Raw genomic sequence first — 45571 nt, 5'->3', positions numbered from 1 at the left:
GGTCTGACCTCCCGCACAACGCGATCCGGCCTCGCCCTGGTGGGCGAGGCCGGATCGCGTTGTGCGGGAGGTCAGACCGCGTCGGAGACGCCCGGACGCCGGCGGAGCACATGCGCGCCGACCCCGAGCCCGCCGGCCAGCAGGACCGCGCCTGCGGCCAGCCCGCCGCCGGAGAGGGCCGTGCCGCCGCCGCCGGTGTGCACGCCGCCCTTGGGCTGCTTGTGCTCCGGCGCCGCCTCGGTCGTGGTCTGCCCAGCCGTCTGGTCAGTCGTCGTACTGCCCGGCTTGCCGGTCGCCTGCTTCTCTTCCCAGGTCTTCTGCCCTTCGGCGGTGGCGGCCTTCGCCTGCTTCTGCTCCCAGGTCAGCTCGGCGGCGCCGTCCTCGGCGTACGCGGCGGGGGCGGCCAGCAGGACGGTGGCGGCGAGCGCGGCGCCGGTGAGCAGGTTACGTGCGGAACGCATGAGGGTGGTCCTTCCGGTACTCCGTGCGATTGCCGACACCGCGTCGGCAGGAGAGTCGCACCAGCACCTCAATCACCGTCTGTCATCGGCGAATTACCCGCCACCGGGGCGCGGCATCAGGGGGAGCGCACTCCTGACGATCCGTCACGCGCCGGTGCCGGGCGACCCACGAAGGGGTCGCCCGGCACCGGCTCTCGTCATCGTCGGACCTCGTCAGGCTCTGATCGTCACCTGCGGGCGAGTCTCCTCCGTCATCGCCTCGACCAGCCCGGTGGTGTGTGTCCCCGCGCGGAACTCCGGACGGTCGAGGACCCGGCGGAGGAAGCCGGTGGTGGTCCGCAGGCCGCTCCCGTCGATCCTGAACTCGCCCAGGGCCCGGTCCATCCGGGCCAGCGCCTGCTCCCGGTCGGGCGCCCAGACGACGGCCTTCGCGAGCAGCGAGTCGTAGTCGGGACCGACGTACCAGCCCGGGTAGGCGTGGGTGTCGACCCGGACGAACTGGCCGCCGGGCGGCACGAATTCGGTCAGCAGCCCGGGCGTCGGCGCGAAGTCGCGGTCCGGGTCCTCGGCGTTGACCCGGCACTCGATCGACACCCCCCGTGACACGACGTCCTGCTGGCGTATCGTCAGCGGCAGTCCGGCCGCCACGGTGAGCTGTTCGCGGACGATGTCGATCCCGGTGACCATCTCCGTCACCGGATGCTCCACCTGCAAGCGACAGTTGATCTCCATCAGGTAGAACTCCCCGGACGGCGCCAGGACGAACTCGAAGGTGGCTGCCCCGACATAGCCGACCGCAAGCGCGCCCTGGACTGCGGCGGCGCACATCGCCTCCCGCTGCTCCGGCGGGAGGTTCGGCCCCGGGGACTCCTCGATCAGCTTCTGGTGCCGGCGCTGGACCGAGCAGTCCCGCTCGCCGAGGTGGATCGCGGCTCCGTACCGGTCGCAGATCACCTGCACCTCGACGTGCCGGGCGTCGTCCACGAAGCGCTCCAGGTAGAGCCGTTCGTCGCCGAAGATCGCCCGGGCGTGCGCCCGGGTCTCCCCGTACGCGCGCAGCAGGTCGGCGGGGTCGCGGACCACCGCCATGCCCCGGCCGCCGCCGCCCGCCACGGCCTTGAGGATCACCGGGTACCCGACCCGCTGCGCGGTCTCCTCCGCCTCGGCCGGCCCGCTCAGCGCGCCTTCGCTGCCTGGCAGGACGGGCAGTCCGGCCCGCGCCATCAGCGCGCGGGCCACCGCCTTGTCGCCGAGCTGCTGCATCAGCTCCGGCGGCGGGCCGACGAAGGTGATGCCGTTGGCCTCGCAGATCTCCGCGAAGTCCGGGTCCTCCGAGAGGAAGCCGTAGCCGGGGTGGATCGCCTCCGCACCGGTCTGCAGCGCGGCCTCGATGATCGAGGGGATGTGCAGGTAGCTGTTCCTGGACGGCGCGGGGCCGATGTGCACGGCCTGGTCCGCGAACCGGACCACCGCCGAGTCCCGGTCCGCGGTCGAGTGGACGGCCACCGTACGGATGCCGAGTTCGCGGCAGGTCCGGGCGACCCGCAGAGCGATCTCGCCCCGGTTGGCGATGAGGACGGTCGAGAACATCTCAGGCGTCCTCATCCGGTGACGCCGGCGCCACCGGCTCCAGGGCGATCAGACGCTGCCCGAACTCGACGGCCGTGGCGTCGGGCGTCAGGATCTCGACCACCCGCCCGGCCGCGTCCGCCTCGACGGTGCTCATCATCTTCATGACCTCCAGGATCCCGACCGGCTGGCCGGGCGTGACCAGGTCGCCGACCGAGACCAGCGGCGGCGCCCCCGGCTCTCGCGCGTGGTAGAAGGTGCCCACCATCGGCGCGCACAGGTAGCCGAGCGCGCCGTCCTCGGCGACGGGCGCCGGGGGGACCGCCTCGGCGGGGGCGGCGGTCGCGGCCACCGGTTGGTCCGGCCACTCCATCTCCACCGTGGTGCCGCCGTGCTGCAGCTTGATCCTGCTGGGCGGCTGCGGCGCGGACCTGGCCAGCTCCCCCACGCTGCGGCAGACCGCGTCCAGGTCAGCCGGGTAGTCCGTGCCGGGCGGGCCGAAGATGATGCTCCGGGTCGGCGTGACCCAGCCGTTCTCCTGCGGGACGTTCTTGGTAGTCACTGTGTACCTCTTCCAGCCGGGGGCTTCGCCGCGATGCCGAAGTCGTCGAACCGGCTCTTGCGTTCCTTGAGCAGCTGTTCGGGCTCCCACGGGATCAGCTCGCCGAGCGCGGCGGTCAGGGCGGCGCCCAGCATGGTGGCCGCTCCCGCGTGGTCCTGGTGCGCGCCCTCGGCGGGCTCGGGCACGATGCCGTCGACGATGCCGAGCCGGAGCAGTTCCCCGGCGTGCACCCGCAGGGCGGCCGCCGCGGCGGGCGCTGCCGCCCGGTCCTTCCAGAGGATGGCGGCGCAGCCCTCGGGGCTGATCACCGAGTAGACGCCGTTGGCGCTGATCAGCACCCGGTCGGCGACCGCCAGGGCGAGTGCGCCGCCGCTGCCGCCCTCGCCGATCAGCACGGCGACGATCGGTACCGGGAGTCTGGCCATCAGCCGCAGGTTCTCGGCGATGGCGATCGCCTGACCGCCGCGCTCGGCGTCCGGTCCCGGATTGGCGCCGGGGGTGTCGATCAGGGTGACCAGCGGGAGGCCGAGTTTGGCGGCCATCCGCATCAGCCGGGCCGCCTTGCGGTATCCGGCGGGGGCCGCCATGCCGAATCGGCGACGTTGTCGTTCTGCCAGGTCGGGGCCGCCCTTGTGATGGCCGATCAGCATCACCGGCAGGCCGGCCAGGCGGCCCGGCCCGCCGACGATGGCGGGGCAGTCCTCGCTGAGCCGGTCGCCGTGCAACTCCTGGAAGTCGTCCAGCAGGTGCCCGACGTAGTCGAGGGTGGTCGGCCGGTCCGGGTGCCGGGCCAGCCGGACCGCCTCCCAGGAGTCACGTTCCAGTACCTCGTCCAGCTGACTGCGGATCAGCTCGTCCGGCGGGGCGTCCGCCACCGGGCCGACCCGGTGGCGCGGTGAGCGCAGGCCGAGCAGCCGGCCGAGCGTCGGGCGCAGTGCGGACCGCGGCACCACGTCGTCCACCATCCCGTGTTCGAGCAGGAACTCGGCGGTCTGGAAGCCCTCCGGCAGGCTCTCGCCGGTGGTCTGTTCGATCACCCGGGGCCCGGCGAAGCCCATCCGGGCGCCCGGCTCGGCGATGATCACGTCGGCCAGCGTGGCGAAGGACGCCGCCACTCCCCCGTAGGTGGGGTCGGTGATCAGCGAGACCACCAGGATGCCCGCCTCGTCGAGTTCGGCCACCGCCAGCGCGGTCTTGGCCATCTGCATCAGGGCGAGCACCCCCTCCTGCATCCGGGCGCCGCCCGAGGCCGTCACCAGCAGCAGCGGGACCTGCAGCCGCAGGCTGGTGTGCGCGGCCTCGGTGATCAGCGCTCCGACGCCGCAGCCGAGGCTGCCGCCGAGGAAGCGGAAGTCCATCACGGCCGCCACCACCGGCTGATCCTCGATCCGGCCGGTCGCGCAGACCACCGCCTCGCGCAGTCCGGTGCTGGTACGGGCGTCGAGCAGCCGGTCCGGGTAGGTCCGGCTGTCGACGAACTCCAGCGGGTCGTGCAGGGACTCCACGTGGTCGATCGGCACCGCCGAGCCCGGGTCGAGCAGCTGCTCCAGCCGCTGATGGGCCGTCAGCCTGGCGTGCAGCCCGCACTCCGGGCAGACCCGCAGGGTCCGCAGGAAGCGCTTGCCGTAGACCAGGGCGGCGCAGCCTTCGCACCGTACCCAGTCCAGCTCTTCGTCGGTCTCGGCCATGTGGATCGTTCCTCCTACGGACGGTGTCAGGCGGTGCCGGAGCGCTCCCAGCGGTAGAACTCGCGGGCCATGGCGTCCTTGGGTTCGCGCCAGGTCTCCGGGTCGTAGGCCTGGACGTACGACGTCAGCAGCCGGCTGACGTCGCGGAACTCCGGGTGCCCGGCCAGCTTGGCGACTTCGGGGCCGGGCGGCCGTTCGGCCTCGATCAGGTGCAGGTAGAGGTCGCCGAACTGGAACAGGCTGCGGCCGGTGACACCGATCAGGTGCGGCAGTTCACCCTGGTCCGAGTTCCCGAAGACCTCGGCGATGCCGGCCGCCGAGTCGGGCTTCATCCGGGCGACGATGAGGGCGCGGTGCATCGTGCTCACGCCCTCCCGGTCCGCTTCTCGACCTTGTCCCTGATCAGCTCCATCTGGGTCCGCGAGTTGCGGTTGATGTGGTTGGTCATGGCGTCGTCGTCGACCGGGGCGGTGGGCTTCATCGCGAAGTCCTGGATCCAGCGCATCCGGGTGCCGTCCGGCACCTCCGCGTACTCCCACCGGATGTCCATGAACTCGAACGGGCCCGGCTCCACCCGCCTGGCCCGGACCGCGAGGCCGTGGCGGTCGGTCTCCCGCTCGGAGACCCAGCTCCAGACCGTGCCGTTCTCGTCGGGGTGCATGGTCAGCCGGAAGGTGGTCCGCTCGCCTTCGCGCTCCAGCACTTCGACGGTGGCGTACTCGCTGAACAGCTGCGGCCAGTTCTCCAGGTCGTTGGTGATCTCCCAGACCAGGTCGACGGGCGCGGCGATGAGGATCTCGTTGTCGGTGTGGCCGGGCATCTCAGGCTCCTGCCGTGATGGCGGCGTTGACCGCGTCGAGGAACTCGTCCGGGGACTTGGACATCTCGGCTCCGGCGGCGATCTTCCGGCCGTAGCGGTTCTCCAGCTCGCCCACGATGCCGAGCAGGCCCAGCGAGTCCACGCCGAACTCCTCGAAGGTGGCGGTCGGGCTCTGCAGCGCCTCGGGGGCGACGGTGATGCCGGCCCGGGTCTTGATCAGCCCGGCCAGTTCACTGTGCGTCAGATGCTGGTTCATCAGGTGGTTCTCCTTCGTAGGATCGGACGATGTGTCAGGACTCGGCCCGGCGCAGCACCAGGGCCGCGTTGGAGCCCATCAGGCCCCGGCTCAGCACCAGGGCGGTCCGCAGCTCGGCGGTGCGCGCGAAGCCGGTCACCAGGTCGAGGCCGTACTGGACGTCGGTGACGTTCGGGGTGGGCGGCACCAGACCCTGCTCCATGGCGAGCACCGCGGCGGCGGTGTCGAGTAGCGGGGCACCGCAGTAGGACCGGCCGGTGCCGGCCTTGGGCGCCGTCACCGGAACGCGGGCGGCGTGCCCGCCGAGGGCGTCGGCGATCGCCAGCGCCTCGGCCCGGTCCGCCTCCGGCACGCCGAGCGCGTCGGCGAAGACCACGTCGATCTCGTCGGGGGCGCAGCGCGCCTCCTCCAGCGCGCCGCGGATCGCCCGGGCCAGCCCGTGCCGGGACTCGGCCCAGCGGGAGGCCCCGGTGAAGGTGGCCGCGTGTCCGGCCAGTTCGGCCCGGATCCGGGCGCCGCGGCGGCGGGCCGAGGTCTCGTCCTCCAGCACGAACATCGCGCCGCCCTCGGCGGGTACGAACCCGCAGGCGTCGGCGCTGAACGGCAGGTAGGCCCGGTCCGGGTCCTCGCTCAGGCTGAGTTCGCCGTACCCGAGCTGACAGACCATCGAGTACGGCGCCAGCGGCGCCTCGGCGGCGCCCACCACCACGGTGTCGGTGCCGCGCCGGATGGTGCGGACCGCGTGCGCCAGCGCGTCCAGGCCGCCGGCCTCGTCGCTGGCCACCACCGCGCAGGGGCCCTTGAAGCCGCCACGGATCGAGATCTGGCCGGTGCTGGCTGCGTAGAACCAGGCGATGGACTGGTACGGGCCGACGAAGTGCGGTCCCTGCGACCAGAGTTGCTGAAGCTCGCGCTGGCCGAACTCGCCGCCGCCGGAGCCGGCCGCGGTCACCACGCCCACGCCGTAGGGCGCGGCAGCGTCGGCGTCGAAGCGCGCGTCCGCCAGGGCCAGGTCGGCCGCGGCCATCGCGTAGTGCGTGAACCGGTCGGTCTGGACCAGGTAGCGCCCTTCGATGGTCTCCTCCGCGTCGAAGCCGCGGACCTCGCCCGCGATCCGCAGCGGCAGGTGCGCGCAGCCCTCGCGGGTGACCGGGCCGAGCACGGAGGAGCCCTCGCGGGTCGCCTTCCAGAAGTCGTCCGCGCCGATCCCGTTGGGAGCCACCACACCTATCCCGGTGACCACCGCGCGGCGGTCGGGTCGGGTGACGGTCATACCATGGCCCCCTCTCGGCGGAGCACCACCGCGGACTGGAAGCCGCCGAACCCGCTGCCCACCGAGAGGACGTTGCGCAGCGGGATCGAGCGGGCGGTCCTCGGCACGTAGTCGAGGTCGCACTCCGGGTCCGGGCTGTCGTAGTTGGCGGTCGGCGGCACCACCCCGTGGGCCAACGCCAGGGCGCAGGCCACCAGTTCGATCGCGCCGATCGCGCCGAGCGAGTGCCCGACCATCGACTTGATCGAGCTCATCGGGGTCCGGTACGCGTGCGCGCCCAGCGAGCGCTTCACGGCCGCCGTCTCGTGCCGGTCGTTCTGCTTGGTGCCGGAGCCGTGCGCGTTGACGTAGTCGATGTCGGAGCTGTCGACCCTGGCGTGCGCCAGCGCTCGGTCGATCGCCTCGGACATCTCCAGGCCCTCCTGGGTGAGCCCGGTCATGTGGTACGCGTTGCCGAAGGTGGCGAAGCCGCCGATCTCGCAGTACACCCTGGCCCCTCGGCGCCGGGCGTGCTCCAGCTCCTCCAGCACCAGGACGGCGCCGCCCTCGCCGAGCACGAAGCCGTCCCGGTGGGCGTCGAACGGGCGGGAGGCGTGCGCCGGATCGTCGTTGCGCTCGGAGGTCGCGTGGATCGCGTCGAAGCAGGCGACCGTGATCGGCGAGATCGGCGAGTCCGAGGCCCCGGCGATGCAGACGTCCGCCCGGCCGTCCTCGATGGCCTGGAAGGCGTACCCGACCGCGTCGAGGCCCGAGGTGCAGCCCGTCGAGACGGTCTGCACCGGGCCGTGGGCACCGGTCTGTTCGGCCACCGCCGACGCCAGAGTGCTCGGCGAGAACGCCCGGTGCAGCTGCGCCGCGGCCTTGCGGTGGTCGACGTCCCAGCGCGCGCCCGAGCTGCTCACCTCGGCGTAGTCCTGCTCCAGCCGGGTGGTGCCGCCGACCGCGGTGCCCAGGGACACCCCGATCCGCCAGGGGTCCTCGGCGCCCACCTCGAGACCGGCGTCACGGACCGCTTCGGCGGCGGCGACCAGGGCGAACTGGACGTACCGGTCGGAGCGCGCGATCTGCTCGGCGTCCAGGCCGGACGCCGCCGGGTCGAAGTCGCACTCGGCGGCGATCCGTGACCGGAAGCCGGCCGGGTCGAACAGCGTGATGCCGCGGGTCGCCGTACGGCCGGCGGTGAGCAGCTCCCAGAACGCCGGGGCGCCGGTGCCGCCTGGGGCGACGATGCCGATACCGGTCACCGCCACCCGCCGGTTCACGAGGCGACCTCGGCAGGTTCCGGCGGCAGACTTTCCGGGGTGTCCTCGGTGTCGACGTGGCCGAGGTCGGGCCGGGGGGCCAGCGGGCCGAGGTGGAACACCATCCGGGCCTCGGTGCTCCCGACGTTGCGGAACCGGTGGCGCATGCCGATCGGGATCATCAGGCCCTGGTCGGGGGCCAGGGCGTGCGGCACGCCGTCGAGGTCCACCTCCAGCCGCCCGGCGACCACGTAGACGAACTCCTCGGAGTGCGGGTGGTAGTGCTCACCGATCCGCTCCCCCGGCTGCACGATCGCCAGCCCCATGAATCCGCTGGTGGCGCCCACCGCGGTCGGGGTGAGCATGGCGCGCAGGTCGCCGCCACGTCGGCGGTTGGGTTCGGCCTCGTCGACGTGCACGATGCGTGGGAACTGCGTGGTCATGATTGTTGCCTCCAAATACCTGGACAGGGACGGTCCCTGACGGTTGGTCTCCGCTCAGGAGTCCTTGGCGCGACGGTCCGTGACGAGGGCCATCCGGCACTCGTCGAGGAACCGGCCGAGCTCCGCAGCGACCCGCAGGTCGTGGTCGCCGAGGTCGACCAGGCGGCTGAGCACGCTCGCCGCACGGGGGCCGACCACGCCGAGTGCCAGGCCAGGCACCGACTCCGGCGACGTGGTCAGGTCCACCACCCGGACCACGGTGTCCTCGCGCTGGAAGACGGTGCTCGCCACCAGCCGGCTCGCCTGTTCCTCGACGGCGAGCCGGTCCTGACGGGCCAGCAGCGCGGCGACCGCCGCCCCGCAGCCGGTCCGGACGGGATAGCTCAGAGCGTGCCGGGTGACCCCGGCGGACGGCATCCCGGACGCCGCCACATGGTGGACCGCGGGCAGCGCGGCCCGGATGAAGAACGAGCGCGCGGACTCCGCGTCGCTGAGGTCACGGGCCTCCTCGAGGTAGGGGTTGATGGCCTCCTCGACCGCCCTGACCTCGGGCTGCTGCGCCACGTGGCGCAGCGCGGCGGCCAGGTCGCCGGCCACCTCGACGGACCGCACCACCCGGTTGCCGCGCATGAACAGCGAGGTCCTGAGCAGTCGGGTGCGCTCGTCCACCTGGGCGGCGGGCGAGGTGTAGCCCGCCAGGATCTCGGCCACCTTGTGCTCGCTGCCGGGCTTCACCGTGAAGGTGAGAGCGTGCCGGACGGTGCCGTCGGTGACCGGGGCCGGTCCGTCGAAGGTCTCCGACCCCGCGGTCTCCCGCATGATGCTGAACCGCAGCGAACGGGTGTCCCGTACGCACCCGTGCAGGGGTCGGACCATCTCGCGGTGCGCCTCGCTGTCCACCCACGACAGGAAGGGCCGCGCGCTCTCCCACTCACTGGTGATCAGCCACTGCGCCGGGTCCTCGATCGACTGGCACAGCTGGTCGCTGACATGGCCGGGCACCGAGGCCACCTGGTGGCGCAGCTGCTCGTACGCGTCCAGGAAACGCTGCTGCGCGCCGTCCTGGATGTCGCACAGCAGCACCACCCTGAGCCGGGGGGTGCTCAACGCGGCACGGCGCGATACGGGTTCGGTCAGAGTCGTCATGGCTCTCCTTGAGGGCGACACAGTCCTAGGACCTCGGGGGGGCCGGTCACGGACTGTCACGCCGCCGCTGCGGCCCGAGGTCGATCGTGGTTCCCCCGCGCCCGTGGCGCGAGAGCTGGAAGCCATCTGAGCGAAACGCGCGGACATGCCATCGCTGACCGAGCGTCAAACCGCGTCGCACCGGAGGCTGTACCTGGGGCCTGTCCGACAACGACTGGAGCGATTGATGAACTCGAAGGCCGAGGACCACGTACCGGTCCTCATCGTGGGTGGTTCCCTGGTGGGGCTGTCCGCCTCGCTGTTCCTGGGCCGACTGGGTGTCGAGCACCTGCTGGTCGAGAAGCACGCGGGCACCTCGCACCACCCGCGTGGACGCGGCAACAACGTCCGGACGATGGAACTGTTCCGGGTGGCGGGGGTCGAACAGCCGATCCGTGAAGCCGCCTCCGTGCTGGCCGAGAACCACGGCATCCTGCAGGCCGACACCCTCGCCGGGCTGGACCAGGAGTGGCTGTTCAAGGAGATCGACCCCGGCGGTGCGCTGGCCCGGTTCAGCCCGTCCGGCTGGTGCCTGTGCAGCCAGAACGACCTGGAGCCGGTCCTGCTGCGCCGGGCCCGCGAACTCACCGGGGAGCTGCGGTTCGGCACCGAGCTGGTCGGCTTCGAGCAGGACGCCGACGGGGTGACGGCCGTGCTGCTCGACCGGGAGAGCGGCGAGCAGCGCACCGTCCGCGCCGACTACCTGATCGCCGCCGACGGGCCGCGCAGCCCGGTCCGGGAACGGCTCGGCATCGGCCAGGCCGGGCCCGGCGACCTGTTCCACAACGTCAGCATCACCTTCCAGGCCAAGCGGGTCGCCGACGTGGTCGGCGACCGGCACTTCATCGCCTGCTACCTGACCACCCCTCAGGGACCGGGTGCCCTCCTGCCGGTGGACAACCAGGAGCAGTGGGTCTTCCACGCCCCCTGGCATCCCGAGCAGGGCGAGACGCTGGCGGACTTCACCGACGAGCGCTGCGTCGCCCACATCAGGGCGGCCGTCGGCGTGCCCGACCTGGAGGTCGAGATCACCGGCAAGGCCCCGTGGCACGCGGCCGAACGGGTCGCCGAGCGCTACGGCTCCGGGCGGGTCTTCCTCGCCGGTGACTCCGCCCACGAGATGTCGCCCACCGGCGCGTTCGGCTCCAACACCGGTATCCAGGACGCCCACAACCTGGCCTGGAAGCTGGCCGCCGTGCTGGGCGGCTGGGCCGGGCCCGGATTGCTGGACACCTACGGCGAGGAGCGGCAGCCGGTGGCGCGCGCGACCAGCGCCCGCGCCTCCGCGCGCTCGGCCGAGCACAAGCACCCGGGGTACGAGGCTGCGCCGGGTACCGGGCGGCAGAGCAACGTGCTGGCCGTGGCGCTCGGCTACCGCTACCCCGTCGGTGCGGTGGTCGGCACCGACCCGGCCGGTCCTGCCGTGCCGGAGCGGTTCGAGGCGGCGGGCGAGCCCGGCAGCCGGGCACCGCACGTCTGGGTGCGCCGGGCGGGCGTCCGGCTGTCCACCCTGGACCTCTTCGAGACCTCGCCGACCTTGCTCACCGGGCCGGACGGCGGACCCTGGCTCGCGGCGGCACAGCGGACTGCCGAGCGGCTCGGCGTCCCGCTGGAGGCGTACCGGATCGGCACCGACCCCGAGCACGAGCTGGCGCCGGAGCCCGGCGCCGACTGGGCGGCGGCCTACGGTACGTCCGCCGAGGGCGCGGTGCTGGTGCGGCCGGACGGCTTCGTCGCCTGGCGTGCCGAGGGTTCGGTACCCGACCCGGACGCGGTGCTCGGTGAGGTCCTCGACTCGGTGCTCCGACTGAGGTCCTGACGCTGCGACGGCGCGGCTTCGTCGGTCAGGCCTTGTTTCGCCCGCCCAGCAGGTGGGTGATCAGGGCCAGGACGACGAAGCCGAGCGCCACCGCCAGGCCACGCTGGAAGGCACCGGACCAGTCCTCGTGCCGGGCCGCGACCTCGGCGAAGAAGACCGAACCGACCGCCGCGATGCCGACCGCGGAGCCGATCCGCTGCGCGGTCTGCAGTACCCCTGCCGCGCTCCCGGCCCGGACGACCGGCACCTCGCCCAGCGTCAGCGTCTGGTTCGGCGAGACCACCAGGCCGCTGCCGATGCCCGCCACCAGCAGCGGTACGACGGTGGCCCAGCCGACGTGGTGGCCGGACCACAGGTGGACGGCGAGCGCGGCACCCGCCAGGCCGGCCACCACCAGGACCAGCCCCACCGTCACCAACCTCCGCCCGAAGTGCTGCACCAACCGCCCGCCGACCAGGGCGGAACCGGCCGAGCCCAGGGCGAACGGCGTGATCGACAGCCCCGCCAGCAGCGCGCTGTACCCCTGCCCACCCTGCAGGTAGAGGCTGAAGATGAAGAAGATCGCGGTGAACCCTGCGAAGTACAGCAGCGCGAGCAGCACACCCAGCGCGTACGGGCGAGATTCGAACAGACTCATCCGGACCAGCGGCTCACCGCTGCGGCCGTAGCGGCGTTCCCAGGCCGCGAAGGCGGCCAGCAGGACCAGGGCGGCCGGGAGCAGCAGCCACTTTGCTGCGGCGTGCCACTGCTGCTGCATGAACGGGAGCAGCAGGCAGAGCGTGCCACCACCCAGCAGCAGGACGCCGACCGGGTCGAACCGGGGCCGACCCGGCGGCCGCGCACTCGGCCCCGGCAGCGTCCGGTACGCCATCACCAGCGCGACGGCACCGACCGGCAGGTTCACGTAGAACACCCAGCGCCAACCGTTCTCCTGGCCGAACACCTCGATCAGCAGACCGCCCAGCAGTGGCCCCACGGCGGTGGAGAACCCGATCGTGGAACCCAGTCGGCCGAACGCCCGCCCTCGCTCGGCTCCCTGGAACAGCTGCTGGATGAAGCCGGACACCTGGGGCACCAGCAGCCCCCCGGCCAGGCCCTGCGCCAGCCGGGCGGCCACCAGCCAGGTCTCGTTCCGGGCGGCGCCGGCCGCCGCGCTCGCCATCGTGAACAGCGCGAGGCCGGTCATGAAGACGACGCGCCTGCTGTACGCGTCACCGAGCCGCCCACCCGGCACGAGCACCAGCCCGAACGCCAGCGCGTAGCCGGAGAGCGCCCACTGCATCCCGCTCTCCGACATGTGCAGGTCCGAGCGGATGGAGGGCAGGGCGACGTTGACGATGCTGATGTCGAGCAGCGTCATGAACCCCGCGACCAGACAGACCGTCAGTGCCTGCCAGCGGTTCTCCCGCCCCGACCCGTCGTCCGCCGGTCGCGGCTCGTCCCGGGACCCGGGCACGGGAGGGCTTGGTGTGCTCACGCTGGAGCCTTCCGGGTGAGTCCCCGATTGGAGAGCGGGCACCCAGTATCGTGACAGCCCGCGCGCCAACCCGCCCGACCGGGCGCGGCACGGCCTGCGTACCGCCCGGACGGCGGAGCGTTCCGGACGGCGGGCTCCCACCACGTGCTGGTGTCCGGGCTTGTGACTGCCAGGAGTGGGCAGGGATGAACGCCTGTGGCGGGCTGGTTACTTGGAGGTAGTCGGTGCGAATAGCTGTCGCTCACAACCTGAGGTCGTCGGAAGGTCTGGAGCAACGGGGGTTCACCTCCCGGCAGGAACTCGACGACCTGATGGCGTCGGTGGCCGGCCTCGGGTACTCCGTCGAACCTCTCGAGGTGTCCGGAGCTCTCGCCGATGTGGCCGGCCTCCTTGGAGCCATGCGCCCGGATCTGGTGTTCAACCTGGCGGAAGGATGGAGCGGCCCGTGGCGGCAGTCGGTCCTTCCGGAACTTTACGAAGAGTTGGGCCTGCCCTACACGGGTTCGGGACCGGCTGCGCTGGCGCTGGCCCTGGACAAGCACCGCACCAAACTGACCCTGCACCAGGCCGGCCTGCCGACCCCGCCCTCGGTGTTCCTCACGCCGTTCCTCCCGCCGGACGCAGCGACGACAGCGCTGAGCGGTCTGCCGTTCCCCGTCATCGTCAAACCGAACTTCGAGTCCTGCTCGAAGGGCATCACCGGCAACTCCCTTGCGCACACGGCGGAGGAGGCCACCGATGTGGCGGCAGCCCTGCTCAACGACTACCCGGACGGGGTCATCGCCGAGGAATACATACCCGGCCGGGACATCACTGTCCCGTACCTGGCCGCAGCGGGCGGGCCCCTCGCCGTCGCGGAGACCACCATGCCCGCCACCGCCGCCGCGGGCGGCGTCTTCGACTACGACCTCAAACAGGACCCGACACGCTGGCAGCACCTCAAAGTCCCAGCCCCGGTGCCCGATCACATCGCCCGCCGGGCACGCCACCTGACGGGCCTGGCCGTGGACGCACTGGGCCTGCGGGACATGGCCAGAGCCGACTTCCGCCTCTCTCCGGACGGCGGCCTGCACCTGCTGGAGGTCAACGGACTCCCAGGGCTCCCCCTCAACGGCGCCACCCACCAGGCCTCCGTCCTGGCGGGCCTCGACCCCCGCCACGGCATGGCCGCCGCCATCATCGCCTCAGCCCTCACCCGCTACGACGGTTGACCGAGCGTCAGCCTGCCGCGCCCCGCCCGGGCGGTTCGTCCGCCCGGGACGGTGGCGGGATATCGACGGATCGGGGCGCTCTCGTCACTGGCGCGACGGCTTCTGGTGGCAGGAGGATCGGACCGTTGACCCACCGAGACGCCCCGAGCGGCAGTACGCACGTGATCACCGTGCACCTGAAGTACGAGATCGACCCCGACATGGCGGACTTCGAGGAGTACGGGCGGCGCTGGGTCAAGCTTGTGAACCGCTTCGGAGGCGACCCCCCGAGTGTGTCGCAGCCTTCGAACTGGCCCGCACCACCGGGTGCATCAGGCGGTACCAACGCCGGTTCCTCAAGCCCCTCGACAGCGGCGAGTGACCACGCTGACGAGCTGCCCGCGCTACAGCTGAACCTCGGTGCGGTAGACCCTCAGGCCCCGGCGCCGGTAGTTGCGCAGCGCGTTCGGATGGTCGCGCGAGCGCGTGTGCAGCCAGACCCGGTGCACCGCGTCAGCCTCCACGGCCTCGCTCGCCCATGCCTGTCGGACCGTCAGCGTCAGCGCGGGACCGCCGAGGCCCCGGCCGATGTACTCGGGCAGCAAACCGAACGTGACGATCTCCACGTCCCCATCGGGCTGGGGCTCCATGACGGCGACCCCTGCGGTCGTGCTCCCGAGCGAGATCAGCCAGAACTGGCGCAGCGGATGAGCCAGCGTCAGCTCCCGCCATCCCTGGGCGGAGCGGGTCGCGCTCCCCCACCCGTAGGCGCCCCCGATCCGGGCCAGCGCGGCGTGCAGCAGCGGGAGGGTCCCGTCCACGCGGTGGAGCGACAGAGCGGGCACTGCTCTGCCGGGCCGCAGGTCGTCGGGGTCGTTCATCTCCAGATACGTGACGGTCGTTCCCAGGTCGCGAGCGCGTGGCGGGCGGGCGAACACCACGACGTCCGCAGGCCCGGTCAGGCGCTGCCAGCCGTGCGCCTCGTAGAGCCTGATCGCGTCCAGGGCTTTCGGCGAGGTCAGCAGCCAGGAGTCGTCCGCGTCGGCGCACAGCAGCTGGAGGATGCGGCCCGCCAGGCCCTGCCTGCGAGCGTGCGGGGCGACCGCGAGTTCGTCCACCTCGAGTGTCCCGGCCAGCCGCGTCTCCACCTGGTCGCCGAGGGCGGCACGCACCCGGTCGTAGGCGCGGCCCGTCGGGAAGGGGCGTGGCGTTGGCCAGGCCGTACCGAAACCTGCGGGTATGCCGTTCGAACTGGCCAGCACCGCCACGAACCCCGGACGGCGAAGGTCCGTGGTCAGGCGGCGGGCGAAGGCGGCGATGCCGGGTCCGTCCTCGTTCCAGGGCGGTTCGTTGAACGCGAGGCCGTAGATCTCGATCAGTTCGGCGGCGCGGGCGTGGGTCTCGTCCGCGGTGAGTCGCTCCAGCTTCATGCGGGAACCTGGACCTTGCCGATGCCCAGGGTGCTCGCCGGGGGCAGCATCCCCGACTCGAACACCGCGCCCAGCAAGGGGCGGTTGAGGTGGGCCAGCCTCTCGGCGCCCGCCGCCCCGAGCGCTCGCCACGGCTGCGCCGCCAACTCGTCGGTGATCCGCTCGACTTGCTCGCGCAGTGCCCGCCCTGCCGGGGTGGCCACTCCCTGGGCATCGGTGAGGCCGCGGCCGGCCAGCCGTTCGCGGGCGGCCGCCCATTCCTCGGCGCTCCACCCGCGCCCGTCGAAGGCGTCGACCGGTGCGGCCCCGATGGAGGCGAAGGAGACCAGGGCCTCGCAGCCGTCCAGCCCCACGGACTGAAGCGCCGTCAGATGCCCGTCGCCCCGGTGCTCACGCAGCACCGCATACGCCTGCCACAGGGCCAGGTGCGGCTCCTGCGGCCAGGGCAGCTCGAGATTGGCCGCGGCCAGCGGCCGGTGGGCGAACTCGATACTCTCGGCGGCCCGGATCGCCAGCTCCGCCGCCTCGCCCAGGTCGGTCAGCTCACCGGGCAGGGCCCGGAACGCCCGATCCACCGCGCGCAACCGGGCTCGGAGCACCTGCGAGGGCGCGGCCGTGGCCCAGATGCCCGGCACATGCCGGGCGATCATCGAAGGGCTGAAGCTGTAGAAGGCGGCGGCCACGAGCTTCGGCCCCACCGAGCCGAGTGGCGCCGCGCGCCAGGCGAAGTAGCTCGGCCAGCGTGTCCCGACGTCGTAGCCGAGCGCCGCCGCCTCCTCCAAGGCTTCGGGAGCGAGGTAGAGCACGGCGTTCACCGGCTCGATCTGATGCCACATCTGACGGGCCAACCGTTCGAACATCGCGAAATCCTCACTGCCTAGGTAGGATACGACAGTGACGATAGAAGCATGGCGCATCACTGGTCAACCGGATCTAGACAGTCACATCGGATGGCGGGTCGAGTTGGCGGCCCACCTGGTGAACTGCCTCACCGCAACCTCGGCCCACGGCCGCCCGGTCACGCCACCCTCCGGCGGCGATGACCGACTCGCCGCGCTCACCGACCAGTTGGCCGCAGTCGGGCGCGTACCCTCCCTACTCACCGCCGACGAGGCCGACCGGATGGCCGCGGCCGGGCGGCCGCCCCTGTCGTTGACCGACGCCGACGCCGACCGACTCGCCGAGGTCGCCGCCGAACTGCGTCCGTCCTTCGGCGCCGGCGACCGCATCCTCGGCGCTGCCGCACGGCTCAACCAGCTCCTGGTACGGCACAACGCCGTACCCAACCTGCACGGCGATCCGCACCGACCTCTGGTCCTCTCCTTCCACCGGGCCGATGCGGACCTCGTGGACGCGTGGGCTGCGGACACGGGAACCGCCCTGGCCATGGTCATCGGAGTGGGCCAGGCGGCCAGGCTCGGCGCCTGCCAGGCCGACGAGTGCTCGCTGGTCTTCTTCGACACCACGCGAAACGCCTCCCGCCGGTTCTGCGATCTGGCCTGCCAGAACCGGACCAAGGCCAGCGCATACCGCGCCAGACGACGGGCGCAGAGCTCCTGACGGGGCCTCATGGCCGGGGACGGTCACACGTCGCGCCGCCGTACAGCCAGTACGGCGATCACCACCGCGGCGAGCGGCCAGAGCGCGAAGGCCGTCCACGACTCGGCCACCGTGGGAAGGGCGGCACCGCTGCGGGGGTGCGTCTGGGACAGGCAGGTGCGCCAGGCGTAGTAGGGGAACATGCCGTACAGGTCGTTCGCCCACTGGTGCACGCTCGGCTTGAAGAAGCCCGGCAGCACGACCAGCACCGCGCAGGCGGTGACGACGGTGGTGGCCGTGTGCCGCAGGAGCGCCCCGACGCCCATGCCGACCAGGGCGGCCACGGGCGCGAGCAGCACGTTCGCCAGGAGTACCCGGGGGACGCCGACATCGCCCACCGAGAGGCCGATGCCGCGGCCCGACAGGACGGCCTGGCTCACGCCGAACGTACCCACCGAGACGGCCAGGCCGACGGCGAGCATGACGCCCGCGACGACCACCACCTTGGCCAGCACCACCCGGTGGCGGGCCGGTACCGCGGTCAGCGTGGTGCGGATCAGACCGGAGGCGTACTCCCCGACGATCGTCAGGGCTCCGACGGTGCCCGCACCGATCATGAGGACGGCCACGCCGACGCTGCTGAGCGCCTCGGTCATCGGGTCGTAGCGGGACTTCTGCTGCGGCCCGTAGTCCGGCCAGTTACCGTAGGTGTCGAAACTGCTCTGGGCCGCGAGCCCGATCAGGACCAGGATGCCGAGCCCGAGTACCCAGCAGGTCGAGCGGAGCGACCACAGCTTGATCCACTCGGCGGCGAGGAGGTCGCTCGTCCGCAGGCGCGGTTGTGGCTCCGACTGGACAGTGGCGGTCGGCCGGAGCGTGGTCGGCGAGGTCATCGGCGATCACCCGCGAGGTAGTCCGCCCGGTCGGCGGTCAGTTCCATGAACGCTTCCTCCAACGATGCGCTGCGCGAAGCGAGTTCACGCAGCAGGACCCGGTGCTCGAAGGCGAGCTCGCCGATCCGGGCCGCGGTCAGTCCCGTCACGGTGAGCGACTCGGAGCCGTCCGTTCGTACGTCGGCGCCCTCGAGGGTGAGGACGCCCGCGAGCCGGGCGGGGTCGGGGGTGCGCACGCTGACCCGGCTGCCGGTGCCGCGCGCGGCGAACTCGGTGACGCTCTCCGCCGCGATCAGCTCGCCGCGGCCGATGACGACGAGTTGGTCGGCGGTGTTCTCCATCTCGCTCATCAGATGGCTGGAGACGAGTACCGTGCGCCCCTCGGCCGCCAGCCGCTTGAAGAGGTCACGCACCCACCGCACGCCCTCCGGGTCGAGGCCGTTGACCGGTTCGTCGAACAGCAGCACGGGCGGGTCGCCGAGCAGGGCGGCCGCGATGCCGAGCCGCTGCCGCATCCCCAGCGAGAACCCGCCGACGCGGCGGTGCGCCGCGCCGGACAGACCCACTTCCGCCAGGACCTCCGGCACCCGGCGGTGGGACAGGCCGTTGCTCCGGGCCAGCGCCGACAGGTGGGCGACGGCGCTTCGGCCCGGGTGGACGTCCCCGGCGTCGAGCAGCGCTCCGACCTGGTGCAGTCCGGCCTGCCGATGGGCGAACGGGCTCCCGTTGACGGTGGCGGTTCCCGCAGTGGGCCGGTTCAGCCCGAGGATCATGCGCAGCGTGGTGCTCTTTCCGGCACCGTTCGGTCCGAGGAACCCGGTGACCTTCCCGGGCCGCACCGTGAAGCTCAGGTCGTTGACGGCGAGGACGTCGCCGAAGCGTTTGCTCAATCCACTGACTTCGATCACGCGGTCCACGGTGCCGCCGGCCGGACCCCTGCCACATCGGCCGACGGACAGGAATCGGCGCTGCCACGTATGCCTGCAGGCGTACTCCTACGGGCTGACGCCCGGGCCCCGGGCGGCAACCTACGCTCGGGGCGTGCCCGAGAACCCGCCCCACCCGCCCTCCGCTCCACCGCTGCTGGTCTGGTTCGCGGTGGCCGCACTGGGCCTGGCCCTGTACGCCACGGTGGCGGGCGGCCCGGTGCCGGTCCTCGGGCCGGAGAGCCAGGGCGTCGCCCTCGCTCTGCTGACGTTCGCGATGGCAGCGCCGCTGGCGTGGGCACGGCGACAGCCACGGCTGGTCCTCGCTGTACTCCTGATCCAGGTAGCCGGCGCGCCGGTGCTGGGGCTGCGGGCCGAGCAGATCTGGCCCCTTCTTCCGGCCGGACACCTCCTGGTCGGCCTCGTCGCGGCGACCTGGACGCCCCGCGCCACTCTCGCGGCGGCAGGCGGCACGCTCGCCGTCCAGGAGACGGTCCTGCAACTGGGCCTATTCCGGGACGGCGGCTGGGCCCGTGTGCTGGCTCCGGGCTACCTCGGTCTGACGGCCTGTCTGGCCCTCGCGGTGCTGTTCGCATGGCTGACCGGCACATCCGTCCGCCAACGACGCGAGTACGGCGAGGCGTTGCGCGCGCAGACCTCCGCCCAGGCCGTCACGGCCGAGCGGCTGCGCATCGCGCGCGAACTGCACGACATGGTCGCCCACAGCATCGGCGTCATCGCGATCCAGGCCGGCGCAGGCAGCCGGGTGATCGGCAGCGACCCCGAGCTGGCGCACAGCTCGCTGCAGGCCATCGAGGCCACCAGCCGGGACACGCTGCGGGGACTGCGGCAGCTGCTCGATCTGCTCCGCCAAGCCGATCCCGAGCGGGAGCCGTCCCTCGAACCGACCCCGTTCGCGGGCCTCGCGGACCTCGACCGACTGGTCTCGACGGCGGCGGACGCCGGCGTCCGGGTCGAGGTACGGCACCGGGGGGAACCGCGCCCGCTGCCCACCGCCGTCGACCAATCCGCCTTCCGCATCCTCCAGGAGTCGGTGACCAACGTGGTGCGGCACGCGGCCACCCGGCACTGCCGGGCGACGGTCGACTACCGACCCCGCGAACTGCTGGTCGAGGTGGTCGACGGCGGGCACGGCGGCGCGGTCACCGCCGGCTCCGGCTACGGCCTGCGCGGCATGCGCGAACGGGTCGCGCTCCTCGACGGCAGCTTCACCGCCGGGCCACGGCCGGAAGGCGGCTTCCGGGTCGCCGTACGCCTGCCACTCCCCCTCGCCTCGACTGCTCCGACTGCTCCGACCTTTCCGACTGCCGAGGCCCGATGAGCATCCGCGTCGTACTCGCCGACGACCAGGCGCTGGTGCGGGCCGGGCTGCGGATGGTCATCGACCGCAGCCCGGACATCGACGTCGTCGGCGAGGCGGGCACCGGCACCCAGGTGGTCGGGCTGACCAGGGAACTGCGGCCCGACGTAGTCGTCATGGACATCCGCATGCCCGGCATGGACGGCATCGAGGCCACCCAGATGATCACCGCCGACTCGCCCGGCACCCGGGTCGTCATGCTCACCACCTTCGACAGCGACACCAACATCTACGCCTCGCTGCGCGCCGGTGCGAGCGGCTTCCTCCTCAAGGACATGGCGTTGGACGACATCCTCACGGCCATCCAGGTGGTCGCGGCGGGCGACGCCCTGATCGCCCCGAACGTCACCCGCCGCCTCATCGCGGAGTTCGCCGGCCGCCCCGAACCTGCTCCACCTCCGGCCGAGCTCGCCTCCATCACGCCACGGGAACGCGAGGTGCTGACCCTCGTCGGGCGCGGCATGTCCAACGGCGAGCTCGCGGCACACCTCCACATCAGCCCGGGTACCGCCAAGACCCACGTCGCGAGCCTGCTCTCCAAGCTCGGCGTCCGCGACCGGGTCAAACTCGTCATCCTCGCCTACGAGGTGGGACTGGTGTCACCGTCCCGCTGACGGACAGCCACCTCGGCGTCCACGGCGTCGAGCAGCTCGGGCAGCGACCCCGGGAACGACCGGATCAGCGAGTACAGCGCTGCTGAGCGCTCGGCCGGCACCTCTCCCGCAGCGCGGCGGTCGCCACATGCCGCGCGGCCCGCCCGCTCCAGGACGCCCGGACCACCTCGGCGCACCCCTGCTCCCCACCGAGGACGTCACCACCTGGGCCGGACGCGCCAGTTGAACCACCTCGGGCGGGCAGTCCGCGCGCCATGCCAGCACGACCGCAGCCCTGCGCGGCAGCCGTCCTGGCTTCGCGAGCCCCCGTCCGGGCCGGTCAGGTGGTCCGGCTACCGTCGTCGCGGCCGGACACGCACAGGGCCCAGATGACGAAGCCGCAGACGGCCATCACGGTGAGGGACCAGAACGGGTAGTACGGGATGGACAGGAAGTTGGCGATGATGAGCAGCGCTGCCAGGGCCACTCCGAGGATCCGGGCCCAGAAGGCCAACCGGAACAGCCCGAGGCCTACGCCGACGGCGAGGACGCCGAGGACCAGATGAATCCAGCCCCAACTGGTCAGGTCGAATTGGAAGACATAGTTCGGAGTTCGCACGAAGACGTCGTCCTCGACGATCCCCATGATCCCGCGGAGGATGCTGAGGGATCCCGAGATCAGGAGCATCACGGCGGCGAAGACGACCAGGCCACTGGCCACGGTCGAGGAACCGTCGTCGCGGACGCTCGTAGATGAGGACATGATGTGTCTCCGTTCCCGCTGATGCCCGCAGTGGACGCGGGCCGACGTGGATGCCGGGTAATGGGCCTACGCTCCGAGTTCGGCCTCGGTTTCGGCCACTGCGATGGCGAATCCGAGAGCCTCGGCGATGTGGGTGGCCGCCGACATCACACGGGCGGTGCCCACGATCGGTGCGATGGCCACCAGGACGTCCTGCACCTGATCGACCGTCAGGCCGGACTCCACGGCGGGGCCGATGTGGGCGAGGTAGGACATCGGCGGTGCGTCCATGGCGACGAGCGCGGCGATGCGCGTGAGGATGAGCCTGTCCGCCGGCAGACCGCAGCGTTCGATCGAGTCGACGGTCATGGCCGCCAGGGTGTCGAGGACTGGGGTTTCGGATGATGTCGTCACGCCGGGTCATCTCCTGAGAGAGTTCGGGGAGCCGACGCCGTCAGTGCCGGGGAACCTGGTTCTCCTACGCCGTACCCCTGTACATCGACCATAGGAAGACTCAGGCCCGCCTGCATCTCCTGTTGGGCACCTCCTCACCTACCTGAAGCTGCGGGAGAGCCGCGACCCGAACGCGACCCGGATCAGCCCGGCGCCGTGAACCGGTAGCCGTCGTCGATCAGCACCGGCAGGTAGGTCCGCAGCGCCGCGATGGTCTGCGAGCGGTCGCCGCCGCCGTCGTGGTTCAGGACGATCGAGCCGGGCTGGACCGCCTTCAGAACGCGGTCGGTGATCCGGGAGATGCCGGGGCGGGCCCAGTCGCGGGGGTCCACCGACCAGCCCATCGGGCGCATGCCCAGCTCCGAGCAGGTCCGCAGGGCGACGGGTGACCAGTCACCGCCGGGGGCCCGGAACCAGGTCAGGGGCTTCCCGGCGGCGGCCTGGAGGAGGTCGGAGGTGCGCTCCAGCTCGTCCCGGACCCGGGTCTCCGAGAGCCGGCGCAGGTCGGGGTGGGTCCAGGTGTGGTTCGCCAGATGGTGGCCTTCAGCGGCGATCTCGCGGACCAGGGCGGGGTGTTCGGCGGCGTTCTCGCCGACCAGGAAGAAGGTGGCCCGGATCCCGTACTTCCGCAGCAGGGCCAGCACCGCGGGCGTGTGTGTGGGATCCGGGCCGTCGTCCAGCGTGAGGGCCACCAGCTTGTCGGTGGCCGGGAGCTCGTACACCGGATTGCCGACCGCCCTCGGCGCCGGATTGGCCGAGCTGGGCGCAGGGGCCGGAGCGGGGGCCGGAGCCGGGGCTTCCACCTGCGAAGGTGCGGCGGCGGGTGGGAGGGGTACGGGGGAAGCGGGGCCCGCGTCGCCGGAGCCACCGGGTGGTGCGCCGCAGGCTCCGGCGGCCAGCAGGGTCACCCCGGCGACGGACAGGAGCTTTCTCCGGCTGATGATCTGACGGTGCGACAGCATGTTCCATCTGTCGCACGGAAGTCCCGGGACGGCGCGGCCGAGCGCCCCACTGGAGTGCGGTACCCATTCCAACGGCCGAGCCGGCACCCCGAACGGACCTGCCGCCCTCACCCGGATGAGCCGACCCCGGTGGCGCTCCGCCGCCCGGCAACTGACGGTGAGTGAGGCGCGCCTATGACTCCTTCAGCCGACGAAGTGTCGGCAGTCGTCCGGAGGCGCCGGAAGGATCCAGTCCCCATGCGTTCTCAATGCGCTCTGCTCGCCGGAGCAGCCGCCGCCGCAATCCTCGTCCTCGGCGCTCCTGCCGCCCAGGCCGACACCACCCCCGCTGCCCCCGACGGCCAGACGACCCAGCAGCAGCCCCGCGTCGTCGACGACCAGAAGATGTGGCAGGAGGCTCCGGCCGCCCCGGCCGCCCCTGAGGTGCAGAAGGCGGTGCCGGACCAGCCGCCCGCCGAGGAGAAGAAGCCGAACCACGAAGCTGCCAAGGACCAGGCCGTGGAGGACAAGTCGGCCGCCGAGCCGGAGTCGGACTGGCAGCACGGCCAGAAGCCGCACGGCGGTGTCCACACCGGTGGCGGCGGCCTGGCCGTCTCCGGCGGTGGCCTGGCCTCGGGCGTCGCGCTGCTGGCCGGCGGCCTCGGCGTCGGTGCCTACACCCTGCGGCGCCGCAACGCCGGCGCCGGCTCGGCCTGACCGGGCCGGCCCGCAGGCCTCGCGTCGTGGTCGTCGCCTCGGGCGGCGGCCACGACGAGGCGTCCGCAGAGCTCGCACCACTCCGACCCAGCACCCAGCGAGAGGAGCCGGCCCGATGGGCCGTCAGACAGCGCCGAACGGTGAAGGCGAAATCGGGTCTCCGGCCGCCCGGGAGGGCGGCAGTCTCAGGCCCTTCTGGTGGGCGATGGGAGCTGCTGCCCTGGGGCTCCTGGTGATGTACCAGTCCGTGGACACCGGCCCGGTGGCGCCCAGTCAGGTCGCCGCCGTCGCCCCGGCCGCCGCCCCCACCGCCGGGGCGTCCTCCCTCGCCGCCCCGGCGGTGCCCACGCTCCCCCGTTCCCGCCCGGTCAGGCTGTGGATCCCCCAGCTCTTCGTGGAGGCACCGTTCGTCGAGCTGGGCCTGGACCGGGCCGGTGCCCTGGAGGCCCCGGCCAAGGAGGACCGCAACCTCGTCGGGTGGTACCGCGACGGTGCCTCACCCGGCGAGCGCGGCAGCGCGGTCGTGGCCGGACACGTGGACACCACGACCGGCCCCGCGGTCTTCCTGATGCTGCACCGGCTGGCCCCGGGGAACACGATCGACATCACCCGCGCGGACGGCATCGTGGCGACCTTCGCGGTGGACTCGGTCCAGACCTTCCCCAAGGACCGCTTCCCGGACCAGCAGGTGTACGCGGACACCGATACCGCCCAGCTGCGCCTGATCACCTGCGGCGGCGCGTACGACCGGCAGCGCAAGGACTACACGGACAACGTCGTGGTCTTCGCCCATCTCCAGTCCTCCCGGCAGACCTGACCGTCGCAGGTGTTCGTGGAGCGGTGGCTCCCCGGCTGCCGGGGAGCCGGCTCAGACCCAGCCGCGTCGGCCGCCGACCGAGTGCAGCCACTGGTGCAGGTAGCCCGCCCAGTCGGTGGCGGCCACGTCGGAGTGCGCCACGGTGAACGAGCGGAAGGTGTCCGAGCCCTCCGTGAACAGGCCGCCGCGCTTGTCCATCTCCAGCACCACGTCCACGGCGTGCTCGTCCGCGACGAACGACAGCTCGACCTGGCTCAGCCCCGGGTACTGCGGCGCCGCGAAGAACTCGATCTCCTGGTAGAACGGCAGCCGCTGACGGGTGTTGCGGATCTGACCGCGCTCCAGGTCCGCGCCCTTGAAGCGGAAGCCGAGCTGCCCGAAGGCGTCCAGCACGGCCTGCTGAACGGGCAGCGGATGAACCGCGATCGGGTCCAGGTCACCGGCGTCGACCGCCCGGTCGATCGCCAGCTCGGTGTGCACCCCGAGCACCATTCCGCGCAGCTGCTGCCCGCCCACCGCCGTCACCGGCGTCTCGAACGGCACCTGGAAGGCGAACGGCACCGCGTGCAGCGCGCCCTCCTTCAGCTCGAACGCGCCACCGAGGCGGTGCTGTTGGAAGCGGATGTCCTGGTGGCTCTCGCTCTCGCCGCCCTCCACCTCCACCCGGGCCTGCAGGCTCAGGGTCAGCCCCTCGATCGCCTGGTCGACCTTGCCGCCCTGGATCCGGACCTCGCCGCGCAACATGCCGCCGGGCAGCACGTTCGGGTCCGCGAGGACCGTCTCGACCGAGGCACCTCCGGCACCGAGTCCGGCCAGCAAGCGCTTGAATCCCATCGAAGTTCCTCTCGTCGGCGCAACACCGCTGATCAGCGTAGCGAACGGCCGCTGCTGCTAGAATGCGGGTGTTGGCCTTCGGCGTGCCCCTCAAGTGCGGGCGTCCGGAGGCTTTTTTTATGTCTTCTCACACTCCTCCGCCCGGGGCGCCTGTCGTCACCGGCTACCGTGACCTGCTCCGTATCACCGAGTTCACCGGCCTGTATGTCGGCTTCACCCTGACGGTCGGCGCAAGTACCCTGTCCGGCTTCGCCCTTGGCACGCTGGTCAGCCGACAGACCAGTTCGCCGTTCCTGACGGCGGTCAGCATGTACGGCGCCACGTTCGCCGCCGTGCTCGGGGCGTTGACGCTGATGTCGGTCGCGGACGGGCGCCGCCCGCGCCGCACCGTCGTCGTGCTCCAGTGCCTCTCGCTGCTGGGGGTCGCCGCGCAGGCGATACCGGGGTTGCCGTTGCCGGCCCGGTTCGGGTTGCTGCTGGTGCTGGGGTTCTTCCAGTCGTTGGGCACCGGCACCCGGATGGGGCTGCTCGCCGAGGTGGTCCCGGCCTCCGCCTACGCGATGGCCCGTTCGCTGATGAACATCACCTCGGGCGGCACGGCCGTGCTCGGCTACGCGATCGGCGCCGTCCTCCTGCGGCAGCTGAGCCCCCACCAGGTCTTCGTGCTGGCCGCGGTCCTGACCGCGCTCGGCCTGGTCGTGCTGGCGGCCACCGTCCGGGACCACTCGATCCGGCTGACCCGGCGGCCCGGGCTGCGGCAGACCTGGAGCACCAACGCCGCGCTCTTCGCCGACCCCGGGCAGCGGGCGCTGCTGCTGAACCTCTGGGTCCCCAACGGCCTGGTCGTCGGCTGCGAGGCGCTGTTCCTCTCCTATGCGCCCGACCACGCGGGCACCCTGCTGGCCGCCGGATCGGCCGGCCTGCTGGTCGGTGACCTGGCCGTCGGCCGGCTGCTCACCGCCGACCGGCGACGGCGCTACGCGTACGGCCTGCGGCTGCTGCTCGCCGTCCCGTACCTGCTGTTCGTGCTGGATCCCCCGATGGCGGTGGTGACGGTCGCGGTCTTCGCCGCGAGTGTCGGGTTCGCGGCCACCCTGCCCTTGCAGGAGCAGCTGCTCGAGCTCACGCCCGATCCGGTGCGCGGCCAGGTCCAGGGAGTCGAGTCAGCCGGCCGGATGACCTGGCAGGGCCTCGGCGCCGCGATCGCCGGTGGCGCCGCCCAGTACCTCGCCCCGGGGGCTGCGATCACCGCCGTCGCCGTGGTCTCCCTCGCCGTCACGGTCCTCTCCCGTCCGGCCGTGGAACGGGCCCGCTCCGCCAGGGGTGTTCGGAGCGAGCCCGCCTGACGGAGGGTCACAGGACTGGGATGTCCACCTTCAGGACGAAGGCGTGCGGCACTGGGTCGGCCGGGGCCTCGTAGGTCAGGGTGGCGGTCACCTTGCCGCCGTGCGGGGCGGTGGGGCTGACCCGGACGGCGAAGCCGCGGTTCCGCCACGACCAGGTGTTGCTGACCGTGTCGGGGCAGGTCGCGGTGGAGCGGTCGGCCGAGAACTCGCACGGCGCCCCGTCCGGTGCGGAGCTCAGGAAGGTGGATCCGGGCGGGAGTTGGGCGACCAGACGGCCGCGCCACGGGTAGTCGGTGGACGGGCCGAGGTTGCGCTCCTCGACCTCGAAGTCGGCCGGGTTGCCGGGGGCGGCGGGCAGCGGGGGCCGGACCAGCGAGAGGTGGGCGCCGGTGACCGGGGCGGCGATCTCGGAGGTCCAGGTGGCGAGGTTGTCGGCCGGGTTCTGCTCGCCGTCCCAGCTGACCTCGGCGGTGCCGCCGGGGTAACTCTTCGGTCCGGCCAAGCCGCTGATGGTGCGTGAGCGCAGCTTGACGTGGCTGCACTGGTTCGGCTGGAGCCCTTCGGCGACCGGGATGCGGATCCAGTTCCAGCCGCCGTCGGTGGCCTCACCGAACTCGGGCGAGATCTGCATGCCCTCGTCCGGCGGCCCGTTCACCACCAGGGTCGCCGCGGTCTGCGGGGTCTCGGTGCCGTGGTTGCAGACCACGACGGTGAACGGCACGGTGGCGCCGGGCGGGGCGGCCGGATTGGGTGCGGCGACCGTCACGGCCAGGTCGCGGGCGTACGGCGGGGCAGGCTGCGGGGACGGGGCGGCCTGGGCGGTGACGGGGACGAGAGCGGCCGTCAGGGCGGCAGCCAGGGTTGCGGGGATCCGCATGAGGTCTCCATCGGGACGGTGGTGGGCTGCGCGGGTCGGCGCCCACGTTCGTCCACGAAGTTATCCCCGCCGGCCTGGTCCGACCCTGCCGCCGGCGCCCGACGCGGCCGAACCTTCGCCCTCCCGGGTGACCCACCCCGGGTGCCGACCGACGTGGAGGTCGAGGCGGATCCGCCGTACCGCCGTGATCGAATAGGGGCACCAGAACAGAAAGGGGGATGGTCACATGATCGAACTGTCGACGGCGCCGATGACCTGGGTGGCGGCTGGGGACAGCATCACCCAGGCCGTCCGGCACACCTACGGCGCGCGGGGCTGGGTCGAGCACATCCACGAGCGGATTCGCTGGCAGCTGGACCGGCTGACCGACCTGGTCGTCAACTCCGGTGTCTCCGCGTGGTCTGCGAGCGACGTGCTCGGCTGCTACGACCACCTGATCGGCCGGCTCTCCCCGGACGTGCTGTCGATCTCGCTGGGCACCAACGACGCCCGCGCCGGGCTGGCCGGGCTCGGTGCGTTCCATGCCGACCTGCGGGCGATCATCGCCAGGGCCGACGGTGCCCAGATCGTGCTCCACACCCCCGTTCTGACCAGTGTGAGCGGCCGCACCGCCCGGCCCGAACTCCCCGCCTACTGCCAGGCCGTCCGGGAGATCGCCCACGACACGGGCGCGCTGCTGGTCGACCACGAGGCCCACTGGCTGGCCCGCTTCCCCGACGGCGCCGACCCGATCCCCTGGCTCGACGACCCTGCCCACCCCAATGCCGTCGGCCACCTGCAGATGGCCAACCACACCCTGCGCACCCTGGGGCTGGGCGAGTTGACCGACGTGTAGCCGGCACGACGAAGCCTCCGGCCTCAAGAGGTGCGGCCGGGGGCATTCGCGCGACTACGGAACCAGGGCGTCGGCCGCCACGAGGTCGCGGCGCTGCTCGCCGATCGCCTCCGGGTCCCAGTCGGGACGGGGTACGGAGGCCAGCAGCAGGCGGGTGTACGGGTGTTGGGGCATGCTGAGCAGGTCGGTGACCGGCTGGTGCTCCACGGTCCGGCCGCGGTACATCACCAGGGCCTCGTCGCAGACGTAACGGACCACGGCCAGGTCGTGGCTGACGAAGACCAGGCCGATGCCGGTGTCGCGGCGGATGTCGGAGAGCAGGTTGAGGACCTGGGCCTGGACCGAGACGTCCAGGGCCGAGACCGCCTCGTCGAGCACCAGGACGGCGGGCTCGACGGCCAACGCCCGGGCGATGGCGGCGCGTTGGCGCTGCCCGCCGGAGAGCTGGCGGGGCAGCGCGGCGGCTTCCCGGTCGCCGAGGCCGACCTGGGCCAGCAGCTCCCTGACCCGGGCTGCCCGGTCCGCGCCGGACGGCGAGCCGTGCAGCCGCAGGACACCGTCCAGCGTGTCGCCGATGCTGATGCGGCCGTCCAACGAGAGGTACGGGTCCTGGAAGACGATCTGGACCGCCTTGGCGCGGGCCAGCCGCGCCGTCCGACCCCGCACCCGGGCCGCGAGCGGGGTGCCCTGGACCAGGATCTCGCCCTGGTCGGGGCGTTCCAGGCCGACCAGCATCCGGGCCGTGGTGGTCTTGCCGGAGCCGGACTCGCCCACGATGCCCAGAGCTCCCCCGGGGCGCAGCGAGAAGGAGAGATCGTCGACCGCGACGACCGTCGCCCCTCCGGACGGGTAGGTCTTGCGCAGGCCGCTGACCTGGAGCAGCAGGCCGGGGTCGGTGGTCAACGGATCTCCTGGGCAGCTGAATTGGCGAGTTCGTCCACTCGGTGGCAGGCGACCATGCCCGCCCCCAGGGGGGCCAGCGGCGGCGCGGCCTGGTCGCAGCGTCCGGGCTGCGCGAAGTGGCAACGGTCGAAGAAGGCGCAGCCGGGTGCACTCTGCGCCAGGCTCATCGGGCTGCCGGGGATCGGCACCAGCCGGGTGAGCTCGCCGTGCAGTGGTGGCGAGGAGCCCAACAGGCCTGCGGTGTACGGGTGTCGGGGCGCGGCCAGCAGCTCGGCGGCGGTGCCGGTCTCGACGATCCGCCCGGCGTACATCACGTAGATCCGGTCGCAGGTGGCGGCGGCCAGGTCCAGGTCGTGGGTGATCAGCAGCAGGCCGAGGCCCTTCTCGCGTTGCAGCCGGCGCAGGATCGCCATGATCTCGGCCTGAGTGGTGACGTCGAGTGCGGTGGTGGGTTCGTCACAGAGCAGCAGGCGGGGGTCGGCGGTGAGCGCCCCGGCGATCATGACGCGTTGCAGCATGCCGCCGGACATCTGGTGCGGGTACTGGCGCAGGTGCCGGGGCGGGTCGGGCAGGCCGACGGCGCCGAGCAGTTCGAGGACCCGGGCCTCCGCCTCCGCCTTGGACCGGCCGCCGACCAGCCGCAGCTGCTCGGTGAGGAAGTCACCGACCCGGCGCACCGGGTTGATGCCGGCCCGGGGGTCCTGGAAGATCATGGACGCCTTGCCGGTCCGCACCGCGCGCACGGTGTCGGCGTCCGCACCGATCAACTCGGCTCCGCCGACCCGCACTTGGCCACCAACCCGGGCACCCGCCGGCAGCAGGCCGAGCGCGGCGCGGGCGGTCACCGACTTGCCGGAGCCCGACTCCCCCACCAGCGCGACGGCCTCGCCCTCGGCGACGCTCAGGCTGACGCCGTCCAGGATCGGCCGGGCCATTCCGGGCAGGGCCACTTCCAGCGCCTCGTACTCAAGAATCGGCATCAGGATTCCCTCCCTGCGAGCCGGTCGCCGAGGTGCTCCCCGACGACGTTGAAGGCGACCACGACCAGCACGACCGCGACGGCCGGGACGATCGCCGACAGCGGCTCCCCCTGCAGCACGGCCGCCTGCCCCTGGTTGATCATCGCGCCCCAGTCGGGGGTGGGCGGCTGGACGCCCAGCCCGAGGAACGACAGGGCAGCGAGATCGAGCAGCGCGTAGCCGAAGTTGACCGTCGACTGGGCCAGCACGGTGGGCATGATGCCGGGCAGCAGTCGCCGCAGGGCCACGAACACGGCCGAGTGGCCCTGCACTTGGTACGCGGCGATGTACGGCCGCACCTTCTCCTGCGCGGTCAGGCTGCGTACCAGCCGCGCCGTGTACGGCAGGTAGGCGACCGCCATCGCGAGGACCGGCGCGGTCAACCCTTTGCCGAACAGGGCGACGGCGAGGATGGCCAGCAGCAGGGCCGGGAAGGCGAACAGGATGTCCAGCACCCTGCCCACCACCGTGTCGACCCAGCCGCCGCGCCAGGCGGTGAACAGGCCGACCGCGATGCCGCCGATGGTGGCGAACACCACCACGGCCAGCGGGCCGACCAGGCTGGTGCGGGTGCCCTCGATCAGCGCCGAGAAGGTGTCGTGCCCGCCGCCGTCCGTCCCGAGCCAGTGCTCGGGGCTGGGGGCGACGAAGTTGTTGCCCAGTTCGCCGAAGGTCGGGTCCTGTGGGGAGAGCCACGGTGCGAACAGCGCGGCCAGCACGAACAGGACCAGGACCAGCGTGCTGACCCGGGTCAGCGGGCCACCGCCGATCCGGCGCAGCGCGCCAAGTGGGTTGCCGAGCAGGGAAGTCGAGATACTCACCGGGCTCCTCCGGCCGCGCGCACGCGCGGGTCGATCAGCGGATGGACCAGGTCCACCACGGTGTTGACGACCACGAAGACGGCCACCACCAGCAGCACGATCGCCTGGACGACCTGGAAGTCCAGCTGGTCCACGCACTGGACCAGCAGCGAGCCGATCCCGGACATGCCGAACGCGGTCTCCACGATCGCGGTGCTGACCAGCATCCCCGAGACCAGCAGCCCGCCCACGGTGACGATCGGTCCGAGCGCGTTGCGCAGCACATGACGCCGGATCACGGTCCGCCGGGGCAGCCCCCGGCTGAGCGCCACCTCGACGTGCTCGCGCCGCAGTTCGTCCAGCATCGACGAGCGGGTCACCCGGGTGACCAGGGCCATGAAGGTGACCGAGAGGGCGATCGCGGGCAGCGCCACGTGGTGCAGCCGGTCCAGCAGGTCGGTGCCGTTGCCGATGGTCGGGAACCAGCCGAGCTGTACCCCGAAGACCGAGCGCAGCACGATCGCCGCGACGAAGGACGGCACCGCGGCGCCGACCGTCACCAGCAGCAGCACGGCGGAGCCGGTCCGGGTGCCGCGCCGCAGGGCGCCGACGATCCCGGCGCCGACGCCGAGCACGGCGATCAGCAGGGCCGCCACCCCGACCAGCAACAGGGTCGCCGGCAGCCGGGCCGCCAGTACCTCGCCGACGCTCTGGTGGAACAGGTACGAGCGGCCGAGGTCGCCGTGCAGCACGCCCTCCAGCCAGTGCCAGTAGCGCACCGGGAACGGGTCGTCGAAGCCGTACTGCTGACGGATCGCCAGCAGCTCCTGCGGGCTCGCGCTCCGGCCCTTGACCAGGAAGCTCGCCGGGTCACCGGGCGCCAGGTAGAGCGAGGAGAACACCAGGAACGAGGTGACCAGCAGGGTCACCGCCATGCCCAGCAGCCTGCGCGCGGCCGACCCGGCCACCCGGAGCAGGGTGGTCGGCGTCATCCCTTGGCGCCGATCTCGGCGGCCCACGGGTAGTAGAGGTAGGCGATGGACGGCCGGACACCGGTGATCCGCTTGCCCATGAAGACGCTGACCGGCTCGGTGTACAGCGGCAGCCAGGGCAGCTGGGTCATCGCGATCTGCTGGGCCTCCCCGGTGGCGGCGGAGTTCGCGGCCAGGTCGTAGGCGCCGATGGCCCGGTCGACGGCGGCGTCGAACTTCGGGTCGGACCAGCCGCCGTAGTTGCTGAACGCGTCGGTCCGCAGTGAGCTGAACATGTCCAGCGGGTCGGTGATCGAGGTGTACCAGAAGGTCAGGAAGAGGTCGATGCCCTCCCGCGCGGCCGCGTCGGTGAACAGCGCGCTGTACTTGTCCGCCGCGATGGTGTTGATCTCCGGCTTGAGCCCGATCGCGGTAGCGGCCTGGGCGACGGCCTGGGTGATGATGGTGGTCTGCGAGTCCAGCGGGCTGGTCGCGATCACCACCTTCTGGCCGTTCACCCCGGCCTCGGCGGCGAGCGCCTTCGCCTTCGCGGGGTCGTACGGGTACTCGGGCAGCGCCTTGAGCAGGTCGGCCGCGCCCGGCGCGCCGTTCCAGTTGTTCGACGTCACCAGGGAGTTGGCCACCTCGCCGACCCCGGCGGCGCCGGCCTTGACGATGCCCTTGCGGTCGGTGGCCATCAGCAGCGCCTGCCGCACCCGGGCGTCGCCCAGCGGGCCCTTGAGGTTGTTGACCACCTCGGTGGCGACGGTGGTGTTCTGGCCGAAGTAGAGCGCGCCGCCCGGCGTGGACTTCAACTGCGCGTAGGCGCCGGCCGGGACCATCCAGCCGCCGTCCACCTCACCGGTGCGGAAGGCGTTGACCCGGGTGGTCGGGTCGGCCAGGAAGACGAACTTCGCCTGCGCGGACTTCGCCTTCAACTGCGGGTTCCAGTAGTCGTCGAACCGCTTGAGCACCAGCGACTGGCCCGAGGTCCAGGACCCGAACGAGAACGGCCCGGTGCAGTTCACCCCGCCGGCCGGGGTGCCGTAGTCCTTGCCCGCCTTGGCCAGTGTGGCGGCCGACTCAACCACGCCGGGCCCGGCGGCCAGGTACTTGTTGAAGGTGGAGTCGGGTGCCTTCAGCGTGACGGTGACCTCCAGCGGTCCGGACGGCTCGATCGACTCGACGTTGCGGTACTGGTTGCCCCAGACGCTGCCCACCTCCGGATCCATGTTGCGGCGCAGCGAGGCGACCACGTCGGCGGCGGTGAGCACCGTGCCGTTGTGGAACTTCACGCCGGGCCGGATCTGGTAGACCCAGCTGGTCGGCGTCGGGTTGCTGAACGCGCTGGCCAGGCCGGGCGAGGTGGTCAGGTCCGGATTCCAGCGCAGCAGGCTCTCGCAGACGTTGGCGAGGATCTGGTTCGGCGGGAAGTCGAAAGCGTACGCGTAGTCGATCGTGGTCGGCTCGCCGAACAGCGACCAGGTGAACGAGTCGAGCTCTCCGGTGGCGGCGGGGGTGGTGCGGTCAACTGGTAGGCGGCTCCGGTGCTGTCGGTCTGCTTGGCGCTGCCGCTGCACCCGGTGGTGACGAGGGCGGTGGCCACGGTGACGGCGGCGAGGAGGCTGCGAGGTCTCATGGGGGGTCCTTCGTGGGGGAGTTGGCGGTCAGGAGGTGGCGGTGAAGACCGCTCGGCCGTCGACGTAGGTGCGCAGCACCCGGGTGAGGCCGATCTCCTCGGCCGGGTGCTCGAAGGGGTCGCGGTCCAGCACGACCAGGTCCGCGCACTTGCCGACCTCGACATCCTCAAGGGTCTGATCGAGGCGGGAACGCTGATCCCCGCTCTCGACCGGACGTACCCGTTGGCCGAAGTCCCGGACGCCATAGCGCATCTGATGGCAAGTCAGGCGCGCGGCAAGCTGGTGATCCAGGTCCGGGAGGACTGAGCTGCGGATGGCTCTCCGGTACGACCGGCTCAGCGGATCCGGTCGTACCGGAGAGCCAAGGTGCCGTGCGCACCCGCGGTCTGGCCGGCGAGCGCCCACCGCCCCGTGGGCAGGCCGTCGTCGAAGAGGCGCGGCCCGCCGCCGAGGAAGACCGGGAAGACCGTGAGCGCCAGCCGGTCGACCTGGTCGGCCGCCAGCAGAGCCTTGATGACGCTCGCGCTGTTGAGGACGAGGATGTCGCCGCCTTCGGCCGCCCTGAGGTCCGCGACCACCTCGGTGGCGGGCTTGTCGACGACCGTCGTCCGCTCCCAGGGCGCCTCGCCGAGGCTGCCGGAGAGGACCACCTTGTCGGTGTCGACGAGCCACCTCGCGAAGCCCTCGTCGCGCGGATCGGCGCCCTTCGTCCCGATGACGGTGGGCCAGAACCCGAGGAACCCCTCGGCGTTGACCCGCCCGAGGAGGGCCGTCGTCGCGGGCTGCCAGAGGCTGGTCATGTGGTCGCGGGCGACGTCGCTGTGCGCGTACGGCATCACCCAGCTCATGTCCTGGGGGTTGTCCGGCGCGGCGTACCGGCCGTCGAGGGAGAGGCTCATGTTGATGACGACCCTGCGGCCGGCGGTCTGCTCAGTCACTTCGTGCTCCCTGTGTCGGTGGGGTGCGTGGCGAGGGTCGCCGCGAGCTTGTCGAGGCTCTGGCCGAAGCCGATCTCGATGCCTGCGACGAAGTCCGCGGAGTCGACGGTGCTGTCGGTGATCCGCCAGCGGACGTCGAGGTCCGTACCGGTGGCGGTGGGCCGCAGGCCGAGGTCGACGTGGGCGGTGAACGCGAGGCGGCCGTCCGGAAGCAGCGGGGAGAGCCGGTAGGCGAGGTGCTCACCAGGGCGTACGTCGTCGACGACGCCCTCCGCGCGCCCGGCGGTCAGGGCGGAGCCGTCGGCGTCCTCGGCGTCGCGGTACTCCAGGAGGACCCGCCCGCCGGGTCGCGCCTCGAAGACGAGTTCGGCGACGCGGAGGTCGTCCGGCGTCCACCACCGGGCGAGCAGCGGGGACTCGGTCAGGTGGCGCCAGACCAGCTCGGGGTGCGCCGCCAGCGACCGGAGGAACCGGAACGAGCGGCCGTCGGCCCACCCCGACTCCGCTGCGGCGAACCGCTCCGCGTCGAGGCTGAGCCCGTAGCGGTCGAAGGTCGAGCGCGGGCCGTCGGCCTGGTCCGCGGTGTCGGCGAGCCGGCCGAGCGCAGCCGCCAGGTCCCGCAGGGGATCGGACCGGAGCGCGTAGATGCGGCGCTGGCCGGTGCGCTGGGAGGTGACGACGCCGGCGCGCTCGAGGGCCTGCAGGTGCTTGGTCGTCTGCGGCTGGCGCGCCTCGGCGAGCTGGGCGAGGACGCCGACCGAGCGGGGCCGTTCGGCCAGCAGGTTCACGAGCAGCCAGCGGGCCGGGTCGGCCAGTGCGGCGAGGAGTGCGTCCATGGCGACGAGTATTCCTTGACACGAATATTCGTGTCAAGGAATATCTTGCTGACCCGCCGGACCCGTGCTGCTCAGTGGACGGTGTAGCCGGTGGTCAGTGGTGTGCCGACCGGACCGGCCGCGGTCACGGTGACCGTTCCGGCGGCGCTGTGCCTGACCTTCGCGGCCGCCTTTCCGTCGCTGCCGCAGACCGGGCTCGTGGTGGAGTCAGGGCCGCCGCCCCGGACGGCGAGCGACACCGGCTTGCCGGGCTCGCAGCCTAGGTAGGCGAGGGTCAACTCCTCGTTCACCTTGGGCTCTTGGGGCGTACCGAACAGCGCCGCGCGCGTGGTGAGCGAGGTCGACTGCCTGGTCCCGCTGGCCGTGACCTTCCCGGTCACCTCCCACGTGCCCGCCGCCGGCCCGGAGAACTGGCGCAGCCGCAAGGTGGCGGTCCCGCTCCGGCAGGGTTCGGCCGCCCCGAACACGCCGCTCAGGCCGGTGCGTTGGTCGCGCCAACTGAACTCGATCTGCTGGCCGGAGCTACAGCCCTCGTACGCCAGGGTGAGATCCCCGCGCATGGTGAACAGCGACGGTGAGACGGTCACCCGCTCGGCCACCGCGCTCGGAGTACGCGAGGCGGTCGCCGTGCTCCGGCTGTCGGAGCTCTTCCGCCCCTTCTTCTTCTTGTTTCCGCCGGTGCTGCAAGCCGCCAGTGCCACCACCAACGCCAGGATCAGCACACACTGAAGCCCTCGTCTGACCATCGGTCCCCCCGTAGTCGTTCCAATGGCCACAGGATGGGCTCGGTTCGGCCGCCGTGACTGCCCTTCGGCGCCGACTGTGGCCGAGCTGTGACCTCGCCGAACGGCTGGGCGGTGCAAGGTTTCTGCAATCCGGGGCGGTCACCATGGGTGGGTCAAATGCCTTTGCGAGTCGGGGAGTTCACGTCTTGACCGGTGCAGAAGTGAACGTGGACCCGAAGGCGCTCCGCCGGGCTCAGTCCGCCACGGGGGAGACCCGAGGGGACTTCCGGTCGGCCGCGCTGTCGCCGCTGGACGAGACCGCGGCCGCCGCCGGGAAGGTCAACGGCTGGCAGTCCGCCGAGGGCCTGAAGGTACTCGGGCAGCGGTGGGAGCAGCAGGTGGAGAGCCTGGACGCGATCCTGCGCGGTCTCGGGGAGCGGTTCGGGGGCTCGGCCGCGGCCTACGAGCGCACCGAGGCGGCCGTGCACGGTGAGATGTCCCGCATCCAGAAGGCGTTCGGGTAGGCGGCGATGAGATACGAGGACCTCTACCACGCGAACCTGAAGGCGTTGGACGCGGCGGCGGACAGCTGGGGCCAGGCCGCGAAGCGGCTCCGGGCAGCCGTCGGCGGCTTCAACTCCGGGACCGTCAAGCCGCTGTCCGCCTCGGACTGGCGCGGCGACGCGGCCGTCCGGGCCTTCACCACCCTCTCCGAGGCCGAGCAGGAACTCGACCGGGCGGCCGGCGAAGCGGCCCGCGTCCACGCCCTGCTGGAGGACATCCACGTCCAGTTCACGGCCGTGCAGAAGGAGTTGCGGACGCTCGCGGAGAGCGAGGCACCGGCCGCCGGCGTGCACATCGCCGCCAACGGCCAGGTGTCGCCGCGGAATCCGCTCGACAGCGCGTCCCACGAGCGCAACAGCCCGGACTTCCGCGACGCGCAGGCCCGGCAGAACCAGGCGGTCCAGCAGGTGGAGCAGCGGCTCACCGACATCCTGGGCAAGGCCGACACCCTGGACGCCGCCGCGGACCAGGCGCTGCGTCAGGACCTCAACACCGCCGCCGACCGGCGGTTCAACACCGACTCGTACACCAAGCTCGACCAGGTCAGGAATCCCAGTGAACAGGACTACCTGGACGCCGGGGACTTCATCTTCGACGAGATGAAGAACAACATCAACTCGTCCGACTTCAAGTCGATCAGGGACCTGTTCAACACCGACGACTCCTTGATCGGCCGCCTCACCACGCCCACCGACAAGCTCGCGGCGCTGGCGAAGTGGGCCCTGAAGGTCGCACCCGGCCAGGACTGGGACCACAAGCCCCAGTTGCAGGACCGGCTCGACCTGAAGAAGGCGGACGACTTCTACTTCCAGGTACCGGGCACCAAGGACAAGGTCTTCTACGACATCTACTCGAACATCCACTACGGCTACGTGGGCACCGCCGCCGGCATGGGCCCGGACACCCTGATCAAGGGCGCCACCGTCCCCGTCCCGATCCTGGTCGGCAAGAGCGACCCGGGCGACGTCCTGACCATGCAGGCCGGCATCGACCTGTGGAAGAAGTACGGCAAGGATCTGACGAAGGAACAGCTCGACGCCAAGATCCGCGAGGTGGTCGCCGAGATGAAGGCCAAGAACCTGACCCAGGTCCGCCCGGCCTGAACCTGCTTCGGCCTGGTGGCCGGGCCGGCTCGCAAATCCGGTCTTCCCCCGGTCAGCTGTGGCCAACTTCCGCCAACTGCCCGATCGTGACTCGCGGCGACTGGAAATCCCGGCCGGTCGGCACCAAAACTGCTTCACGTGACGCAAACCGGGCTGCAGCAGCCCCCACTCTCCGGCCCCGCCGCCGCGACCGCCGGGCCGGCGATCTGGTCCCGCAACTTCCGGTACTACTTCACCGCGCGCAGCGCCGGACTGCTCGGCCACACCATGCTGCCGGTCGCGGTCGCCGCCGGGCTGATCGGCTCCGGGCACGGGCTCGGCAGCGTCGGCCTCGCGCTGGCCTTCCTGACGGCACCGTTCGCCGGCCTGGTGCTCTTCGGTGGCGTGCTCTCCGACCGGTTCACCGCCCGCCGGATGATGATCGGCGCCGATCTCACCAACCTGATCGCCCGCGCGCTGATGGCCGTCCTGTTCTTCCAAGGCGTCGACCAGCTCTGGCAGTTGTACGCGCTGATGGCGGTGGCCGGCAGCGCCGCCGCGATGTTCCAGCCCGGCGCCGCCAGCACCGTCCCGCTGGTGGCCCGCGACGTGCAGGGGGCCAACGGCGTGCTGCGTACCTCCGAGGCGCTCACCGCGCTGCTCGGCCCGGCGCTGGCGGGCCTGCTGGTCAGCGCCGCCGCGACCGGCTGGGTGATGGTCATCGCCGCCGTCACGTACGGCATCAGCGCCTGCGGCCTGTTCGCGCTGAGGCTCGACCCGGTGCCCGCCCCACCGCCCGGCGACAGCCTCTGGCGGAACCTGGTGACCGGCTGGCACGAGTTCCGCTCCCGGAGGTGGCTGTGGGGCACCATCGTGGTCTGGATGTTCTACACCGTGCTCTCGACCGGGCCGCTGCTGCCCGTGGCCGCCGGGACACTGGTGCCCGTGTACGGGTCGACCCTGTTCGGCCTGCTCAGCTGCGCCTTCGCTGTCGGGACGGTGTGCGGCGGGCTGCTGGCGATCCGGCTGAAGCCGCCGCGACCGCTCGCGGCCGGCGCAGTGGCGTTGCTGGCCTTCCCGCTCTACCCCTTCGGGATCGTCCTCGGCTGGCACGTCCCGGCGCTCGCCGTCGCGCAGGTGCTGGTCGGCACGGGCGTGACCTTCTGGGGCGTCATGTGGGCGACCAGCGTGCAGACCCAGGTCCCCGGCGAGGTGCTCAACCGTGTCCACGCGTACGACGTCGCGGGCTCGGTCTGCATGCTCCCGATCGGCAGCGCACTCGCCGGGCCGGCGGCTGCGTCGTTCGGCCCGAACACCGTGCTCGCCGCAGTGGGCGTGGCCGCCCTGCTGGTGGTCGCGGCCCTGCTGCTGAGCCGCCCGATCCGGGAACTCCGGCGGGTGCCCGGCACCTAGTGCCGCGCCCGGACGGCGGCCGAGCGGACGGCTCAGAGGGTCGGGAGCTCCTCCCCGAGGCGGGGCTCGCGGCGCTTGATCAGCCAGAACAGGTAGCCGCGCAGGTAGTCCTCCAGACCGTGGTCCAGGTAGGCGGCGTACCGGCGTAGGGCCTCGCTCTCGTTCTGGTCGTCGTCAAGCTCGTCGGCTATCCACGCGCGGACCTTCTCGCGCCCGGCCCACCACAACCGCACTGCCTCGGGAGTCCACTGCTGGTCGCCGTCCCAGGCGTAACCGCCTGCTGGTTCGTCATCGGCGATCTCCACCAGGCCTGCCACCTCCCGGGGATTGGCGGGCTGACGGTATACGAACTCGTTGTGCTCGTCACTGGAGAGCACATGCTCCGGGAGGTAGTAGGGGCCGTTCAGCCCGGTGTCGGTCACGCCCGCGTAGAACGGACCGGGGACGTTGAGCCAACTGCGATCCTCCCAGCGCCCGTAGCCCATCGAATCCGTGAGCTCGCGCGCGCTGGGCAGCGGATCCCAGTACGCCAGTTCCTGCCAGTGCCCCTCGGTCGGATGGACCGTCAGCCGTTCCCGCATCTGCGCTGCCGCCTTCTCAAGCGTGTGCTGCCAAGTGCGGCCCATCACATCCACCTCCCACTGGGCGAGATCGCCTCGGAGCCTACGAGACTCCCTCCAGGTGCCCACCTCCCCGGAGACGACAGCCGCCATGAACTCCAGGGCGAGGCACGAGGGAACCCGGCCGAAGGCATACCCGTCGCAGGTGATCCTGCTCTCGGTGCCACCTTCCGCCAGAGAGACGACGAACTGCTGCCCCGTCGAAGCACCCAGGCGGACATCGACGGTCCGGGGCGACCGGACGACCTCCACTACTTCCACCGAGTCGAAGTGGGCCGCGCTCCTGGCAGAGGAGACGAACCCCTCGAGATCCACCGGTGGCCAGGGTCCGTCCGACAGCCGGGCCCGCGATGCAGGCCGTCGTCGCCCCTTCCAACCGGACCACGCGTCCACTGCTGCCGACAGCATTCTCATACCGCCACACCGTATGCCCACGGATCGGTCCGCCCGCCGCCAGGGCCAGGTCGCGACGGGAGGCACCTGCACCGACCGATTGTGCTGAGCCTGGGAGGTTGGCGGGCAAGCCCAGGTCCGAGGCGGTAGCCGGTGGTTCGATGTGCTTCAAGTGCGCTTCCTGAATGGCTAGTTGGTACCCTTCCGGACTCCCTGGCGGACACCTAGAATCGTCGGCGCCGGTCGCTCGAGACCTCGGATCGCCGGCCGGGACTGGGGGGACCGGATGGAGAGCAGGCAGAGAGTCGTCCGCAGGAACACGCTGCTGTCCAGGCTGCTGAACGCGGCGGCTGCGGTGGCGTTGGCACTGTTGGTCTACAGCGTGATCCGCGACAACCTGCCGGATCAGCTCCGGGGCAGCTGGCCGTGGAAGCTGAAGTTCCTGGACATCCAGAGCGCGACCACGGCGGCGCTGGCCGCACTGGGGGCGTCCCTGGCCCGCGCCCAGTACGCGCGGACGGTCAGGCCCGCGCTCGGGCACTCCGGACGGGCCGTGGACGGCATGGCCCCGTTCGGCCAACGAGCCTGGGCCTGCAGTCTGACGAACGCCGGCCAGGACGTCGCGGTGGTCTCGGAGATCAGCTATCTCGTCACCCTCCTGCCGGCCGTGCCCGGCGAACCGTCCCGGGTGCCGGGCACCTGGGGGACGGCCCTGCAGGCGATCGAGGGAATCGCCGCCGAAGGCCTGGAGGTTCGGAAGGACTTCATGCTCACGGTCATCACGGCGGGCACCCCGCTCCCAGGCCAAGGGATGCGCTTTCTGGGCTGGTTCACCGAGAAGGCCATGCGCGTCGTCGACGAGGTCTACATCCGGGTCCAGGTCGTCGACCGGGTGGGAGACACCCACGAGCGGATCATCGCCTGCCTCAAGGCCGCCGACCGCTCTCCGGCCCACATCGACCCGGAACTCTCCTGAGCATCGAACCCGCGCAGCCGTCAGCTGACGGCTGCGGATCGACGGGGATCGAACGCGGCTGACGTTGCGCCGTGCCGAAGCAGCCTGAACGGATCATGCTGAGACGGCGCCTCGCCCGCGACTACGAGACTCTACCCGCCAGCTCCGAGGCCATGATCCACATTGCCTCGATCGACAACCTCAGCAAGCGCATAACGGACGAGAGCACACCAACCTGGCGAGGCGCCTACTAGGACATAAAGGTCAAACTACTCTCATCAAATGCCCTCTCAGGGCCTCGTCAAGCCCTTCGGTTGCCGATCGGAGTGGACCGAACGGCGCCCGGGACGCCGAATGGGCGCTGTCACCACCGGATGTGGTCATCCGGCGCCTCGAAGGCACTCTGGGTCACCGGCCACACCGCCACCCCGTAGGACGATCTGACCCGGTGCGCGCATCGTGTGCGCGGTTGCCGACATTGATCACCCGGCGGGCATGAGCGTGCTGCAAGCCGGTGTGGTTGCGACCATTCAGAGCTTGCCGGTAACCACTCCGCGCCACGTCCAACCGGCGCCCAGGACGGTCTCCTGCAAGGGGGTCTTCAGGTCAGCGCTGTCGAAGCTGAACGTCTCGGTCAAACCGGAGCCGCCCTTCTCGCCCCCGCCGATGGTCCAGCGCTTCGAGGTCGTGTGTACCTGGCCGCGTTGGACCTCGGCCGCGATGGCCAGCCTGGGGATGCCGCCGACCCAGGTGACCTCGAACTGCTGGTCGAGGGTGCGGACTTCGTGCTTCTCCGGAACCAGGAGCATACGGACAGTGAACACCCGGCTCACCTGAGTGGCAACGAAGAAGTTATGCCAGGCCGGGTCCAGGATGCGCCACTCGGCCACCAGGTCGGCGCCCTCCGCGCGGCCGTCCCTGATGACGTACGGGACGTCGGCTCGGTTGAGCCCGAGCAGTGCCGCATGGACCTCGGCCGCGGATCGCGGGGCGACGCCGTCGGCGGGTCGCTTGGTTCCGGTCAGTTTGTCGAACAGCCCCATGGAATCTCCCTCTGCGGAGTCAGTTTGCCGAGTCCGGGCGGACGGTGCGCACGAAGTCCTGGAAGTCGTCCAGGACATCGGGAAACTGGGTCCTGGTGGCCGTCAGCACCAGGCGGATCACCGCCCGTTTGCGCGGATCAGCGACGTCCAGCATGGACAGGTACACCTGGGACTGGACGAGTTCGCGGGCCACACCGCCGACCACCGCCGTGACGGCCAGCGTCTGGGTGAGTCCGGGTGCGTCCGTAGAGCCGATCTCGCGGCCCCCGGCGACCTCGACCGACGTGCAGGCCTGGCGCAAGCGCTCCACGGACTCGAAGGCGATCTCCGGCAGCGTGGCCGCGTCCGGACGGAATTCGCCATCGATCGTGATATTTGCGGTGAATCCCGCATCCGGCTGCGGAGCCAGCGCAACGAACGCCGCGCCCGGTGCGCCTACTTCGTCCGGCGGTGCGGCGTGCCAGCCGTCCGGCAATTCGAACTGGATCGGTACGGGCAGGGTCGTGGCCATCTCAGGCCCTCCTTACTACAGCGGTGTGCCAGTGGGTCTGCGGAAGTGGGTCAGAACAGGCTGGCTATCCCACCACCGACCCACCCTGCCGCATCACCAATGGCGTGGGCGGCAGAACTCGCGGTGTCGGCGATCTTCCCCGGATCAACGGTGACCTCGAAGCCCACCTGACCCCCCAGTCCGACGGCGGCGCCCACCTTCGTGCCGATGTGCCACTTGCCGTCCGTGCCCTTGCCCAACGTCGCGTCGGCCGAAGCCCCGATGCCGGCCCAGCCCTCGGCCGTTGCGCCCACCCCGATGCCGCCGATGTCCGCGCCGCCCGCGGCGCCAGCCTTCGCCCCGGCGAACGCCTCCGCCCCCGCGTGCACCCCGTCGAGGCCGATCCCGACACCAGCGGTGGCTTCGGCACCCGCCTTGGCCTCCACCCGTCCGTACACCCCGACGGGGCCGGCGTCGGCCCGGCCGTTGGCCGAGGCTTCGGCGCCGGCGAAGGCGGTGGCCTCGGCCTTGATGCCCTCGTTGGTGATGCCGGCAGCCGCGGATGCCTTGGCACCCACATAGGCTTCGGCCGCCCCGGCGAGTTTCAGCGGACCGTTGGTGAGCGAGCCCTCCGCGCTGGCGCGGGCGAGGTCGGCGTGCGCCTCGGCTTCGGCGAGCTTGCCGGTCCCGGTGTTGGGCCCGCTGGCCGTTGCCCCGGCGCCCAGGCCGGAGGCTTCGGCCTTGCCTTCGGCCACCCAGCCGTCGGTCTTGGTCTGGCCGCCGCCTGTGCCGGTGTCCTTGAGGGCGCCGGCGGTCTTGAAGGTGCCACCATCGCCGACCTGGCCGCGCAGGGCCTGGCACGCGGCGTCATCGGCTTCGGCGGCGCGCTGCAGCGCACTCTCGATGGCGCGGACGAAGGCCTCGCAGGCGTCCTGCTGTGCGCTGATGGCGGCCCGGCCATCGGGGTCATGCCGGGCGGCGGCGTTCTGGGCGAGGTCATTGCGCGGGGTGACGGTGCCGTTGGCACTGATGTGGAGGCCCTGCTCCGGGGCCTCGACATCAGCGAGTTGGTGCAGGTACTCCTTGGCGTTCTTCAGCTCGGCGTGCAGCGAAGTGAGCACGCTCGCGATGCCTTTCGCCTCCCCGTAAGCGCTCTCGAACTGCTGCTGGGAGGCAACCATGTCACTGTCGGCCTTGGCCGCCGTCTCCGCGGGCTGGGTCCAGCCGGCCTGCCGGAACGGGCCGGCGACCTGATCGCCGTACGCGGTGTGCAACCCCGTGAACTTGGCGGCGGCCTCCTCCCAAGAGTCAGCGGCCGCGCTGAGGTTGGTGAGGTTGAGGTGGTACAGCTGCTCGTACGTTGGCATGAGCTCGGTGAATCCCCCGTGAAATGGTGCGTACTGTCAGGCTGGCGCTATGGCGACGCGCAGGCCAGGTTCAGCCGAAGCCGTTCGCCATAGACCGAAACGTCTGGCTGATGTCGGTTTCGACGCGCTGGTACTGCATCGCCGTGCTGTCGCACTGTTCGGCGAACTTGCCGCAGTCGGCCGCGAGTGCGGATACCTGAGCCGACCAGGTCTCCGCCGCGCCGGTCAGTGCCCCGTTCAGCCCGCCGTCCCAGTTACCGCTGCCGAAATCCCGGGCTGCCGAGTGCGTCTCGTCCACCGGATGAGCGCCGGTGGTCTGCGTCTGCCAGGCGATCTCACGCGCGCCGCTGCCCGCACGACTGAGCGCTGCCGGGTCCTGTATTTCCGTACCAGCCGACACGTCTGTCCCCCATGTCCTTTGCGCTCCGCCCGGAGCGAAAGGGCCCGCTCGACACGAGCACCCCGTCTGACTGATCGTCAAAGTACTCGAACTGAGAAGCCATCCGCAATTTACTCGGCAGAGAACAGCTCAGAGGGCATTTGATGAGAGTAGTTTGACCTTTATGTCCTAGTAGGTGCCTCGCCAGGTTGGTGTGCTCTCGTCCGTTATGCGCTTGCTGAGGTTGTCGATCGAGGCAATGTGGATCATGGCCTCGGGGCCGGCGGGTAAAGTCTCGTAGTGGCGGGCGAGGCGCCGTCTCAGCATGATCTACCCGAGGCTTCGTTCGACAACCAACCACCTTTTCACCACGTGAAATCCGGGGACGTCGGACTTCCGGTGAACGACCTCAATGTCGATTCCCAGGTTGGCTCCGTGCTCGACCATGGCGTTCTTGAAGCCGGTGTCGACCCAGCTTTTGGAGATGCTCGGGTAGGTTTTCTTTGTCTGGTCGAGGAGTTGGATTCCCGGGGCGTTTTCGGAGAGGCTGGCGCCGGGAACGGTCACGGCGAGGATCAGCCCGATGGTGTCGGTGAGGATGCCGCGCTTCCGGCCGACGATTTTTCCAGGGGATTCCCGTGCGGTTGATGTAGAGGATCGCGTTGAAGACGTCGCGCAGTTCGACCTTTGCCGGCTGTCCGGTGGGCCTGCGGTCGAGTCGGGCTTTTCTCCAGGCCGTCAGTTTCGGCTCGATCAGGGCCCATCGGGAGTCGGACAGGTCGCTGGGTACGGCTTGCGCTGGCTCACGGCACAGCGTCTGCATGAATGTGGCGGAAGACTCCGTTCCGCTGCCCCATGGGCGGTTCTATGACTTCTTCATGCCAGACGGACTTCCAGGTATAGAAGCGGATGAGACGGACAGTCATGCTGGCGGCCAAGGCGAGAACAGGTTTCCCATATCGGGCACATCATCGCGAATACGGTCAGGAATGAAAGCCGCATAGCGGAACAGAGCTCGCTAAACGCCCACTCAGACCGCGTTTGAGATCTGAGATGACTGGGCCTGGGGTCTGCCCGGGCAAGAACGGCCCGCAGACTACAGTGCGTTGCACGAGTTCAAGATCG

General features: G+C 71.4%; 48 protein-coding genes and 4 pseudogenes. 17 read left to right on the top strand and 35 right to left on the bottom strand.

The features are described 5' to 3' along the window. Positions 1-71: 71 nt before the first annotated feature. The 11 genes from ASC99_RS16635 to ASC99_RS16585 all read right to left on the bottom strand — a co-directional run bounded on the left by ASC99_RS16635 (position 72) and on the right by ASC99_RS16585 (position 9459). Positions 72-461, bottom strand: a complete 390-nt coding sequence (locus tag ASC99_RS16635; protein ID WP_057232825.1) for a hypothetical protein — start codon at positions 459-461, stop codon at positions 72-74. 213 nt (positions 462-674) lie between these two features. Further along, positions 675-2051, bottom strand: coding sequence for an acetyl/propionyl/methylcrotonyl-CoA carboxylase subunit alpha (locus ASC99_RS16630; protein ID WP_057232824.1), 1377 nt, complete (start codon positions 2049-2051; stop codon positions 675-677). A 1-nt stretch (position 2052) separates the two neighbouring features. Continuing rightward, a complete protein-coding gene (locus ASC99_RS16625) occupies positions 2053-2592 on the bottom strand; it encodes a biotin/lipoyl-containing protein (protein ID WP_057232822.1) in 540 nt (179 codons plus the stop codon). Next, positions 2589-4280, bottom strand: a complete 1692-nt coding sequence (locus tag ASC99_RS16620; RefSeq protein WP_057232820.1) for an acetyl-CoA carboxylase carboxyl transferase subunit — start codon at positions 4278-4280, stop codon at positions 2589-2591. Before ASC99_RS16620 ends, ASC99_RS16625 begins: the two co-directional genes overlap by 4 nt. A gap of 26 nt (positions 4281-4306) precedes the next feature. Beyond that, positions 4307-4639 carry a TcmI family type II polyketide cyclase gene (locus ASC99_RS16615; RefSeq protein ID WP_057232945.1) on the bottom strand — a complete coding sequence of 111 codons (333 nt, stop codon included), beginning with the start codon at positions 4637-4639 and terminating at the stop codon, positions 4307-4309. Positions 4640-4644: 5 nt separating this feature from the next. After that, on the bottom strand, positions 4645-5100 hold the full coding sequence (locus tag ASC99_RS16610; protein WP_057232818.1) for an SRPBCC family protein: 456 nt from the start codon (positions 5098-5100) through the stop codon (positions 4645-4647). Between the two features lies 1 nt (position 5101). Next, the gene (locus ASC99_RS16605) at positions 5102-5356 is read right to left on the bottom strand and encodes an acyl carrier protein (RefSeq protein ID WP_057232816.1); all 255 of its coding nucleotides are present in this window, start codon (positions 5354-5356) and stop codon (positions 5102-5104) included. Positions 5357-5390: 34 nt separating this feature from the next. Next, on the bottom strand, positions 5391-6629 hold the full coding sequence (locus tag ASC99_RS16600) for a ketosynthase chain-length factor (protein ID WP_057232814.1): 1239 nt from the start codon (positions 6627-6629) through the stop codon (positions 5391-5393). Next, the gene (locus ASC99_RS16595) at positions 6626-7891 is read right to left on the bottom strand and encodes a beta-ketoacyl synthase (protein WP_057232813.1); all 1266 of its coding nucleotides are present in this window, start codon (positions 7889-7891) and stop codon (positions 6626-6628) included. The genes ASC99_RS16600 and ASC99_RS16595 overlap by 4 nt, the downstream gene beginning before the upstream one ends. Continuing rightward, positions 7888-8313, bottom strand: a complete 426-nt coding sequence (locus ASC99_RS16590; protein ID WP_057232811.1) for a cupin domain-containing protein — start codon at positions 8311-8313, stop codon at positions 7888-7890. The genes ASC99_RS16595 and ASC99_RS16590 overlap by 4 nt, the downstream gene beginning before the upstream one ends. 54 nt (positions 8314-8367) lie before the next feature. Further along, positions 8368-9459, bottom strand: coding sequence for a SchA/CurD-like domain-containing protein (locus tag ASC99_RS16585; protein ID WP_057232810.1), 1092 nt, complete (start codon positions 9457-9459; stop codon positions 8368-8370). A gap of 226 nt (positions 9460-9685) precedes the next feature. Between ASC99_RS16585 and ASC99_RS16580 the strand changes: the two genes are divergently transcribed. Next, positions 9686-11317, top strand: coding sequence for an FAD-dependent monooxygenase (locus ASC99_RS16580; RefSeq protein ID WP_057232808.1), 1632 nt, complete (start codon positions 9686-9688; stop codon positions 11315-11317). Positions 11318-11342: 25 nt separating this feature from the next. Here ASC99_RS16580 and ASC99_RS16575 read toward each other — a convergent pair whose 3' ends face one another. Continuing rightward, positions 11343-12773: an MFS transporter gene (locus tag ASC99_RS16575; RefSeq protein WP_057232806.1), complete on the bottom strand. Its 1431-nt coding sequence runs from the start codon at positions 12771-12773 to the stop codon at positions 11343-11345. 419 nt (positions 12774-13192) lie between these two features. On the opposite strand from ASC99_RS16575, the gene ASC99_RS16570 reads away from it, so the two are divergent. Both ASC99_RS16570 and ASC99_RS40540 read left to right on the top strand, forming a co-directional pair. Further along, positions 13193-14005: a hypothetical protein gene (locus ASC99_RS16570; protein ID WP_162257885.1), complete on the top strand. Its 813-nt coding sequence runs from the start codon at positions 13193-13195 to the stop codon at positions 14003-14005. Between the two features lie 161 nt (positions 14006-14166). Then, positions 14167-14366, top strand: a pseudogene (locus ASC99_RS40540) (hypothetical protein). A 22-nt stretch (positions 14367-14388) separates the two neighbouring features. Here ASC99_RS40540 and ASC99_RS37295 read toward each other — a convergent pair. Together ASC99_RS37295 and ASC99_RS16560 are read right to left on the bottom strand one after the other, a co-directional pair. Next, positions 14389-15414, bottom strand: coding sequence for a GNAT family N-acetyltransferase (locus ASC99_RS37295; RefSeq protein WP_082598385.1), 1026 nt, complete (start codon positions 15412-15414; stop codon positions 14389-14391). Continuing rightward, positions 15411-16274, bottom strand: coding sequence for a hypothetical protein (locus tag ASC99_RS16560; RefSeq protein ID WP_057232802.1), 864 nt, complete (start codon positions 16272-16274; stop codon positions 15411-15413). The genes ASC99_RS37295 and ASC99_RS16560 overlap by 4 nt, the downstream gene beginning before the upstream one ends. Before the next feature lie 34 nt (positions 16275-16308). Between ASC99_RS16560 and ASC99_RS16555 the strand changes: the two genes are divergently transcribed. Beyond that, positions 16309-16974, top strand: a complete 666-nt coding sequence (locus ASC99_RS16555) for a CGNR zinc finger domain-containing protein (RefSeq protein ID WP_200948338.1) — start codon at positions 16309-16311, stop codon at positions 16972-16974. A gap of 23 nt (positions 16975-16997) precedes the next feature. On the opposite strand, the gene ASC99_RS16550 is transcribed toward ASC99_RS16555, so the two are convergent. Then, on the bottom strand, positions 16998-17846 hold the full coding sequence (locus ASC99_RS16550) for an ABC transporter permease subunit (RefSeq protein WP_057232800.1): 849 nt from the start codon (positions 17844-17846) through the stop codon (positions 16998-17000). Further along, positions 17843-18754, bottom strand: coding sequence for an ABC transporter ATP-binding protein (locus ASC99_RS16545; RefSeq protein ID WP_057232799.1), 912 nt, complete (start codon positions 18752-18754; stop codon positions 17843-17845). Before ASC99_RS16545 ends, ASC99_RS16550 begins: the two co-directional genes overlap by 4 nt. Before the next feature lie 133 nt (positions 18755-18887). Between ASC99_RS16545 and ASC99_RS16540 the strand changes: the two genes are divergently transcribed. Continuing rightward, positions 18888-20114: a sensor histidine kinase gene (locus ASC99_RS16540; protein WP_057232797.1), complete on the top strand. Its 1227-nt coding sequence runs from the start codon at positions 18888-18890 to the stop codon at positions 20112-20114. Continuing rightward, positions 20111-20767 (top strand): response regulator transcription factor, encoded by a 657-nt coding sequence (locus tag ASC99_RS16535; RefSeq protein WP_057232795.1) that lies wholly within the window; start codon positions 20111-20113, stop codon positions 20765-20767. The genes ASC99_RS16540 and ASC99_RS16535 overlap by 4 nt, the downstream gene beginning before the upstream one ends. 319 nt (positions 20768-21086) lie before the next feature. Here ASC99_RS16535 and ASC99_RS16530 read toward each other — a convergent pair whose 3' ends face one another. The 3 genes from ASC99_RS16530 to ASC99_RS16520 form a co-directional block, all read right to left on the bottom strand. Next, the gene (locus tag ASC99_RS16530) at positions 21087-21509 is read right to left on the bottom strand and encodes a hypothetical protein (RefSeq protein ID WP_057232794.1); all 423 of its coding nucleotides are present in this window, start codon (positions 21507-21509) and stop codon (positions 21087-21089) included. A 66-nt stretch (positions 21510-21575) separates the two neighbouring features. Further along, positions 21576-21902, bottom strand: coding sequence for a carboxymuconolactone decarboxylase family protein (locus tag ASC99_RS16525; RefSeq protein ID WP_057232792.1), 327 nt, complete (start codon positions 21900-21902; stop codon positions 21576-21578). Between the two features lie 182 nt (positions 21903-22084). Then, complete coding sequence (locus ASC99_RS16520) at positions 22085-22903, bottom strand: polysaccharide deacetylase family protein (RefSeq protein ID WP_057241036.1); 819 nt, start codon at positions 22901-22903, stop codon at positions 22085-22087. 237 nt (positions 22904-23140) lie between these two features. Here ASC99_RS16520 and ASC99_RS16515 point away from each other — a divergent pair, with 237 nt between their 5' ends. Both ASC99_RS16515 and ASC99_RS16510 read left to right on the top strand, forming a co-directional pair. After that, positions 23141-23599, top strand: a complete 459-nt coding sequence (locus tag ASC99_RS16515) for a hypothetical protein (protein WP_057232790.1) — start codon at positions 23141-23143, stop codon at positions 23597-23599. Between the two features lie 115 nt (positions 23600-23714). After that, positions 23715-24416 carry a class F sortase gene (locus ASC99_RS16510; RefSeq protein WP_082598384.1) on the top strand — a complete coding sequence of 234 codons (702 nt, stop codon included), beginning with the start codon at positions 23715-23717 and terminating at the stop codon, positions 24414-24416. A 51-nt stretch (positions 24417-24467) separates the two neighbouring features. On the opposite strand, the gene ASC99_RS16505 is transcribed toward ASC99_RS16510, so the two are convergent. Continuing rightward, positions 24468-25250: a sporulation protein gene (locus ASC99_RS16505; RefSeq protein ID WP_057232788.1), complete on the bottom strand. Its 783-nt coding sequence runs from the start codon at positions 25248-25250 to the stop codon at positions 24468-24470. Between the two features lie 119 nt (positions 25251-25369). Here ASC99_RS16505 and ASC99_RS16500 point away from each other — a divergent pair, with 119 nt between their 5' ends. Then, a complete protein-coding gene (locus tag ASC99_RS16500) occupies positions 25370-26596 on the top strand; it encodes an MFS transporter (RefSeq protein WP_057232786.1) in 1227 nt (408 codons plus the stop codon). Between the two features lie 7 nt (positions 26597-26603). Here ASC99_RS16500 and ASC99_RS16495 read toward each other — a convergent pair whose 3' ends face one another. Beyond that, complete coding sequence (locus ASC99_RS16495) at positions 26604-27473, bottom strand: hypothetical protein (RefSeq protein ID WP_057232783.1); 870 nt, start codon at positions 27471-27473, stop codon at positions 26604-26606. A gap of 226 nt (positions 27474-27699) precedes the next feature. On the opposite strand from ASC99_RS16495, the gene ASC99_RS16490 reads away from it, so the two are divergent. Further along, positions 27700-28308: an SGNH/GDSL hydrolase family protein gene (locus ASC99_RS16490; protein WP_057232781.1), complete on the top strand. Its 609-nt coding sequence runs from the start codon at positions 27700-27702 to the stop codon at positions 28306-28308. 54 nt (positions 28309-28362) lie between these two features. Here ASC99_RS16490 and ASC99_RS16485 read toward each other — a convergent pair whose 3' ends face one another. Genes ASC99_RS16485 through ASC99_RS16465 form a run of 5 tightly spaced genes read right to left on the bottom strand, consistent with a single transcriptional unit; the run spans position 28363 to position 33581 of the window. Then, positions 28363-29211, bottom strand: a complete 849-nt coding sequence (locus ASC99_RS16485) for an ATP-binding cassette domain-containing protein (protein WP_057232780.1) — start codon at positions 29209-29211, stop codon at positions 28363-28365. Further along, positions 29208-30191 (bottom strand): ABC transporter ATP-binding protein, encoded by a 984-nt coding sequence (locus ASC99_RS16480; protein ID WP_057232778.1) that lies wholly within the window; start codon positions 30189-30191, stop codon positions 29208-29210. The genes ASC99_RS16485 and ASC99_RS16480 overlap by 4 nt, the downstream gene beginning before the upstream one ends. Next, the gene (locus ASC99_RS16475; protein WP_082598383.1) at positions 30191-31051 is read right to left on the bottom strand and encodes an ABC transporter permease; all 861 of its coding nucleotides are present in this window, start codon (positions 31049-31051) and stop codon (positions 30191-30193) included. The genes ASC99_RS16480 and ASC99_RS16475 overlap by 1 nt, the downstream gene beginning before the upstream one ends. Next, complete coding sequence (locus ASC99_RS16470) at positions 31048-32022, bottom strand: ABC transporter permease (protein WP_057232776.1); 975 nt, start codon at positions 32020-32022, stop codon at positions 31048-31050. The genes ASC99_RS16475 and ASC99_RS16470 overlap by 4 nt, the downstream gene beginning before the upstream one ends. Beyond that, complete coding sequence (locus ASC99_RS16465) at positions 32019-33581, bottom strand: ABC transporter substrate-binding protein (RefSeq protein WP_157531580.1); 1563 nt, start codon at positions 33579-33581, stop codon at positions 32019-32021. The genes ASC99_RS16470 and ASC99_RS16465 overlap by 4 nt, the downstream gene beginning before the upstream one ends. A 165-nt stretch (positions 33582-33746) precedes the next feature. Between ASC99_RS16465 and ASC99_RS42130 the strand changes: the two are divergent. Next, positions 33747-33869: pseudogene (locus tag ASC99_RS42130) on the top strand (hypothetical protein); the annotation flags it as partial. Between the two features lie 107 nt (positions 33870-33976). Here the strand turns inward: ASC99_RS42130 and ASC99_RS16455 are convergent. The 3 genes from ASC99_RS16455 to ASC99_RS16445 all read right to left on the bottom strand — a co-directional run bounded on the left by ASC99_RS16455 (position 33977) and on the right by ASC99_RS16445 (position 35975). Beyond that, the gene (locus ASC99_RS16455; protein WP_057232772.1) at positions 33977-34579 is read right to left on the bottom strand and encodes a dihydrofolate reductase family protein; all 603 of its coding nucleotides are present in this window, start codon (positions 34577-34579) and stop codon (positions 33977-33979) included. After that, the gene (locus tag ASC99_RS16450; RefSeq protein ID WP_057232769.1) at positions 34576-35415 is read right to left on the bottom strand and encodes a metalloregulator ArsR/SmtB family transcription factor; all 840 of its coding nucleotides are present in this window, start codon (positions 35413-35415) and stop codon (positions 34576-34578) included. The genes ASC99_RS16455 and ASC99_RS16450 overlap by 4 nt, the downstream gene beginning before the upstream one ends. 71 nt (positions 35416-35486) lie before the next feature. After that, positions 35487-35975 (bottom strand): hypothetical protein, encoded by a 489-nt coding sequence (locus ASC99_RS16445; protein ID WP_057232768.1) that lies wholly within the window; start codon positions 35973-35975, stop codon positions 35487-35489. Between ASC99_RS16445 and ASC99_RS38595 the strand changes: the two genes are divergently transcribed. From ASC99_RS38595 to ASC99_RS16430, 4 genes are all read left to right on the top strand, one after another. Then, the gene (locus ASC99_RS38595) at positions 35974-36144 is read left to right on the top strand and encodes a hypothetical protein (RefSeq protein ID WP_157531579.1); all 171 of its coding nucleotides are present in this window, start codon (positions 35974-35976) and stop codon (positions 36142-36144) included. The two genes, ASC99_RS16445 and ASC99_RS38595, sit on opposite strands and share 2 nt — an antisense overlap. 202 nt (positions 36145-36346) lie before the next feature. After that, a complete protein-coding gene (locus ASC99_RS16440; protein WP_162257884.1) occupies positions 36347-36664 on the top strand; it encodes a type VII secretion target in 318 nt (105 codons plus the stop codon). Between the two features lie 6 nt (positions 36665-36670). After that, complete coding sequence (locus ASC99_RS16435; protein WP_057232764.1) at positions 36671-37807, top strand: polymorphic toxin type 44 domain-containing protein; 1137 nt, start codon at positions 36671-36673, stop codon at positions 37805-37807. 138 nt (positions 37808-37945) lie between these two features. Further along, on the top strand, positions 37946-39199 hold the full coding sequence (locus tag ASC99_RS16430; RefSeq protein WP_304440492.1) for an MFS transporter: 1254 nt from the start codon (positions 37946-37948) through the stop codon (positions 39197-39199). 32 nt (positions 39200-39231) lie between these two features. Here the strand turns inward: ASC99_RS16430 and ASC99_RS40530 are convergent, their stop codons facing one another. Further along, entirely contained in the window at positions 39232-39825 is a 594-nt protein-coding gene (locus ASC99_RS40530; RefSeq protein ID WP_235583043.1) for a ferredoxin, read from the bottom strand. A 673-nt stretch (positions 39826-40498) separates the two neighbouring features. On the opposite strand from ASC99_RS40530, the gene ASC99_RS16420 reads away from it, so the two are divergent. Together ASC99_RS16420 and ASC99_RS16415 are read left to right on the top strand one after the other, a co-directional pair. After that, positions 40499-41188, top strand: a complete 690-nt coding sequence (locus ASC99_RS16420) for a hypothetical protein (RefSeq protein ID WP_057232761.1) — start codon at positions 40499-40501, stop codon at positions 41186-41188. A 92-nt stretch (positions 41189-41280) separates the two neighbouring features. Next, positions 41281-41421: pseudogene (locus ASC99_RS16415) on the top strand (IS5/IS1182 family transposase); the annotation flags it as partial. 276 nt (positions 41422-41697) lie between these two features. On the opposite strand, the gene ASC99_RS16410 reads toward ASC99_RS16415, so the two are convergent. The 5 genes and pseudogenes from ASC99_RS16410 to ASC99_RS37285 all read right to left on the bottom strand — a co-directional run bounded on the left by ASC99_RS16410 (position 41698) and on the right by ASC99_RS37285 (position 45253). Continuing rightward, positions 41698-42210 (bottom strand): hypothetical protein, encoded by a 513-nt coding sequence (locus ASC99_RS16410; RefSeq protein ID WP_057232759.1) that lies wholly within the window; start codon positions 42208-42210, stop codon positions 41698-41700. Positions 42211-42229: 19 nt separating this feature from the next. Continuing rightward, a complete protein-coding gene (locus ASC99_RS16405; RefSeq protein WP_057232757.1) occupies positions 42230-42721 on the bottom strand; it encodes a hypothetical protein in 492 nt (163 codons plus the stop codon). A gap of 50 nt (positions 42722-42771) precedes the next feature. Next, positions 42772-43974 carry a hypothetical protein gene (locus ASC99_RS16400; protein ID WP_157531577.1) on the bottom strand — a complete coding sequence of 401 codons (1203 nt, stop codon included), beginning with the start codon at positions 43972-43974 and terminating at the stop codon, positions 42772-42774. A gap of 163 nt (positions 43975-44137) precedes the next feature. Next, entirely contained in the window at positions 44138-44467 is a 330-nt protein-coding gene (locus tag ASC99_RS16395; protein ID WP_057232754.1) for a hypothetical protein, read from the bottom strand. Positions 44468-44635: 168 nt separating this feature from the next. Next, positions 44636-45253, bottom strand: a pseudogene (locus tag ASC99_RS37285) (transposase). Positions 45254-45571 lie beyond the last annotated feature (318 nt).

The organism is Kitasatospora sp. Root107, assembly GCF_001424875.1.
Classification (GTDB): Bacteria; Actinomycetota; Actinomycetes; order Streptomycetales; family Streptomycetaceae; genus Kitasatospora.
Note: the sequence above shows the minus strand (reverse complement) of the source record. Positions and strands in the feature narration are given on the sequence as shown.

Bases quoted from the DNA above. Each gene is read 5' to 3' on its own strand.
- ASC99_RS16510 (WP_082598384.1), top strand. From the start codon at position 23,715: ATGGGCCGTCAGACAGCGCCGAACGGTGAAGGCGAAATCGGGTCTCCG.
- ASC99_RS16515 (WP_057232790.1), top strand. From the start codon at position 23,141: ATGCGTTCTCAATGCGCTCTGCTCGCCGGAGCAGCCGCCGCCGCAATC.
- ASC99_RS16560 (WP_057232802.1), bottom strand. From the start codon at position 16,274: ATGTTCGAACGGTTGGCCCGTCAGATGTGGCATCAGATCGAGCCGGTG.
- ASC99_RS16630 (WP_057232824.1), bottom strand. From the start codon at position 2,051: ATGTTCTCGACCGTCCTCATCGCCAACCGGGGCGAGATCGCTCTGCGG.
- ASC99_RS16405 (WP_057232757.1), bottom strand. From the start codon at position 42,721: ATGGCCACGACCCTGCCCGTACCGATCCAGTTCGAATTGCCGGACGGC.
- ASC99_RS37295 (WP_082598385.1), bottom strand. From the start codon at position 15,414: ATGAAGCTGGAGCGACTCACCGCGGACGAGACCCACGCCCGCGCCGCC.
- ASC99_RS16495 (WP_057232783.1), bottom strand. From the start codon at position 27,473: ATGCGGATCCCCGCAACCCTGGCTGCCGCCCTGACGGCCGCTCTCGTC.
- ASC99_RS16505 (WP_057232788.1), bottom strand. From the start codon at position 25,250: ATGGGATTCAAGCGCTTGCTGGCCGGACTCGGTGCCGGAGGTGCCTCG.
- ASC99_RS16530 (WP_057232794.1), bottom strand. From the start codon at position 21,509: ATGTCCTCATCTACGAGCGTCCGCGACGACGGTTCCTCGACCGTGGCC.
- ASC99_RS16520 (WP_057241036.1), bottom strand. From the start codon at position 22,903: ATGCTGTCGCACCGTCAGATCATCAGCCGGAGAAAGCTCCTGTCCGTC.
- ASC99_RS16570 (WP_162257885.1), top strand. From the start codon at position 13,193: ATGCGCCCGGATCTGGTGTTCAACCTGGCGGAAGGATGGAGCGGCCCG.
- ASC99_RS16445 (WP_057232768.1), bottom strand. From the start codon at position 35,975: ATGCGCGGGGATCTCACCCTGGCGTACGAGGGCTGTAGCTCCGGCCAG.
- ASC99_RS38595 (WP_157531579.1), top strand. From the start codon at position 35,974: ATGGTGAACAGCGACGGTGAGACGGTCACCCGCTCGGCCACCGCGCTC.
- ASC99_RS16585 (WP_057232810.1), bottom strand. From the start codon at position 9,459: ATGACGACTCTGACCGAACCCGTATCGCGCCGTGCCGCGTTGAGCACC.
- ASC99_RS40530 (WP_235583043.1), bottom strand. From the start codon at position 39,825: ATGGGCCGCACTTGGCAGCACACGCTTGAGAAGGCGGCAGCGCAGATG.
- ASC99_RS16535 (WP_057232795.1), top strand. From the start codon at position 20,111: ATGAGCATCCGCGTCGTACTCGCCGACGACCAGGCGCTGGTGCGGGCC.
- ASC99_RS16600 (WP_057232814.1), bottom strand. From the start codon at position 6,629: ATGACCGTCACCCGACCCGACCGCCGCGCGGTGGTCACCGGGATAGGT.
- ASC99_RS16435 (WP_057232764.1), top strand. From the start codon at position 36,671: ATGAGATACGAGGACCTCTACCACGCGAACCTGAAGGCGTTGGACGCG.
- ASC99_RS16620 (WP_057232820.1), bottom strand. From the start codon at position 4,280: ATGGCCGAGACCGACGAAGAGCTGGACTGGGTACGGTGCGAAGGCTGC.
- ASC99_RS16410 (WP_057232759.1), bottom strand. From the start codon at position 42,210: ATGGGGCTGTTCGACAAACTGACCGGAACCAAGCGACCCGCCGACGGC.
- ASC99_RS16580 (WP_057232808.1), top strand. From the start codon at position 9,686: ATGAACTCGAAGGCCGAGGACCACGTACCGGTCCTCATCGTGGGTGGT.
- ASC99_RS16470 (WP_057232776.1), bottom strand. From the start codon at position 32,022: ATGACGCCGACCACCCTGCTCCGGGTGGCCGGGTCGGCCGCGCGCAGG.
- ASC99_RS16550 (WP_057232800.1), bottom strand. From the start codon at position 17,846: ATGACCTCGCCGACCACGCTCCGGCCGACCGCCACTGTCCAGTCGGAG.
- ASC99_RS16610 (WP_057232818.1), bottom strand. From the start codon at position 5,100: ATGCCCGGCCACACCGACAACGAGATCCTCATCGCCGCGCCCGTCGAC.
- ASC99_RS16605 (WP_057232816.1), bottom strand. From the start codon at position 5,356: ATGAACCAGCATCTGACGCACAGTGAACTGGCCGGGCTGATCAAGACC.
- ASC99_RS16590 (WP_057232811.1), bottom strand. From the start codon at position 8,313: ATGACCACGCAGTTCCCACGCATCGTGCACGTCGACGAGGCCGAACCC.
- ASC99_RS16635 (WP_057232825.1), bottom strand. From the start codon at position 461: ATGCGTTCCGCACGTAACCTGCTCACCGGCGCCGCGCTCGCCGCCACC.
- ASC99_RS16500 (WP_057232786.1), top strand. From the start codon at position 25,370: ATGTCTTCTCACACTCCTCCGCCCGGGGCGCCTGTCGTCACCGGCTAC.
- ASC99_RS16480 (WP_057232778.1), bottom strand. From the start codon at position 30,191: ATGCCGATTCTTGAGTACGAGGCGCTGGAAGTGGCCCTGCCCGGAATG.
- ASC99_RS16615 (WP_057232945.1), bottom strand. From the start codon at position 4,639: ATGCACCGCGCCCTCATCGTCGCCCGGATGAAGCCCGACTCGGCGGCC.
- ASC99_RS16420 (WP_057232761.1), top strand. From the start codon at position 40,499: ATGGAGAGCAGGCAGAGAGTCGTCCGCAGGAACACGCTGCTGTCCAGG.
- ASC99_RS16490 (WP_057232781.1), top strand. From the start codon at position 27,700: ATGATCGAACTGTCGACGGCGCCGATGACCTGGGTGGCGGCTGGGGAC.
- ASC99_RS16450 (WP_057232769.1), bottom strand. From the start codon at position 35,415: ATGGACGCACTCCTCGCCGCACTGGCCGACCCGGCCCGCTGGCTGCTC.